This is a genomic window from Phaeobacter sp. 11ANDIMAR09, assembly GCF_001294455.1.
GTDB lineage: Bacteria > Pseudomonadota > Alphaproteobacteria > Rhodobacterales > Rhodobacteraceae > Pseudophaeobacter.
The window spans coordinates 114,689-170,138 of sequence record NZ_LIKT01000003.1; the positions used below are offsets into that span (position 1 = coordinate 114,689).

Annotated in this window: 55 protein-coding genes and 1 pseudogene (2 of these 56 cut by a window edge); 21 read left to right on the forward strand and 35 right to left on the reverse strand. The window is 59.2% G+C overall.

Annotation, left to right across the window (positions count from 1 at the left end):
• The 4 genes from AN476_RS03475 to lepA form a co-directional block, all read right to left on the reverse strand.
• On the reverse strand, window positions 1–46 hold the 5' end (the start) of the coding sequence (locus AN476_RS03475) for a protein-L-isoaspartate O-methyltransferase (RefSeq protein WP_054459584.1). 608 nt of this gene lie to the left of the window's left edge; 46 of the gene's 654 nt are visible here — the first part of the coding sequence; its start codon is at window positions 44–46; the stop codon falls past the left edge of the window.
• Window positions 47–159: 113 nt separating this feature from the next.
• The gene (locus AN476_RS03480; protein WP_083464232.1) at window positions 160–669 is read right to left on the reverse strand and encodes an alkylphosphonate utilization protein; all 510 of its coding nucleotides are present in this window, start codon (window positions 667–669) and stop codon (window positions 160–162) included.
• A gap of 131 nt (window positions 670–800) precedes the next feature.
• Window positions 801–1,115 carry a TraR/DksA family transcriptional regulator gene (locus tag AN476_RS03485; RefSeq protein ID WP_054459586.1) on the reverse strand — a complete coding sequence of 105 codons (315 nt, stop codon included), beginning with the start codon at window positions 1,113–1,115 and terminating at the stop codon, window positions 801–803.
• A 333-nt stretch (window positions 1,116–1,448) separates the two neighbouring features.
• On the reverse strand, window positions 1,449–3,248 hold the full coding sequence (lepA, locus tag AN476_RS03490) for a translation elongation factor 4 (protein ID WP_054459587.1): 1,800 nt from the start codon (window positions 3,246–3,248) through the stop codon (window positions 1,449–1,451).
• Window positions 3,249–3,778: 530 nt separating this feature from the next.
• Here lepA and AN476_RS03495 point away from each other — a divergent pair.
• A complete protein-coding gene (locus AN476_RS03495) occupies window positions 3,779–4,120 on the forward strand; it encodes a hypothetical protein (RefSeq protein WP_054459588.1) in 342 nt (113 codons plus the stop codon).
• Between the two features lie 254 nt (window positions 4,121–4,374).
• Window positions 4,375–5,346: a LysR family transcriptional regulator gene (locus tag AN476_RS03500; RefSeq protein ID WP_054459589.1), complete on the forward strand. Its 972-nt coding sequence runs from the start codon at window positions 4,375–4,377 to the stop codon at window positions 5,344–5,346.
• A gap of 61 nt (window positions 5,347–5,407) precedes the next feature.
• Here the strand turns inward: AN476_RS03500 and AN476_RS03505 are convergent, their stop codons facing one another.
• Window positions 5,408–5,926, reverse strand: coding sequence for a low molecular weight protein-tyrosine-phosphatase (locus tag AN476_RS03505; RefSeq protein ID WP_083464221.1), 519 nt, complete (start codon window positions 5,924–5,926; stop codon window positions 5,408–5,410).
• A gap of 46 nt (window positions 5,927–5,972) precedes the next feature.
• Here AN476_RS03505 and AN476_RS03510 point away from each other — a divergent pair, with 46 nt between their 5' ends.
• Entirely contained in the window at window positions 5,973–6,686 is a 714-nt protein-coding gene (locus tag AN476_RS03510) for an NAD-dependent deacylase (RefSeq protein ID WP_054459590.1), read from the forward strand.
• A gap of 132 nt (window positions 6,687–6,818) precedes the next feature.
• Here AN476_RS03510 and AN476_RS03515 read toward each other — a convergent pair whose 3' ends face one another.
• The 4 genes from AN476_RS03515 to meaB all read right to left on the reverse strand — a co-directional run bounded on the left by AN476_RS03515 (window position 6,819) and on the right by meaB (window position 9,550).
• Window positions 6,819–7,307: a copper chaperone PCu(A)C gene (locus AN476_RS03515; RefSeq protein ID WP_054459591.1), complete on the reverse strand. Its 489-nt coding sequence runs from the start codon at window positions 7,305–7,307 to the stop codon at window positions 6,819–6,821.
• A 147-nt stretch (window positions 7,308–7,454) separates the two neighbouring features.
• Complete coding sequence (locus tag AN476_RS03520) at window positions 7,455–7,805, reverse strand: hypothetical protein (protein WP_054459592.1); 351 nt, start codon at window positions 7,803–7,805, stop codon at window positions 7,455–7,457.
• A 122-nt stretch (window positions 7,806–7,927) separates the two neighbouring features.
• The gene (rpmB, locus tag AN476_RS03525; protein WP_054459593.1) at window positions 7,928–8,218 is read right to left on the reverse strand and encodes a 50S ribosomal protein L28; all 291 of its coding nucleotides are present in this window, start codon (window positions 8,216–8,218) and stop codon (window positions 7,928–7,930) included.
• Between the two features lie 351 nt (window positions 8,219–8,569).
• Window positions 8,570–9,550: a methylmalonyl Co-A mutase-associated GTPase MeaB gene (gene meaB, locus AN476_RS03530; RefSeq protein WP_054459594.1), complete on the reverse strand. Its 981-nt coding sequence runs from the start codon at window positions 9,548–9,550 to the stop codon at window positions 8,570–8,572.
• Window positions 9,551–9,739: 189 nt separating this feature from the next.
• Between meaB and hrpB the strand changes: the two genes are divergently transcribed.
• Window positions 9,740–12,214, forward strand: coding sequence for an ATP-dependent helicase HrpB (hrpB, locus tag AN476_RS03535; RefSeq protein WP_054459722.1), 2,475 nt, complete (start codon window positions 9,740–9,742; stop codon window positions 12,212–12,214).
• A gap of 159 nt (window positions 12,215–12,373) precedes the next feature.
• Here hrpB and AN476_RS03540 read toward each other — a convergent pair whose 3' ends face one another.
• A complete protein-coding gene (locus tag AN476_RS03540) occupies window positions 12,374–13,123 on the reverse strand; it encodes an SDR family NAD(P)-dependent oxidoreductase (protein WP_054459595.1) in 750 nt (249 codons plus the stop codon).
• A 312-nt stretch (window positions 13,124–13,435) separates the two neighbouring features.
• Here AN476_RS03540 and AN476_RS03545 point away from each other — a divergent pair, with 312 nt between their 5' ends.
• A complete protein-coding gene (locus AN476_RS03545) occupies window positions 13,436–13,894 on the forward strand; it encodes an NUDIX hydrolase (RefSeq protein WP_054459596.1) in 459 nt (152 codons plus the stop codon).
• Window positions 13,895–13,986: 92 nt separating this feature from the next.
• Window positions 13,987–15,471 (forward strand): inorganic phosphate transporter, encoded by a 1,485-nt coding sequence (locus AN476_RS03550; RefSeq protein ID WP_054459723.1) that lies wholly within the window; start codon window positions 13,987–13,989, stop codon window positions 15,469–15,471.
• 25 nt (window positions 15,472–15,496) lie between these two features.
• Here AN476_RS03550 and AN476_RS03555 read toward each other — a convergent pair whose 3' ends face one another.
• The 4 genes from AN476_RS03555 to AN476_RS03570 all read right to left on the reverse strand — a co-directional run bounded on the left by AN476_RS03555 (window position 15,497) and on the right by AN476_RS03570 (window position 19,402).
• Window positions 15,497–16,534: a 2-dehydropantoate 2-reductase gene (locus AN476_RS03555; RefSeq protein ID WP_054459597.1), complete on the reverse strand. Its 1,038-nt coding sequence runs from the start codon at window positions 16,532–16,534 to the stop codon at window positions 15,497–15,499.
• Complete coding sequence (locus tag AN476_RS03560) at window positions 16,531–17,100, reverse strand: isochorismatase family protein (RefSeq protein ID WP_054459598.1); 570 nt, start codon at window positions 17,098–17,100, stop codon at window positions 16,531–16,533. The genes AN476_RS03555 and AN476_RS03560 overlap by 4 nt, the downstream gene beginning before the upstream one ends.
• Before the next feature lie 107 nt (window positions 17,101–17,207).
• A complete protein-coding gene (gene argF / locus AN476_RS03565) occupies window positions 17,208–18,134 on the reverse strand; it encodes an ornithine carbamoyltransferase (RefSeq protein WP_054459599.1) in 927 nt (308 codons plus the stop codon).
• A 92-nt stretch (window positions 18,135–18,226) separates the two neighbouring features.
• The gene (locus tag AN476_RS03570; protein WP_054459600.1) at window positions 18,227–19,402 is read right to left on the reverse strand and encodes an aspartate aminotransferase family protein; all 1,176 of its coding nucleotides are present in this window, start codon (window positions 19,400–19,402) and stop codon (window positions 18,227–18,229) included.
• Window positions 19,403–19,747: 345 nt separating this feature from the next.
• Here AN476_RS03570 and AN476_RS03575 point away from each other — a divergent pair, with 345 nt between their 5' ends.
• A complete protein-coding gene (locus AN476_RS03575) occupies window positions 19,748–20,662 on the forward strand; it encodes a DMT family transporter (protein WP_054459724.1) in 915 nt (304 codons plus the stop codon).
• On the opposite strand, the gene AN476_RS03580 is transcribed toward AN476_RS03575, so the two are convergent.
• Complete coding sequence (locus AN476_RS03580) at window positions 20,652–21,482, reverse strand: ABC transporter permease (protein ID WP_371257292.1); 831 nt, start codon at window positions 21,480–21,482, stop codon at window positions 20,652–20,654. The genes AN476_RS03575 and AN476_RS03580 overlap by 11 nt on opposite strands.
• 161 nt (window positions 21,483–21,643) lie before the next feature.
• Between AN476_RS03580 and AN476_RS03585 the strand changes: the two genes are divergently transcribed.
• On the forward strand, window positions 21,644–22,234 hold the full coding sequence (locus AN476_RS03585; protein WP_054459601.1) for a GcrA family cell cycle regulator: 591 nt from the start codon (window positions 21,644–21,646) through the stop codon (window positions 22,232–22,234).
• Window positions 22,235–22,361: 127 nt separating this feature from the next.
• On the opposite strand, the gene AN476_RS03590 is transcribed toward AN476_RS03585, so the two are convergent.
• Entirely contained in the window at window positions 22,362–22,877 is a 516-nt protein-coding gene (locus AN476_RS03590; protein ID WP_054459602.1) for a YHS domain-containing (seleno)protein, read from the reverse strand.
• Window positions 22,878–23,159: 282 nt separating this feature from the next.
• Between AN476_RS03590 and yghU the strand changes: the two genes are divergently transcribed.
• The gene (yghU, locus tag AN476_RS03595; RefSeq protein ID WP_054459603.1) at window positions 23,160–24,041 is read left to right on the forward strand and encodes a glutathione-dependent disulfide-bond oxidoreductase; all 882 of its coding nucleotides are present in this window, start codon (window positions 23,160–23,162) and stop codon (window positions 24,039–24,041) included.
• Between the two features lie 192 nt (window positions 24,042–24,233).
• Here yghU and AN476_RS03600 read toward each other — a convergent pair whose 3' ends face one another.
• Entirely contained in the window at window positions 24,234–25,040 is an 807-nt protein-coding gene (locus AN476_RS03600) for an SseB family protein (protein ID WP_054459604.1), read from the reverse strand.
• Complete coding sequence (locus AN476_RS03605) at window positions 25,037–25,648, reverse strand: uracil-DNA glycosylase family protein (RefSeq protein WP_253279826.1); 612 nt, start codon at window positions 25,646–25,648, stop codon at window positions 25,037–25,039. The genes AN476_RS03600 and AN476_RS03605 overlap by 4 nt, the downstream gene beginning before the upstream one ends.
• A 346-nt stretch (window positions 25,649–25,994) precedes the next feature.
• Here AN476_RS03605 and AN476_RS03615 point away from each other — a divergent pair, with 346 nt between their 5' ends.
• Genes AN476_RS03615 through AN476_RS03630 form a run of 4 tightly spaced genes read left to right on the forward strand, consistent with a single transcriptional unit; the run spans window position 25,995 to window position 30,681 of the window.
• Complete coding sequence (locus tag AN476_RS03615; protein ID WP_054459607.1) at window positions 25,995–26,654, forward strand: ABC transporter ATP-binding protein; 660 nt, start codon at window positions 25,995–25,997, stop codon at window positions 26,652–26,654.
• On the forward strand, window positions 26,632–28,326 hold the full coding sequence (locus AN476_RS03620; RefSeq protein ID WP_054459608.1) for a capsule biosynthesis protein: 1,695 nt from the start codon (window positions 26,632–26,634) through the stop codon (window positions 28,324–28,326). The genes AN476_RS03615 and AN476_RS03620 overlap by 23 nt, the downstream gene beginning before the upstream one ends.
• Before the next feature lie 3 nt (window positions 28,327–28,329).
• Window positions 28,330–29,163: a 3-deoxy-8-phosphooctulonate synthase gene (gene kdsA / locus AN476_RS03625; RefSeq protein WP_054459609.1), complete on the forward strand. Its 834-nt coding sequence runs from the start codon at window positions 28,330–28,332 to the stop codon at window positions 29,161–29,163.
• A 21-nt stretch (window positions 29,164–29,184) separates the two neighbouring features.
• Window positions 29,185–30,681, forward strand: a complete 1,497-nt coding sequence (locus AN476_RS03630) for a phosphomannomutase/phosphoglucomutase (protein ID WP_054459610.1) — start codon at window positions 29,185–29,187, stop codon at window positions 30,679–30,681.
• 246 nt (window positions 30,682–30,927) lie between these two features.
• Here AN476_RS03630 and AN476_RS03635 read toward each other — a convergent pair whose 3' ends face one another.
• Window positions 30,928–32,859, reverse strand: a complete 1,932-nt coding sequence (locus AN476_RS03635) for an AsmA family protein (RefSeq protein WP_054459611.1) — start codon at window positions 32,857–32,859, stop codon at window positions 30,928–30,930.
• Window positions 32,860–33,100: 241 nt separating this feature from the next.
• Window positions 33,101–34,504 carry a 30S ribosomal protein S12 methylthiotransferase RimO gene (gene rimO / locus AN476_RS03640; RefSeq protein ID WP_054459612.1) on the reverse strand — a complete coding sequence of 468 codons (1,404 nt, stop codon included), beginning with the start codon at window positions 34,502–34,504 and terminating at the stop codon, window positions 33,101–33,103.
• Between the two features lie 250 nt (window positions 34,505–34,754).
• On the opposite strand from rimO, the gene AN476_RS03645 reads away from it, so the two are divergent.
• Window positions 34,755–35,000, forward strand: a complete 246-nt coding sequence (locus tag AN476_RS03645; protein ID WP_054459613.1) for a CDGSH iron-sulfur domain-containing protein — start codon at window positions 34,755–34,757, stop codon at window positions 34,998–35,000.
• Window positions 35,001–35,009: 9 nt separating this feature from the next.
• On the opposite strand, the gene AN476_RS03650 is transcribed toward AN476_RS03645, so the two are convergent.
• The 4 genes from AN476_RS03650 to AN476_RS03665 all read right to left on the reverse strand — a co-directional run bounded on the left by AN476_RS03650 (window position 35,010) and on the right by AN476_RS03665 (window position 36,422).
• Window positions 35,010–35,306 carry a DUF6455 family protein gene (locus tag AN476_RS03650; protein WP_054459614.1) on the reverse strand — a complete coding sequence of 99 codons (297 nt, stop codon included), beginning with the start codon at window positions 35,304–35,306 and terminating at the stop codon, window positions 35,010–35,012.
• Between the two features lie 69 nt (window positions 35,307–35,375).
• The gene (locus AN476_RS03655) at window positions 35,376–35,651 is read right to left on the reverse strand and encodes a DUF6455 family protein (protein WP_054459615.1); all 276 of its coding nucleotides are present in this window, start codon (window positions 35,649–35,651) and stop codon (window positions 35,376–35,378) included.
• A gap of 44 nt (window positions 35,652–35,695) precedes the next feature.
• Window positions 35,696–35,959: a DUF6455 family protein gene (locus tag AN476_RS03660; protein WP_172684787.1), complete on the reverse strand. Its 264-nt coding sequence runs from the start codon at window positions 35,957–35,959 to the stop codon at window positions 35,696–35,698.
• Between the two features lie 79 nt (window positions 35,960–36,038).
• A complete protein-coding gene (locus AN476_RS03665) occupies window positions 36,039–36,422 on the reverse strand; it encodes a YigZ family protein (protein ID WP_172684788.1) in 384 nt (127 codons plus the stop codon).
• A 220-nt stretch (window positions 36,423–36,642) separates the two neighbouring features.
• Here AN476_RS03665 and AN476_RS03670 point away from each other — a divergent pair, with 220 nt between their 5' ends.
• Window positions 36,643–36,894: a hypothetical protein gene (locus AN476_RS03670; protein WP_054459617.1), complete on the forward strand. Its 252-nt coding sequence runs from the start codon at window positions 36,643–36,645 to the stop codon at window positions 36,892–36,894.
• A gap of 29 nt (window positions 36,895–36,923) precedes the next feature.
• Here the strand turns inward: AN476_RS03670 and AN476_RS03675 are convergent, their stop codons facing one another.
• The gene (locus AN476_RS03675; RefSeq protein ID WP_054459618.1) at window positions 36,924–37,205 is read right to left on the reverse strand and encodes a DUF167 domain-containing protein; all 282 of its coding nucleotides are present in this window, start codon (window positions 37,203–37,205) and stop codon (window positions 36,924–36,926) included.
• A gap of 184 nt (window positions 37,206–37,389) precedes the next feature.
• Here AN476_RS03675 and AN476_RS03680 point away from each other — a divergent pair, with 184 nt between their 5' ends.
• Entirely contained in the window at window positions 37,390–37,983 is a 594-nt protein-coding gene (locus tag AN476_RS03680; RefSeq protein ID WP_054459619.1) for a nitroreductase family protein, read from the forward strand.
• Window positions 37,980–38,672 (forward strand): EI24 domain-containing protein, encoded by a 693-nt coding sequence (locus AN476_RS03685; protein ID WP_054459620.1) that lies wholly within the window; start codon window positions 37,980–37,982, stop codon window positions 38,670–38,672. Before AN476_RS03680 ends, AN476_RS03685 begins: the two co-directional genes overlap by 4 nt.
• 27 nt (window positions 38,673–38,699) lie before the next feature.
• Here AN476_RS03685 and AN476_RS03690 read toward each other — a convergent pair whose 3' ends face one another.
• Together AN476_RS03690 and mce are read right to left on the reverse strand one after the other, a co-directional pair.
• Window positions 38,700–38,975 carry a DUF1467 family protein gene (locus AN476_RS03690; protein WP_054459621.1) on the reverse strand — a complete coding sequence of 92 codons (276 nt, stop codon included), beginning with the start codon at window positions 38,973–38,975 and terminating at the stop codon, window positions 38,700–38,702.
• A gap of 57 nt (window positions 38,976–39,032) precedes the next feature.
• A complete protein-coding gene (gene mce / locus AN476_RS03695; protein ID WP_009811569.1) occupies window positions 39,033–39,437 on the reverse strand; it encodes a methylmalonyl-CoA epimerase in 405 nt (134 codons plus the stop codon).
• A gap of 247 nt (window positions 39,438–39,684) precedes the next feature.
• Here mce and AN476_RS03700 point away from each other — a divergent pair, with 247 nt between their 5' ends.
• Both AN476_RS03700 and AN476_RS22790 read left to right on the forward strand, forming a co-directional pair.
• A complete protein-coding gene (locus AN476_RS03700; RefSeq protein WP_054459622.1) occupies window positions 39,685–40,404 on the forward strand; it encodes a response regulator in 720 nt (239 codons plus the stop codon).
• A gap of 2 nt (window positions 40,405–40,406) precedes the next feature.
• A complete protein-coding gene (locus AN476_RS22790) occupies window positions 40,407–40,559 on the forward strand; it encodes a hypothetical protein (protein ID WP_157063669.1) in 153 nt (50 codons plus the stop codon).
• A gap of 73 nt (window positions 40,560–40,632) precedes the next feature.
• Here the strand turns inward: AN476_RS22790 and AN476_RS03705 are convergent.
• The 4 genes and pseudogenes from AN476_RS03705 to AN476_RS03720 all read right to left on the reverse strand — a co-directional run.
• A pseudogene (locus AN476_RS03705) lies at window positions 40,633–41,124 on the reverse strand (DUF1501 domain-containing protein); the annotation flags it as partial.
• A gap of 298 nt (window positions 41,125–41,422) precedes the next feature.
• Window positions 41,423–43,276 (reverse strand): aspartate--tRNA ligase, encoded by a 1,854-nt coding sequence (gene aspS / locus AN476_RS03710; protein WP_054459623.1) that lies wholly within the window; start codon window positions 43,274–43,276, stop codon window positions 41,423–41,425.
• A 122-nt stretch (window positions 43,277–43,398) separates the two neighbouring features.
• A complete protein-coding gene (locus tag AN476_RS03715; RefSeq protein ID WP_054459624.1) occupies window positions 43,399–44,082 on the reverse strand; it encodes an aminotransferase class IV family protein in 684 nt (227 codons plus the stop codon).
• Window positions 44,025–45,194, reverse strand: coding sequence for an aminodeoxychorismate synthase component I (locus AN476_RS03720; RefSeq protein WP_054459625.1), 1,170 nt, complete (start codon window positions 45,192–45,194; stop codon window positions 44,025–44,027). Before AN476_RS03720 ends, AN476_RS03715 begins: the two co-directional genes overlap by 58 nt.
• Before the next feature lie 235 nt (window positions 45,195–45,429).
• Here AN476_RS03720 and carB point away from each other — a divergent pair, with 235 nt between their 5' ends.
• Entirely contained in the window at window positions 45,430–48,786 is a 3,357-nt protein-coding gene (carB, locus tag AN476_RS03725) for a carbamoyl-phosphate synthase large subunit (RefSeq protein WP_054459626.1), read from the forward strand.
• A gap of 175 nt (window positions 48,787–48,961) precedes the next feature.
• Here the strand turns inward: carB and AN476_RS03730 are convergent, their stop codons facing one another.
• The 3 genes from AN476_RS03730 to AN476_RS03740 all read right to left on the reverse strand — a co-directional run bounded on the left by AN476_RS03730 (window position 48,962) and on the right by AN476_RS03740 (window position 53,615).
• On the reverse strand, window positions 48,962–52,015 hold the full coding sequence (locus tag AN476_RS03730) for an efflux RND transporter permease subunit (protein ID WP_054459627.1): 3,054 nt from the start codon (window positions 52,013–52,015) through the stop codon (window positions 48,962–48,964).
• Window positions 52,016–52,025: 10 nt separating this feature from the next.
• On the reverse strand, window positions 52,026–53,027 hold the full coding sequence (locus AN476_RS03735) for an efflux RND transporter periplasmic adaptor subunit (RefSeq protein WP_054459727.1): 1,002 nt from the start codon (window positions 53,025–53,027) through the stop codon (window positions 52,026–52,028).
• 105 nt (window positions 53,028–53,132) lie between these two features.
• On the reverse strand, window positions 53,133–53,615 hold the full coding sequence (locus tag AN476_RS03740) for a MarR family winged helix-turn-helix transcriptional regulator (RefSeq protein ID WP_054459628.1): 483 nt from the start codon (window positions 53,613–53,615) through the stop codon (window positions 53,133–53,135).
• Between the two features lie 177 nt (window positions 53,616–53,792).
• Between AN476_RS03740 and AN476_RS03745 the strand changes: the two genes are divergently transcribed.
• On the forward strand, window positions 53,793–54,920 hold the full coding sequence (locus tag AN476_RS03745) for a beta-ketoacyl-ACP synthase III (RefSeq protein WP_054459629.1): 1,128 nt from the start codon (window positions 53,793–53,795) through the stop codon (window positions 54,918–54,920).
• A gap of 238 nt (window positions 54,921–55,158) precedes the next feature.
• Here AN476_RS03745 and AN476_RS03750 read toward each other — a convergent pair whose 3' ends face one another.
• Window positions 55,159–55,450 carry the 3' portion of a hypothetical protein gene (locus AN476_RS03750; protein WP_054459630.1) on the reverse strand. Its footprint extends 182 nt past the window's final position, so 292 of the gene's 474 nt are visible here — the last part of the coding sequence; its start codon lies off the right edge, out of view; it ends in the stop codon at window positions 55,159–55,161.

A 55,450-nucleotide genomic window follows, 5' to 3' on the forward strand; every position in this document is an offset into this window, starting at 1 on the left:
CCTGTGTGTCAACCATCATGCGGCGACGTTCGGCGAAGTCGGTCATATGCTAAACTCTTTTGTTCAGGCTGTTTGAGTGAGTTGTGCCATATCGCTGACTGTTCAGCAACGTCCCATGCACGGCACTTAGGCGAAATGCCGAGCATGTTGCCGCAGCACCTATTTCTTTTTCACAAACTTGGTCAAAATAACGATCCGCTGACCTTCGACGCGGCCTTCGATATGCTCCGGATTGTCCTGCACCAGCGATATGCCCCGCACCGCAGTGCCCCGCTTGGCAGTAAAGCCTGCGCCTTTGACGGGCAGATCTTTGATCAGCACAACAGTATCCCCCGACACAAGAATCGCGCCATTGCTATCAACATGGCTGCCGACACGGGTCTGATTGTCGACCCAGGCCTGTATTTCCTCATCCAACCAAAGCTGTTCTGCCAGATCGCGCGCCCAATCCTGCTCCGCCAGCCGCGCCAAAAGACGCGCCGCCAGCACCTGAACCGCAGGCTCTCCGGACCACATGGAGGAGGCTAGACAGCGCCAATGACCCGGCTCCAATTCGCCTTCGATTTGTCTGTGACAGGTCTCGCAGATCTGAACCCCGGCCTCTTCAGGACCACCCGTGACGGCAAAAAACCGAGTCGCCCCCTCGGCAGAACACAGGTCACAAGACAGAGCATTAGACATGGGGAAAGATCTCCTGAATGACAGACACCTCGCCTTAGCGCCCTAGCCGTTGAATGAAAAGCCACGCGAGAGCCGCAGGCTGCGCAATCACACCCCTGCGGGCAGACACCGTGGGTGGCTTAGGGGGCGCAGCCGTTGCAAAAAGGGGTCGCAGGCAAAAGATCCAGGCGCTTTGCCGCGATCTCATCACCGCAGATTTGACAATAGCCATAGGACCCCTCGGCCAGCCGCGCGAGAGCCGCATCAATCTGGCGTAGCTCCTCCATCTCATGTAGGCCCAGCGTTTCCAGAACTTCGTCCCCCTGGCGTTCGGAGGATCGGTCCTCCCAATCCTTGGGCATCGGCGCATCCAGCGTATGCTCCACCTCGCGCAGATGTCCTGCCAGAGCAATCCGCCGCGTCTCCAAGGTTTCCTTGCGTGCCGCAAAATTCATACCAAACCCTCCCAAATCAGTGGCTTTCCATCACCTTACCCTAAGGCAAGGCTACGGCATTGACCGAAGTCAAAAAACTCGCGGGATCTGGGGAGGCGGGCGCGACGGGGAAGACAACCACGCCAATCGCGCGCAACGCAGAGGCAATTGGCCTAAAATTTGAGCACATCGATAACAGGTAAATCTGCAACCTGCGGGGAGAGACAGTACGCAGCCCCACCTGAGATCGGCAGGAGTTTGACAGTCGCAAAACAAAAAACGAGGCTGTTTCAGCCTCGTTTTGAATACTCATGTGCGGGCGGCGCCCTGCCCGATGGGGTGGTGGTTCGATGCTCAGCTGTCCATCTTGAGCGCGGAGATAAAGGCCTCCTGCGGGATGTCGACCTTGCCGAACTGACGCATCTTCTTCTTACCCTTCTTCTGCTTTTCTAGCAGTTTTTTCTTCCGGGTTGCGTCGCCGCCATAACATTTTGCGGTCACATCCTTGCGCATCGCCGAGAGCGTCTCGCGGGCGATGACCTTACCGCCGATGGCCGCCTGGATCGGGATTTTGAACATGTGGCGCGGGATCAGCTCTTTCAGCTTTTCGCACATGGCGCGGCCGCGCTGCTCGGCGCGATCGCGATGCACCATCATCGACAGCGCATCCACCGGCTCATCGTTCACCAGCACCGACATCTTGACCAGATTGTCGGTCTCATAGCCGGTCATCTGATAGTCAAACGAGGCATAGCCCTTGGTCACCGATTTCAACCGGTCGTAAAAGTCAAAGACCACCTCGTTCAGGGGCAGATCATAGACCGCCATGGCGCGGCTGCCGGCATAGGTCAGGTCCATCTGCAGGCCGCGGCGGTCCTGGCACAGTTTCAGCACATCGCCCAAGTATTCATCCGGCACCAGAATGGTCGCCTTGATGCGCGGCTCTTCCAGATGATCGACCACCGACAGATCCGGCATATCTGCCGGGTTGTGCAGCTCGATCATCGAGCCGTCTTTCATATAGACGTGATAGACCACCGAGGGCGCGGTGGTGATCAGCTCAATGTTATATTCGCGCTCGATCCGGTCGCGGATCACCTCCAGGTGCAACAACCCGAGGAAGCCGCAGCGGAACCCAAAGCCGAGGGCCGCAGAGGTCTCCATTTCAAAGGAGAAGGAGGCGTCGTTCAGCGCCAGCTTGTCGATCGCATCCCGCAGATCTTCGAATTCGGCACTGTCCACGGGGAACAGGCCACAAAAGACCACCGGCTGCGCCGGCTTGAAGCCCGGCAGCGCATCCTCGGTGCCTTTTTTCTCGTGGGTAATGGTGTCGCCAACACGGGTGTCACGCACCTGTTTGATCGAAGCCGTAAGGAAGCCGATCTCGCCTGGCCCCAGCTCCTCGATCACTTCCATCTCAGGACGGAAGACGCCGATGCGGTCCACATGGTGGGTGGAGCCATTCGACAGCATCTTGATGCGTTCGCCCTTTTTCAGCACCCCATCCATGATACGCACCAGAACGATCACGCCGAGATAGGCGTCATACCAGCTGTCCACCAGCATGGCTTTGAGCGGCGCGTCGCGCGTGCCCGTTGGTGCAGGCAGTTTGTGGACGATGTTTTCCAGCGTTTCACGGATGCCCTGGCCGGTTTTGGCCGAAACCTGAATGGCATCCGTCGCGTCGATGCCGATCACATCCTCGATCTGCTCCGCCACCCGGTCACAGTCAGAGGCCGGCAGGTCGATCTTGTTCAGCACCGGCACAATCTCATGGTCCGCTTCGATGGCGTGATAAACATTGGCCAATGTCTGCGCCTCGACGCCCTGAGTGCTGTCCACCACCAAAAGCGAGCCTTCCACCGCGCGCATGGAGCGGGAGACCTCATAGGCGAAATCGACGTGGCCGGGGGTGTCGATCAGGTTGAGAACGTATTTCTCGCCATCATCCGCCTTATATTCGATACGCACCGTGTTGGCCTTGATGGTGATGCCACGCTCGCGCTCGATATCCATCGAATCGAGGAGCTGCGCCTTCATATCGCGGTCCTCCACCGTGCCGGTCTCTTGGATGAGCCGGTCAGCGAGGGTGGATTTGCCATGGTCGATATGGGCGACGATGGAGAAATTGCGGATTTTGGCGAGATCTGTCATGCATGGGGATATGTATAGATTCTGAGATTTGGTCAATGGATGATGTAGACACAACCCGTATTAAGCGCGCTCGGGACCGGTAAACCTGGGAACACATTGCGTTTGCGCTACTCTGCTGCGAGGCCGCTGGCAAAGAGATCACGCGTATTCGGGCAAAGTTTGAGTTAGTGCAAGAGATCGAGCCCCTTCAAGAACAGCTTGCGTCTCAACAACATGCATTGACCAAAACCACATCAAACAAGGCGCGCGTGCCTTTGACAGCAATCTCGCAAAGTCGGTCGCCTTGCAGCGCTCGCCGTTTCTGTAACTTGTGGAGCTGGGGATCTTCTCTACGCTGTCGTCCAAATCGGTCTAAGGGTATTGGGCGTGCCGCCAGCCTAAGGCATCCGCTCGCCCTGGCCAGTCCCAAGTTCGGCAAAATTCTGCGCATTTGTATATGCAATTTAACCACAATTGAATCTCGCCTCGCCTTTCGCCATATTCCCCAAAATCCTGGCAAGTAATCCGGGCAAAACCACGAGGGACAACCGATGACATTTCTGCCCACCTCCCTGCGCGCTGCGGGGCTTTGCGCTCTTTTGTCTGCTCAGGTCTTTGCCGCGCAGATCGTTTTTGTACAGCCCGCTGAGGCCGGTGTCATCGAACGCGCTTGCCGCAGTTCCGACCGCTCTGCCGCCAATCCCTCGCTGTGCCGTTGCATTCAAAAAGTGGCCAATGTTCAGCTGACCTCGGCAGAGCGCAGAACCGTCTCCAAATGGTTTGGCGATCCCCACCAGGCCCAGGTGGTGCGCCAATCCAGCAACTGGCGGGATGAACAGCTTTGGGAGCGGTATAAGCTCTTTGGCGACACCGCCGCCAAGACCTGCGGGTAACGCCCAGTCCCCTTGATTTTTCACTGCTGCGCCCCGCCCTCGCTTGGGCGCTTCGGGATATGGATTTTGCAAAACCAAATAACCCATCCATCCCCCCCTGCTGGCCTCCGGCAGGTGTGGCTCGGTCACGCGTCGCGAGCACGTCGGTGCCCCCGCGCCGCTTTAGGGGGAATAGCAACCCGATTGGCCCCCTTGACCCGGCGGCATGCCCTGCGGAAACTGCGGTTGAATAATACTTTTTCTGGAGTGTCGGCATGTTGATCAAGGGGGTTACCCTCCGGGGGCTGGAGGTTTTTGAAACTCTGGCCCAAACCGGATCTGTTGCGCAAACCGCCGATGCAACCGGGCTCAGCCAGCCAGCGGTCAGCCAGCAGTTGCGAAACCTTGAAAAGGCGCTGGGAACAGACCTGGTTGATCACAGCCGCCGCCCCATGGTGCCGACCTCTGCTGGGCGGAATTTTCTGACCCGCACCCAGGCGGTTTTGTCTGAGTTGCGCCTGGCCCAGAGCGAGCTGTCGATGATGGATCTGAGCCACCTGCCTGCGCTCTCCATCGGGTTGATTGATGATTTTGACAACGACCTGACGCCGCGTTTGGTAACTGCCCTGGCTGAAAGTCTGACGGAGTGCCGGTTCAAGATGATCACCGCCTCAAGTCACGAGATTCTGCGCGCCATTGAGGCGGATGAGATTCACCTCGCGGTGACCGCCACAACCGGCGCCCCACAGCAGGGGCTGATCGAGTTCCCGCTGGTGCGTGATCCCTTCATTCTGGTTGCCCCCAAGGGCTTTATTAGCTCAGGCGAGGCCTCGCTTGCGCAGCTCCAGCAGCTGCCCCTGCTGCGCTATGCCGCCGACCAGCTGATCTCGCAACAGATCGAAGCCCAGATCAATGAGCAACAGATCGCGTTTGAAAACCGCTTCGAGGTTGGATCACATCTGGCCCTTATGGCCATGGTGGCCCGCAATATCGGCTGGGCCGTGACCACGCCGCTGGGATATATGCGGGCGGCACGTTTTCATGACGAGATCGAAGCCTTCCCGCTGCCCTTTGGCACTGCTGCGCGCCAGATCTCGCTCTTTGCCAGTAAGGACTGGGCCGATCAATTGCCCCGTACCGTTGCCCAAACCACCCAAGGCTTGATCAAGCGGCAAATGGTAGATCCTGCCATCGTCAGGCTCCCCTGGTTGGCACAGGAATTCCAATTGCTCGAAGGTTTGACCTGAGCCGCTCTCTCCGGGCGAGGCAGGCCGCAACTTCGGAAGACAAGTGCACCATTCTGCAGGCCTAGCTATGTCGCGGCGCCAAGGCCTGTTTCAACCCCGCTGCGGCCTGCTCTAGCAGATCAAGACAACCATCAAAGTCGCGCGTATAGTAGGGGTCTGGGACGTGATCCATTCCTGTTTGCGGCGCAAAATCGGTGAACAGGTGGACAGGAACCTGATTGCCACGCGGGCGCTGCGCCTCGATGGCGGCTAGATTGTCGAGGTCCATGGCCAAAATCAGGCCAAAATCGCTGAAATCCGCTGCGCTGAACTGGCGCGCCCGCAGGTCAGACACATCCACATCACGACGCTCCAAAGCCTGGCGCATCGCTCCATAGGGTGGCTCGCCCACATGGTAGCTGGCCGTGCCCGCGCTGTCGCAATCAACGGAGGGCTCCAGCGCACGAAACAGACCTTCGGCTGCGGGAGAGCGGCAAATATTGCCCAGACAGACAAAGAGAATTTGACTGGGCTCAAGCCTTGAAGGAAGGATAGGTGCAGAGGTTTTGGTCGCATGGCCAGGCTTCGAACGTCGGGGCATCGGGGCTCCTTCCTGAGGTCTCTTTCGCCGCAAAGGTATCATCTACATGTCAGAGATATACTGTAAAATTGTCATCCTGACCGGGGCTGGCATTTCCGCCGAAAGCGGGCTGGGCACCTTCCGGGATGCGCAGGGGCTCTGGGCGCAGCATCGTATCGAAGACGTAGCAACCCCCGAAGGCTTCGCGCGCAATCCCACCCTCGTGCAGGATTTCTACAACACCCGCCGCCATCAGGCCGCTGAGGCCCAGCCCAATGCCGCTCATCTGGCCCTGGCGCGGCTGCAGACCAACTATCCTGGTCAGGTGATCCTGGTAACCCAGAATGTTGACGGGTTGCACGAGGCCGCAGGCGCAGCCGCCGTTTTGCACATGCATGGCAGCCTCGCCAATGCCCTCTGCGCGGCCTGTGATCATCGCTGGACCGCCCCACAGGTTCTATCACAGGACACTCCCTGCCCCCACTGCGGGACCCATGCCGCCCGCCCGGATGTGGTCTGGTTTGGCGAAATGCCCTATCATATGGATCAGATCTTTTCCGAACTGGAAAGCTGCGATCTCTTTGCTGCGATTGGCACCTCCGGGCAGGTCTACCCGGCAGCGGGATTTGTCGATGCCGCCACAAGGGCGGGCGCGGAAACCCTCGAGCTGAACCTCGAACCCTCCGCAGCTTCCTCCCGCTTCGAAGCGGCCCGCTTTGGCCCGGCAACACGGGTAGTCCCAGCTTGGGTAGAGGAACTCCTGCCAAGCGAAGACGCGTAATAGGACCAAAGCCCAGACCCGCAGAGCTGGCGCCAAACCTTGGCCAGCTCCAACCTGGGACCGCCCAAGGCGCGAAGGAGGGCTGCAGCGCAGCCTGACGCCGCGCCTGCCCCCCTCCTGTAGTTGCCTGATTTAGTTGGACTGCTTCATATGGCCATGGCCCCCACCATGAGCGGGCTTGCGCTCCAGGTCGACGGGCACCTCGATGTTGACTTCACCGGCATTTTTGAACACCAGGGTGACAGTCACCACGTCGCCATGGTTCAGTTCCTGGTTCAGCCCCATGAACATCACGTGGTCACCGCCGCGCTGCAGCACATGGTTTCCGGAAGCCGGGATGGTAAAGCCCTCCTCCACATGCACCATCTTCATCACGCCATCGCCGCTTTCCATATGGGTGTGCAACTCAACACGTTTGGCCACATCCGAGCGCGCCTCGATGAGCTGATCGGCCTCAGCCCCCATATTCATAATCTCCATAAAGGCAGCCCCGCTCGTGGACATTTTGGTGGCCACGCGCGCATATTGGTCATGCACCATAATCTTGGCCTCTTCAGCCGCAACGGAACCGGCAAAGGACAGGACGGCAGCAGCCGCAAACACAACGGATTTCAGGGACATTTCTGTCTCCTTTCTCTTGTTTTACTGAGTTTTGATAGGGTCGAGTGGTCTAGTTCCAACCGGCTGACGCGGCACCCCACGCAGGCGCTTAGTCTCACTGGGCCGGTCAGGTCACAGAGAAATAGGCCTGCCCGGCAGACAGACCTGTCAGGCGGACAGAGGTGGCGCCCGCGCCACCGCCAACGGCCGCATCCGATGGCCTGCTTGAACTGCCATCAACAAGCGATCAAAGGCCTGACCCGCATAGAGGGAAAGCCCCAGATCCTCAGGGCCGGAGACCGCATCCAATAGATGCATGACGCAGTCCGGGCAATAATGCGGCGCCTCAGTCGGCTGCCCATCGACATCGACATAGATGGCAACCGGGCCGCTGCCGGCGCAGATCACCATCTGCCCTGTGGCATCGCGGCTGCCCTTCACACTGGCCGAAGCATGCCCCGTCAGGGTCACCACCAAGGCCAGCATCAAAGCCAGAGTTATCCGCAAGAATCGCGCCATGGCAAATCATATGCCTTTGCCGCCTCAAGGCTGCAAGTTGTAAATGAAATGTGCCAATAACGACAAAACGCCGCGCAGCCCCTGGGGCGCACGGCGTTTCAAAATCTTAAGTGATCAAAAAATCAAGCTTCGGCGGATTGTGCCTTGGCGATCTCTTTTTTCACTTTCAGTGCAGCTGCAGACAGCTCTTCGTCCTTGGCTTTTGCCAGGAAGGCGTCCAGACCACCACGGTGATCAACGGTGCGCAGTGCAGCAGCCGAAATCTTCAGCTTGATGCCACGACCCAGGGTCTCGGACTGCAGGGTCACGTCGTTCAGGTTGGGCAGAAAGCGACGCTTGGTTTTGTTGTTGGCGTGGCTGACATTGTTGCCAGTCATCGGGCCTTTTCCGGTCAATTCGCAACGGCGCGACATAGGTTCATCCTTCGTATCTGGGGCAGCACCCGAGGATCCCCCCGAATCGTCTGCAAATCTCAAAGGGCGCGGCCAAGAGGCAACGCCCGAAAACTGGTTGGATGCGTTTAGGAGGAATCGCCCCAGGGGTCAAGCCAAATGCTGGGGTTTTATGGCAGCCCCCGGCGAAATGACATTAGCACGCCCCAACCTGTCTCTTTCCACCGTTGCTTTAGCTGCTGCCCGTCCGGTTGGCCAGCCCAAAGACAATCCTTTTCCCTGATCCAGTTACGCAGAACAGGAAAGCTGCCCCAGATCACAGTTCAGGCACTCCAATAGCGCGGCAAAACACCCCCACCGCGGCAAAGCTGCCTAGCCCGCGACGCCCAACCCCTTGAGCAGCTCCTGCGCCGCAGCAGTTGGGGACACCGCCCCCCTGGCCACCTGATCCGACAGCCCCTCCATGCGTTCGCGCGCCCAGGGGGTTTCCAACCGCGCCAGCAGAGCCTGCCGTACATCCTCGCCAAACCAATAGCGCGCCTGTTCCGCGCGGGTGCCGCTCCAGTGCCCATTCTCGCGCCGCCAGTCCATAAGGGTCTTCATATCTGTCCAGGCACTGTCCAACCCGGCCTCTTCCAAGGCCGAGACCGTCTGCGCCTTGGGATAGCCCGTCGGGTCCTGCGGGCGCTTGCGCAGCAGCCGCAAAGCACCAGAATAATCTGCACAGGTGCGCATGGCGGCAGATTTCAAATCACCATCGGCCTTGTTGACCAAAATGATATCCGCCATTTCCATAATGCCCCGCTTAACCCCCTGAAGCTCATCGCCGCCCGCGGGTGCCAGCAGCAACAAAAACAGATCCGACATCTGCGCCACCACGGTTTCAGATTGGCCGACCCCCACGGTTTCAATCAAAACCACATCAAACCCAGCCGCCTCGCATAGCGCCACCGCCTCGCGGGTGCGTCGCGCCACCCCGCCCAGATTGGTCTGACTGGGCGAGGGTCGGATAAAGGCGCCTTTTTGACGGCTGAGCTGCTCCATTCGGGTTTTATCGCCCAGGATGGACCCGCCGGTACGGGCCGAGCTCGGATCAACCGCCAGCACAGCCACCCGCAGCCCCTGCGAAACCAGCATCATGCCAAAGCTCTCGATAAAAGTGGATTTCCCCACCCCCGGCGTGCCCGAAAGACCAATGCGCAGGGATTGTCGCCCGGATTTGGCTAATTGTTCCAACAGCTCTGTCGCTGAGGCCCGGTGATCCTCGCGGCCGCTTTCCACCAGAGTGATGGCCCGTGCCAGCGCACGGCGATCCCCGCTTAGGATTTTCTCACTCAGCTCGGCAGTCTTCATGCCCGGTCTCCAGTCTTGAACAGCTCGCAAATTTTCTCGCCTAATTGACGCAGCCCGCCAGCTCTTGTCCAGTGCGAAGCTGACGCAGGGGGGCACGGCCCCGGATCCCCAGCGCCTCCTGGCCCTGCCCCAAGGAGACTGGACGCAGGCCCAAGCTTTGGCGATAAGCAGACCATGACAAACAACCCGATGCCACGCCTGCCCATTGATGACGCCCTGCCTGATCTGATTGCGGCCCTGCAACAGCACCGCCGCGCCGTTTTGCAAGCTCCCCCAGGTGCGGGCAAGACCACCAAGGTGCCGCTGGCCCTGCGCACCGCCGGACTGACAGAGCAGCGCATCGTGATGCTGGAACCCCGTCGCCTCGCCGCCCGCGCCGCCGCCGAACGGATGGCCGAAACACTGGGGGAGCCTCTGGGCCAAACCGTTGGCTACCGTATTCGCGGCGAGGCAAAGACCAGCAAAACAACCCGCATCGAAGTGGTCACCGAAGGCATCCTCACCCGCATGTTGCAGTCCGACCCGGACCTGCCCGGCGTCGGCGCGGTGATCTTTGACGAATTCCACGAACGCTCCCTCAACGCCGACTTTGGCCTGGCGCTTTGCCTCGAAGTGGCCGGGGCCCTGCGCGACGATCTGATCCTGCTGGCCATGTCCGCGACCCTGGATGCCGCCCCAGTGGCCAGTCTGATGCAGGCCCCGCTGATCACCTCCGAGGGGCGCAGCTTTCCGGTAGAAACGCGCTGGCTCGAGCGCCCCTTGGGGCCACAGGCGCGTCGACTGGATGCGCTCTGCGATCTTGTGGTGCAGGCAGAAAAAGACAGCCGCGATACGACAAGAGGCATGCAGATGGGCGGCGGCATATTGGTGTTTTTGCCAGGTGAGGGCGAAATCCGCCGCGCCGCGCAAAACCTGGACAAACGCCTGCCCGGTGACTGCCTGATCCAGCCACTCTTTGGCGCCCTGCCCTTCAAGGAACAACAGGCCGCCATCCGGCCCGCCGCATCAGGTCGCAAGGTGGTTCTGGCCACCTCGATTGCTGAGACCTCCCTCACCATTCAGGATATCCGCGTGGTGGTCGATATGGGGCAAGCACGGCGCGCCCGCTTTGATCCCGGCTCCGGCATGTCACGTCTCATCACCGAAAAACTCACCCGCGCAGAAGCCACCCAACGACAGGGCCGCGCCGGTCGTGTCGCCCCTGGCACCGCCTATCGGCTCTGGACCAAGGGTGAAGAAGGCGCCCTGGCTGCTTTCCCGCCCCCCGAGATCGTCTCGGCCGACCTTACCGGCCTGGCCCTGGAGCTGGCACTCTGGGGCGCGGAGGCGGATGAACTGGCCTTTCTCACGCCGCCCCCCGCTGGCACCATGGCAGAAGCCCGTAGACTGCTGCAGATGCTGGGTGCTTTGGATCGCCGTGGACAGATCACCAGCCATGGCAAAGCGCTTGCCAAGTTGCCCCTGCATCCGCGCCTTGGCCATATGCTGCTGACAGCCGGCCCCAAAGCTGCGCCTCTCGCCGCGCTTCTGGCCGAGCGCGATCCACTGCGCGGGGCCCCTACAGACCTGACCCTGCGCCTGGAGGCTCTGAAAAACCCAAAAGAGGTCCAGCGCAAGCGCCCCTACCAGCTTTCATACCCGGTAATAGACCGCATTCGCAGCGAAACGCGACGGTTGCAAAAACAGGGAAAGACGCCGCCCGGCGAGCGTAGCGCTCTCTCGCCCGCCGCCATGGCCGCCCTGGCCTACCCCGACCGTATTGGTCAACGCCGCAAGGGCGAGCAACCACGCTATGTGCTGTCAGGCGGCAAGGGGGTTCTGCTGGAGCCCGGCGACCCCCTGGCCTCGTCTCCCTTCATCGTGGCCTTGGACACCGACGGCAACCCGCGTGAGGCCCGCATGCGGATGGCGGCCCAGATCAGCCTGGGTGAAATCCGTGCACTCTTTGCCGATCAGATCACTTGGCAAGACAATTGCCACTGGTCCAAACGCGAACGCCGAGTGATCACTCGCCAGCAGGAATGCCTCGGCGCCATCACCCTCGAAGACCGCATGTGGAAGGATGCCCCCGAAGACCAGATTGCCGAGGCCATGCTGGAGGGCGTCCGCGACCTTGGCCTGCGCCTCGACGGGGCCGCGGCACGGCTGGCGGCACGGGTAGAGCTTGTGCGCGCCGAGGGCTTCGATCTGCCGGACTTCTCAACAGAGGGTCTGCTTGCCCGGTTGGAAGACTGGCTTTTGCCGATGCTGGGCGGTCTCAAATCGGCCCAGGGTTGGAAACAATTCGACCTGCTTCCGGCCCTGCGTGCCTCCCTCACATGGGAGCAGACACAAGTGCTCGACCGCGAGGCACCGGCTGGTTTCACCACCCCCCTGGGGCGCAAGATCCCCATCACCTATAGCGCTGAAGCACCTGAGATCTCGGTCCGCTTGCAAGAGCTGTTCGGCGTCACCCGCCATCCCAGCGTCGGCGGCGTGCCTCTCAAAATCACCCTGCTGTCCCCAGCTCAGCGCCCAATCCAGATCACCCGCGACTTGCCCGGTTTCTGGTCCGGATCCTATGACGATGTCCGAAAAGACATGCGCGCACAGTATCCCCGCCACCCCTGGCCGGAAGACCCAACCCAAGAAGACCCTACATTGCGGGCGAAAAAGCGCCGTTAAAGCCAAAGTAAGCCTTGAAAATCAGGGGGCTTTGCCCCCTCGCGCCTAAGGCGCTCACCCCCAGGATACTTCTAGCCAAATGAAACCAGCCCCTTTCATTTGGCCAAAAATATCCCGGAGCGCGAGGCAGAGCCTCGCTTTTCCCAGCCTCCGGCCCTGTCAGGACCGAAGAGCGGGCAGGCCTATCCCCGTCGCCTCAAAGCCACCATCCGCCGCCAGGATCTGGCCCGTGATGAAGCTGGCTTTCTCAGAGAGCAGGAAGTTGACTGCCGCTGCGATCTCAGCCTCCGAGCCATAGCGGTTTAAGGGCAATGCATCGTGATAGGCCGCAATGATCGCGGGGCTGTGCACCGCCATGGCAAGCTTGGTCGCCACAGGTCCCGGGGCAACTCCGTTGACGCGAATGCCAAGCTCTCCCAGCTCGACGGCTTGCTGCAAAGTCAGATGTGCGAGAGCGGCCTTTGAAGTCCCATAGGCAACCCGCAATGTGCTGGCACGCAGGCCCGAGATTGAGGTGATATTCACCACCGCGCCACCAACGTCCGCCGCCAGCAGATCTGTAAAGGCCTGGGTCATCAGAAAGGGTCCATCCAGATTGGTCTCCATCACCCGGCGCCAGCGCTCAAAACTTGTCTCCCGGATCGGGCCAAAATCAGCAACGCCGGCATTGTTCACCAATCCATCCAGACGACCAAAACGCTCTGTGACCTCCACCACCGATCGAGCCACATCCTGCGGCTTTGAGACATCTGCCTCTATGATCAGAGCCTGTGGGAGGGTCTCAGCCACCTTGGCGAGTTCAGCGCCATCCCTGTCCAAAACCACGACTTGCCATCCCTCCTTTTGCAAGCCTTGTGCTGTGGCAAGGCCAATACCCCGCGCCGCGCCTGTAATCAGTGCTGTTTTCATCTGTTCCGCCCATTGAAATTCAAGTCAGGTCACTCAGCCCCCGCAAAGCCTTACTGTCAACACGCTGGACCCAGAGGTCGCTGATGTTTCCCTTCCTGTTAGCCCTCCCCCGCTCGAGGGGACGAAATTCCCGCGCTTTCAGAGCCCTTCGCCCCGCTTCACGGCCAGAAACATATAGAAGGGTTGTACTTTTGCGCCAAAGCCCTATTTTAAAGGGCAATGAAGCAAATGCAGCGATCTTGCCCCCCTCATTGGGAGGCTCGCTGCCAAAAAACGACAGCACCAAGGCAGTTCACTTTTAGGCAGTTTACAATGAGCAATATTATCGCCCAGGCATGGGAAGACATAATCAAGCCCATTTTGTTTCGCCCTAAACGGGTGCAAGTCGCAGCCCTGTGCCACCGGACCACCTCCGGTGAAACAGAAGTCCTGATGATCACCAGCCGCGGCACGGGCCGCTGGATCCTGCCCAAGGGTTGGCCCATCAATGGCAAGGATGGCGGTGAATCCGCGCTGCAGGAAGCCTGGGAAGAGGCCGGTGTGCAAAACGGTCGTGTCGAAGGCGATCCGATTGGGGCTTTCAGTTATGAGAAAGAACTCAAGAGCGGGCTGCCAATCCCGGTTCAGACATTTGTCTATACCGTTGGGGATGTGGAACTCTCTGACAGCTACCCAGAGGCACATCAACGCAAACGCAAATGGGTGCGGGCGCAAGAGGCGGCGAACCTGGTCAATGAGCCTGAGCTTCGCGCGCTGCTGCGCCAATTGTGACAATTACATGACACTTTTATGACAGATTGCTTGCCTCATTGAGCCAGCTCTCTTAGTGCGTGCTCAAACTGCCTGCCAAAGGGACACCCATCGTGAGCACCCCATCCAACGACGCAAACCACCGAGAGACGCTTGACCGCGATCTGCATCGGCTCTCTCACCTCGAATCTGCAACTCAATATGTCGCCCGCCCCATGGTCGGTCCCGGCATTGCGCTCATCTTCATGGTTATGGCCGGCCTTGGTGCCGCAATGTTGTTTGGCGGCAGCCAGACCAATCTGATCGTGGTCGCAGCGGCTGTCTTTGGTGCCTATATGGCGATCAATATCGGCGCCAATGATGTGGCGAACAATATGGGACCATCGGTTGGCGCCAATGCGCTCACGATGGGCGGTGCCATCCTCATCGCCGCAATTTTTGAAAGCGCCGGCGCGCTGCTGGCTGGTGGGGATGTGGTGTCGACCATCTCCAAAGGCATTATCGACCCAAAGGTGGTTGCCACCTCTGAAATCTTCATCTGGGCGATGATGGCAGCGCTGATCTCTTCTGCGCTCTGGGTCAATCTGGCCACCTGGATCGGCGCGCCGGTCTCTACCACCCATTCGGTTGTGGGCGGTGTCATGGGCGCCGGGATCGCGGCGGCCGGGTTTGCAGCGGTGAACTGGGCCACCATGAGCAAGATCGCCGCCAGCTGGGTGATCTCGCCGGTTCTGGGCGGCGTCATCGCAGCCCTGTTTCTGGCGCTGATCAAGGCCAAGATCATCTATCAGGACGACAAGATTGCCGCCGCCCGACGCTGGGTGCCAGTGCTGGTCGGCATCATGGCTGGGGCCTTTGCCTCTTATCTCGCCCTCAAGGGATTGAAGCGGGTTATCAAGATTGACCTGCAGACCGCCCTGCTGATTGGGGCAGCAATGGGCGCACTGGCTTATTTTATCACCGCACCGCTGATCAAACGTCAGTCTGAGGGCATGGAAAATCGCAACAAATCCCTGAAGATCTTGTTCCGCATTCCGCTGGTGATTTCGGCCGCCCTCTTGTCCTTTGCCCATGGTGCCAATGATGTGGCCAATGCGGTTGGGCCGCTGGCCGCCATTGTGCATGCCTCCGAGTTTGGCGATTTTGCCTCCAAGGTGGCGATCCCCTCCTGGGTCATGATCATCGGAGCCTTTGGTATCTCCTTTGGTCTGTTCCTGTTTGGCCCCAAACTGATCCGCATGGTGGGCAGCCAAATCACCAAACTAAACCCAATGCGCGCCTATTGCGTCTCCCTTTCGGCCGCCATTACGGTGATTGTCGCCAGCTGGCTGGGACTACCGGTATCATCGACCCATATCGCAGTGGGAGCGGTCTTTGGTGTTGGTTTCTTCCGCGAATGGCATCACGAGCGCCGCCTGCGCCAATCCGCCATTACCCGCCCGGAGGAAAAGCGTATCGCATCAGAAGAACGCCGCCGTCGCAAATTGGTCCGTCGCAGTCACTTCATGACCATTGCTGCCGCCTGGGTGATCACCGTACCTGCGGCAGCCCTGCTGTCTGGCGTTATTTATCTCTTGCTGGCAACGATCACGCATTAACCGCCAGGCCACAGTGAGCTGGCACTTAAATCTGGCCGGGCTGCAATTTTGGCAGTCCGGCCTTTTTCATTTCGGCCTGCCGGATCAGCTGGATCACCACGTCGCAGATCGGCGTTTCTACGCCGTGGGCCAGACCTAGACGCTGGATTTCCCCTTGAAGGGCATCCACTTCGGTAATGCGCCCCTGCATCAGATCCTGCGCCATCGAGCTGCGCGCGGTGGGATCAATAGTCAACATCTGTGCAGCAATCCGGGTAAAGGCCCAGTTGGGCAGACGCAGGATATGTGGGCTCATCCAGACGGGCAGCGGCGTGGTAGAGACTGGCTTTAAGCCAGCCGCCCGCATCACCCGCAGAGCCTCGGCCATCTGATCCGCCATGAGCTGCCGCCAGTGGCGGATTTGCAGCTGGGTCATCAACGGCAGGCCTGACAGAGCATTCAGAGCGTTATTGAGGTTGATCAACAGTTTGCCCCATTGCACGCCAGTGATATCTGGCGTTTCCACCACGGGCAGGCCTGGCACTGACAGCAACCGCCCCCAATGCCCGCGCCCAGCGGCGATCATGATCTCACCCGAAGAGGCCCGGTGGTACCCCGGCTGCTGATATCCGGGCGGCCCTGCCTCAGCCCCTTCAGCAGGCACCACATTAAAGGGTACCATCGCGGCACGCAGATCCCGTCCCGGCAACATCTGGCCCAGCAGCGCCGCATTGGTCATCGCATTTTGAAAGCTGAACACTGGGGCATCTGGTGGGGCATATTGTGCGATCAGATGTCCCATCTCTGCAGTCGCACTTGACTTGACCGCGACAACCACCAGATCTGCCTCGGCCAAAACCGCCGGATTGTCGCTACAGGTCAGCTGCCGCGCTTCCAGTTGCTCCCTTAGACCGGCGAAATCGGTCAGGGTCAGCCCCCGCTGTGCAATGGGTCCCAGAATACGGGGCCGCCCAAGCAGGGTCACGCTATGGCCCGCAGCCGCCCATAACCCGCCACAAAAGCAGCCGATCGCCCCGGCCCCAGCAATCACGATACGCAGTGATCGCCCTCCCTGCACGCTCATGCCGGCACAGTGAGCCGCGCCAGAACCTCTTGTGTTGGCAGAACTTTACCAAATCCTGCAGCAAGGCCCGACAGCGTCACCTCCAGCACCACCTCCGCATCCAGATCGCCTCCATTGCGGGCAGGCATAGCAAAGGCGATAAGCGCATCTTCGACCACTTCGACCGCAAAGCCGAGGTTCGCCGCCGAGCGCGCGGTTGAGTTCACGCAAAAGGCCGCAACGCCGCCAATAATCACCAGGTTTTGGATGCCGCGAACCTGCAGCTCCTCTGCCAGCCCGGTGCCAACAAAGCCCGAAGAGCCCGTTTTCCAAAACACCGGCTCGCCCTCCAGAGGCTGCGCACAGGGCATTGGCTGGCCGGAGGGCAAATCGCGGCGAAAGCGGCTTTCTGTCCTGGGATCGTCATGCATCACATGCAGCACCGGCAACCCGGCGGCGCGAAACCCTGCCAGCAGCCCTGCTGTATTGTCTTCCGCATCCGGGTTGGCACGGGGACGCCCGGCGGCGGTCGCATTTGCCATTTCCATCTGCATATCCACGACCAAAAGTGCCCAGCCCTGATCCATCTGCTGTGGTTGATCCCTATCCAAAAGAAAACCCTCGCGCCATTTGTCTAGCGCGAGGGTTGCAGATGTTTTGTAAAATGACCAGCCCCCTGAAGGACTCGCCCAGATCAGACGCCGAGACACCAGCGCATGACCGCTTTTTGTGCATGCAGGCGATTTTCAGCCTCGTCAAAGATCACCGATTGGGGGCCATCCATCACCGAGGAGGTCACCTCTTCTTCGCGGTGGGCTGGCAAGCAATGCATGAACAGGGCGTCAGACTTGGCATGGGACATCAGCTCATCATTGACCTGATAGGGGCGCAGCATGTTGTGGCGCCGCTCTTTGGAAGATTGGCTGTCATGCATGCTGACCCAGGTATCGGCGACCACCAGATCGGCGCCCTCTACCGCTTTGAAGGCATCGCGTTCGATCACCACCTTTGACCCTGCCTTGCGCGCCAGGCCAACATATTCCTCCTCTGGGTCCAACTGAGCGGGCCCCGTGAAGGTGAGATCAAAGCCAAACTGAGCCGCCGCATGCAAGAAGGAGGCACAGACATTGTTGCCGTCCCCCGCCCAGACCACCTTCTTGCCCTTGATCGAGCCGCGGTGTTCTTCGTAGGTCTGGATATCGGCCATAATCTGGCAGGGGTGGCTGCGATCTGTCAGCCCATTGATCACCGGAACAGAAGCATATTCCGCCATTTCCTGCAAAACGGTTTCGTCAAAAGTACGGATCATGATCAGATCTACATAGCGCGACATGACCCGCGCTGTGTCAGCAATGGTCTCACCATGACCCAGCTGCATGTCCTTGCCCGAAAGCACCATGCTCTGACCGCCCATTTGCCGGACACCGACGTCAAAAGACACCCGGGTCCGGGTGGAGGGTTTTTCAAAAATCAGGGCAACCATGCGCCCCGCCAGGGGCTGGTCATCATCGGTCATGCCCTTGGGGCGACCCTGACGGGCCTGTTTCATCAGTTTTGCCTGATCAATGATACCGTGCAGGTCTTTGGGGTCGGTCGTGTGAATATCAAGGAAGTGTTTCATAAGATGTCGCTTTTTTACTTGCGAGGGCGGTGCCAGTAACGGGGGCTGCCTGCCCCCGTAAACCCCCGGGAATATTTAGGGAAAGGTGAAAGTCAGCCCTGCTCCAGGTCTGTGGCGGCCTGATCCAGGCGCAGGATGGCTTCGCCGATTTCCTCGTCGCTGAGGGTCAGAGGCGGCAGCAGCCGGATGACATTGTCTGCCGCAGGCACTGTGATCACTGCGTTGTCGTAGCCTGCCTGCACCACATCCATGTTTGCCGCTTTGCATTTCAGCCCCAGCATCAGCCCGGAGCCGCGCAGCTCCTCAAAGACCTCTGGATGAGAGGCAATCAGCCCTTCGAGCTTTTGCCGCATCAGACCGGCGCGACGGTTCACATCCGCGAGAAAACCCGGCGCCATTACCTCTTCGATCACCGCGCAGCCCACGGCGCAACCCAAGGGGTTGCCACCATAGGTGGAGCCATGGGTTCCTGCGGTCATGCCCGAGGCGGCCTCTTCGGTCGCAAGCACGGCGCCCAGCGGGAAGCCGCCGCCAATGCCTTTGGCCACCATCATGATATCCGGCGTGATGTCGGCCCATTCATGGGCAAAGAGCTTACCGGTCCGACCGACGCCGCATTGGACCTCATCTAGGATCAACAGGATCCCGGCCTCATCACAGATCTGGCGGAGCGCCTTGAGCTCGGCATCGGGCACCGGGCGAATGCCGCCTTCGCCCTGCACCGGCTCGATCAGAACCGCGGCGGTCTGATCGGTGATCGCATTGGTCAAACCGTCCATATCGCCGAAGGTCAGATGCACAAAGCCGGGCAAAAGTGGGCCAAAGCCCTTGACCATCTTCTCCGTCCCGGCTGCGGCAATCCCGGCGGAGGACCGACCATGGAAAGACCCATCAAAGGTGATGATCTCGACCCGCTCAGGCTGGCCCTTCTCGTAGAAAAATTTGCGCGCCATCTTGACGGCGAGCTCGCAGGCTTCGGTGCCGGAGTTGGTAAAAAACACTGTGTCGGCAAAGCTGTGATCAACCAGCAGATCCGCTAGCTTCTGCTGCTGCGGGATCTTGTAGAGATTGGAGACATGCCAGAGGCTCTGCGCCTGGGTTGTCAAGACATCGACCAGCTTTGGATGGGCATGACCCAGGGCATTCACCGCAATGCCGGAACCGAGATCCAAAAATCGGCGTCCGTCCGCCTCGAACAGCCAGGAACCTTCGCCTTTTATGAACTCCAGCGGAGCACGGTTATAGGTGGGCAGAACGGACGGGATCATTGGATCATCCTTTTCGGAAAGTTAAGGCCAAAGCAGTGCATGAGCCGGGCCTGAGGGTCAACAATAAGAGAATGGGTTTGTGCCAATACGCCGCAAAAGCGGCGGGGCAACAGATCAAAGGTGCCGAACTACGCCAATCGGCGTCGGCGTCGCAGCAAACAGGTATGAGGCGTGACTTTGATCATAGTTGGGTTCCATATCGGAGCATTTGGCGAAAAGAAACCCCTAATGGCGCCATAGACGGACATTTTGATCTTTGCCCACCGCCGGGCATCTCTGCTGTAAGGGGCATGACGGCGGCAATAGATCTTGCAAATGCGCAGCAACCAGCGCAGCTGTGGCCTTATGGAAATTTCAACCCCACAGAACCCGCCCCTAGCAGCAGCCCTGATCACCTTGGCCACGGTTTTCATTGCCGCCACAACGCTACTGGCCAAGGCGCTGGGGACCGAGACACTGGGGCCGGCCCTGAATCCGCTGCAGATCAGCCATGGACGGTTTTTGTTCGCCTTCCTGGCAATTTCCACCGCTGTTGCAGCCCTGCGGTTCCGGCTGCAACGCCCGCAGTGGCGGTTGCATATCGGGCGCACCAGCTGCGGCTGGCTGGGCATCACGCTGATGTTTGCCTCCGTGGCCTATATCCCGCTGGCAGATGCCACGGCCATCGCTTTTCTAAATCCGGTGTTTGGCATGCTACTGGCCATCCCCCTGCTCAGCGAACGCGTCGGGCCCTGGCGCTGGGGAGCGGCTGGAATAGCACTGTTGGGCGCAATGATTCTGCTGCGTCCAACACCTGAGAGCTTTCAGCCCGCAGCCCTTTTGGCCCTGGGAGCTGCCGCGATCATGGGGCTGGAGCTGATCTTTATCAAAAAACTTGCCGGGCGCGAGCGCCCGCTGCAGGTGCTGTGGTTCAACAATGCCTTGGGCATGATCATCGCCAGCGCCGCCGTGCTGCCAGTCTGGCAGATGCCAACGGCTCTGCAATGGGGCGCCTTGGCAGGGCTCGGCATCCTGATGGCCTGTGCTCAGGCCTGTTTCGTCAATGGGATGGCGCGCGCTGATGCTTCTTTTGTGGCGCCTTTCAGCTATGCAACGCTGATCTTTGCCACGCTCTATGATTTTCTTGGGTTTGGCGTGATCCCCGATTGGATCACCCTCGCCGGGGCAGGCGTAATCCTCACCGGAGCTGCAGTTCTGGCCTGGCGAGAGGGCCGGCAGACATCGTCGCCGCCCCGCACAACCGCGTCACTCAGGCCTTGAGCCGATAGCCGCTGCGCAGCATGGCCCAGGCCAGCAGGCAGATGGCAAAGCTGGACCCGGCGCAGATTGCCAGCCCAACGAGCGGAGCACCGTCAGAGGTGCCGATCATGCCAAAACGCAGCCCGTCGATCAGATAGAATACCGGGTTCATTTGGGAAATGGCGCGCAACACAGGGGGCAGCGCATCAACCGAGTAGAAGGTGCCAGACAGAAACGCCAAAGGGGTGACGACAAAATTGGTAATCGCCGCCATCTGGTCAAATTTATTGGCAAAAATCCCGGCGACAATGCCCAAGCCACCCAGAAACAGCGCGCCCAGAACGATAAATGCCAGGGCAATCAGGGGATGGGCCGGAAAGATCTGCAGCACCAAGGCCAGCCCCAAGCCAATGCCACAGGCCACCAGGGTGCCCCGCACCACGGCACCGGCCAGATAGCCCAGCAGGATCTCAAGGCCAGAGAGGGGCGGCATCAAGGTATCAACGATATTGCCCTGCACCTTTGAGATCACCAGCGAGGAAGAGGTATTGGCAAAAGCATTCTGGATCACCGTCATCATCATGATGCCAGGGGCCAAGAAATGCAGAAACGGTACCCCCATGACATCGCCCCGCTTGGGACCGATGGCCAGGTTGAAAATCAGCAAAAACAGGGCTGCTGTTACCAGGGGTGCCAGCAATGTCTGGGTCCAAACCACCAGAAAGCGGGTGATTTCGCGCTGGGCCAGCGTCTGCAAACCCAGCCAGTTCACCCGGCCAAACCGCCGCTCTCCCAGGGCAATCTCATAGCCCATTTGATCCTTTACACCCTGCTCCGGCATGGTTTCCCCATATTTGTTGTGCTTTCCCTGCATAGCGCTTGGGTTCTGCGGCGCAAGGTCTCTTGTAACTCGCAGCCCTTTGACTAAGATAGGGGACTGAATACGGAACTCGATGGCGGCCGCAGGATTCTGGGGCCGCTATTAGCTTGGAAAGGCAACAGATGTCCTGGACAGACGATCGCGTCGAATTGCTCAAGAAGATGTGGGGCGAAGGTCAGTCGGCCAGCCAGATCGCAAAAGAACTGGGTGGGGTGACCCGCAATGCTGTGATTGGCAAGGTGCATCGCCTCGGCCTATCCAATCGCGCCACCACGGGTGCCAAGGCTGCAGCCGAGCCAAAAGAAAAGCCTGCGGCAGCGGCCAAACCAGCGCCAAAGCCCAAACCGCAGCCCAAAACCGAGCCCGCGCGCCCGGTGACACCAGCGCCTGCGGCAACGCCTGCTTCGGACGCGCGCCCCATGGTGCCAGCGCGCAAGCAGATCATTCCCGCCGGCCAGCCGCTGCCTCCGCAGCCTTCGGCCAATGAAATCAGCCCCGAGGCCTTGGCAAAGGTTAATGAGGTCGAAAAGAAGGCCAAGAAGCTTTCCCTCATGGAGCTGACAGAACGCACCTGCAAATGGCCCGTGGGCGACCCCGCCACCGAAGACTTCTGGTTCTGTGGTTTGCCAGTGCAGCAGGGCAAGCCCTATTGCGAGGCCCATGTCGGCGTGGCCTTCCAGCCAATGAGCGCCCGTCGCGATCGCAAAAGGTAGTTTTACCACACCGAGTTCATAATAAAGCCCCGCGCCATCCTGGCTGCGGGGCTTTTCTTTTGTGGGGTAAGTCACCCTGTAGCACATCCCGCCTGCAAGGTCCTTGCGAACGGAATGCTATCCAGTATCAGCTCTCCGGAGCCGAGGATGTAAAGTTGGGAATAGTATTGCCCGATGCATCCTTGGGCTCGATCCCCGGCCAATTGCCTTCGGCAAGGTTGATGTTTCCGGGAATATCCTCTTCCCAAAAGCCCACAACGTTTTTGGTGATATTCAGATATAGCCGATCATCCACAATCCGCCAGAGATTGGGGTTGCCCGGAACCTTGCCGCCTTTGGAAACACCATAGGCGCAGTGTCCATCGTATTGCGGCGCAAAATGCGCGGGGTTCTCTAGAAACTTTGCCCGGTTTTCTTCGCTGGCAAAGGCAAATTTGGCACCATTGAACTCAGCCGTGATATCGGCCCGCCCAGGAACCCCAGCGGGCTGTTGCTGGCCAACACCCACCTGCTCCAGGCTGCGATAGGCTACCACATCGTAACCCGACACCGCAAAACCGGTTTCGTCAACAAACTGGGGGCCGGCAAAGGCTGGCAGGCCAAAACTGATGGCCGCAAGGGCGGCAAATGCAAATCGCTTCATTGGTGTCAATCTCCTCAGGTGGATCAGCAGCCCCGCAGGCGCTGTGGCCGTTGGGCGCATGTGAATTGAAAGCCAGACTAGCCAGTTCCTCGCAGCCTTGAAACGGGGCTCACGTGACTGTGTTTGACGGCAGGTTTTCCGTGAACACGCAAAAAGTTGAAGAGATCATACCTTCCAGTCATTGGAATTTTCAACAAAGCTCCTATTCTCAAAGAATACGGCGTTTGACCCTCCGGTTCAGCGCGCATCTCACACCACTAGCAATAGACAGGGCTCCTTCAGATGAGTGAAACAACCTACACCCCGCCAAAGGTTTGGACCTGGGAAACGGAAAGCGGAGGGCGCTTCGCTTCGATCAACCGCCCCATTGCCGGGGCAACCCATGACAAAGAGCTTCCAGTGGGCAAGCATCCGTTTCAACTCTACTCTCTGGCCACTCCCAATGGTGTCAAAGTCACTGTGATGTTGGAAGAGCTGCTGGCACTGGGACACACTGGCGCCGAATATGACGCTTGGCTGATCAATATCGGCGAAGGCGATCAATTTGGGTCCGGCTTTGTGGAGATCAATCCCAACTCAAAAATCCCCGCCCTGCATGACCTGAGCGGCGAGGCACCTTTGCGGATCTTTGAATCCGGCTCCATCCTGGTGCATCTGGCAGAAAAATTTGACGCCCTGCTGCCCAAGGAGGGGCGCGCCCGCACCGAGGTGATGAACTGGCTTTTTTGGCAGATGGGCAGTGCGCCATACCTGGGGGGAGGGTTTGGCCATTTCTACGCCTATGCACCGGAAAAATGGCAATACCCCATTGATCGTTTTTCCATGGAGGCCAAGCGTCAATTGGATGTGCTGGACAAACAGTTGGCTGAGAACAAATTTATTGCTGGAGACGAGTACAGTATCGCGGATATCGCAATTTGGCCCTGGTACGGCCAGCTGGTGCTGGGTCGTTTGTATGAAGCCGCTGAATTCCTAGATGTAGAAAGCTACACCCATGTTATGCGCTGGGCTAAAGAGGTAGATGCCCGCCCCGCGGTCAGCCGCGGTCGCATGGTAAACCGGGCCTTTGGTGCCCTGCACAGCCAACTGCGCGAACGTCATGATGCCGGTGATTTTGACACCCGCACCCAAGACAAACTGGAACCCGCCGAAGACGCCAACTAAAACGGGAACAACTCAGGCCTGCGTCGACGGCGCAGGCTGCCGGTCTCGCCTTGGGGGCTTTGCCCCCTCGCGCCACAGGCGCTCACCCCCAGGATACTTGGGGCCAAATGAAAGACGAAACACTTGGCCCCCAATTCATTTGGCCCAAAATATCCCGGGGGAGTCGCCTGTGGCGACGGGGGCAGAGCCCACCTACTTCAGGATCGGCGGTGCATCCGGGTCACCACCTGGGATCTTTGGCTGATAGATTTTAGGCTCTTCCGGCTCAGGCAGATCAAAGCGCAAACCCACCCGAGCCATTGCAGCCGCCACCGGATCGGAGGCCGCAAAAAAACCGACATCCAAGGCCCCAGCCTCAATCCCAGAAAAGGTGAGAGCTTCGTGTACGGCTTGGGCCAGAGCAGCTTCGGCCTCTGGCAGGGCCGCAACAAATCCCAGCATATGCCCCTGCCCCCCTCCTTGGTAGCGCAGGGACACCAGATAGGCAGAACGGGCCAGCCCTCCGGCGGTGGCGAGTTTCGTATCCAGAGCGGTCAGCAACACTTCAGGCAGGCCAACAGGTGGCAACAATTCCTCGATCGCGGCGTTGACCTGGTCTGGTCCGTTTTGCAGGGTTTCATGCAACCACTCCACCGCTTCTGCCGCCAAGAGCATCGAAGAGGGGGCCACTTCCAAATTGACCCCCAGGCCAATGTCCTGACCTGACAACATTTCAACCACACCGCGCCCGGCAAGCGCAGCATAGGGCACCGCACCACCTGCAAACTGGGCCAACCGGTCTTCGCGGTCAAACACCAGGACAAATCGCCCGTCAGGCGTCTCAAACAGCTCTGGCGAGATCCGCTCCCCCTCCGGCTCTTTGCTCAGCATCAAGAACAGCTCGCTGTCGGCCAGACGCTCGTAAAACCGCAACCGCGCCACACCATCCTCGGGAGAGGCCTGCATCTGTCCATAGGCTTGATCCAGAGCCGTTGCATCGTCTTGGGGTGTTTCAGTCATGTCATCAGCTCCTTTACCCGCTCACGCAACACCGGCAAGAGCTCGGCTTCGAACCAGGGGTTTCGTTTCAACCACCCGGTATTGCGCCAAGAGGGATGAGGCAAGGGGAAGACGCGCGGCGCATGGTCTCGCCAGCCCGCCACGCGTTGGCCAACCGGAGCCTTGCCCCCTAAATGAAAAGCCTGGGCGGGCGCGCCAATCGCCAAAGTCAGTTCAATATTTGGCAGGCTTTGCATCACCTGTTGACGCCAGATCCTAGCACAGATCGGCGGCGGTGGCAGGTCGGATTTTTGAGCGTTATACCCCGGAAAACAAAACCCCATTGGCACAATGGCCACCCTGTTGCGGTCATAAAATTCAGGTTCCTCCAGCCCGAGCCAACTGCGCAGCCGGTCCCCCGAGGGGTCCGTGAAGGGCTTGCCACTTTCATGGACGCGCAGCCCAGGTGCCTGCCCGGCAATCAAAATGCGCGCGGGTTCGGCGAACCAGGCAACAGGACGCGGTTGATGGGCCGTATGGGTTGCTGCAAAACGCTCTGAACAGATTCTGCAGGCTCTGATTTCTTCGCTTAGGCTGTCAGCCTGCATGGTGCGCTCTCTTTCAGTCATCTCCCACCCCCCCTTCTCCGCTGTCAACCGCCCCTGGCCTGAGGGTATATGGTACCCGGTTTCAGGCCTTCGGCACGAGAACTATTGTTTCCACAATAGAAACGGTTAGAAAGTAGTCGGCCTGATTGCCCCCTGCCCAGTTGCTGCAGGATCATGCCACAATGGTTAATCAATCCTTGAAGATTTATGACACAATTCGACATAATAAAGCCCAAATCGAAGCCCATACCCTTAACAATCTTGGGATATTCCTGAAACAGGGCAGATCCAGCAGCCCCGTCGGCTGTCCTATCAGGGTCCCCGCCACCGGCCCATTGGGTCAACAGTTGAAACACCGGAACAAGCAATGCTTGAGTTTGAAAATGTCAGCAAGTCCTTCTGGACCGGAACCCAGCGCAAGGTCATTCTTGACCGTGTGTCCTTTCGGGTTGAGCTGGGCAAATCTCTTGGCATTCTGGCACCAAACGGCACCGGTAAGACCACCCTCATCAATATGATGGCGGGGTTGGAAAAACCAGACGAGGGTGAAATTCGCCGCGGGTGCAAGATTTCCTTCCCGCTTGGCTTTATGGGCGGCGTGGTCAGCCGGCTGTCGGCGCTGGCCAATGCCCGCTACATCGCCAATCTCTACGGATTGGACCCCGATTACGTCGAAGCCTATTGCCGCTGGTTGTGTGGCCTTGGCGAGTATTTCGACCAACCGCTTGGCACCTATTCTGCGGGCATGCGCTCGCGCTTCAGCTTCTCGCTGATGCTGGCCTTGGATTTTGATGTCTACCTCATTGATGAGGGCATGCCGAGCACCACGGATGTGGAGTTCAACAAGAAGGCTGGCGCCATCCTGCAGGAGCGCCTGCAGACCACAACCATCATCATCGTCTCCCACCAGGCCAAGACCCTGGAAAAATTTGCCCGCTCAGCCGCAGTGCTGCTGGATGGGCAACTCAATATGTTTGAAACCTTGGAAGAAGCGAAACAGCTCTATGACTATGAAACCCAAGGCTAAAAAGTTCAGAATTCGCCGCAATCCAGCCACGCCGAACGGGGAAGCCGAAGGGGGGGCGGCCGCGGCCCGTCCAGTGCCTGCCCCCGATGCGCAAAGCAGCTCAGGCCACGCCAGTGCCTCGGCCCAGCAACAGCCCCAGCAAATGGCCGATCAGGCGGCCCCGGCAGCGGCCTCTGCGGCAAATGCTGGCAAACCCCTGTCGGGTCAGGTGAGCTCTGCCCGCGAAACCCGGCTTGAAACCGATATTGATGCCATTCGCAAAGAGGGGCTCACCGGGCGCCAGCTGCGCATGGCCCGCCGAGTTGCCCAAAAGCACGATCTGCCGGCAACCTCGGATTTTGATGCCGTCCGCCTCCTGCGTGAAAAGGGCATAGACCCTTTCAAACGCGCCAATATGCTGGAGCTGGTGGTGCCGCAGAACAAAGCCCAGCCCGACAATACGCCTGCAGCTGGCCAGAATGTGCAACTGCCGCAGACTGTGCCTGCCGCAAAAACCAACCTGCCCTCAACCGATCTGAGCCCAGCCGAACGGCGCCAGCGCGAGATCTCTGAAATTCAGCGCGATATTGCCAATCGCCGCCGTCGCAAGCTCGCCCTACTGATGGCGCGGCTTGGCTTCTTTGTCATGCTGCCGACCCTCATCACCGGCTATTTCTTTTATGTCGTTGCCACCCCGATGTATGCGACCAAATCCGAGTTCCTGGTGCTCAAGGCCGATGGCGCGGGCGCGGTGAGTGGCTTGCTGAGCGGGACACAGTTTGCCACCAGCCAGGACTCCATCGCGGTGCAGGGCTATCTGCAATCCAAGGGCGCGATGTTGCGGTTGGACGCAGAAATGGGCTTCAAATCCCACTTCACCCAGGCCTGGATCGACCCCATTCAGCGGCTCAGCCCTGACCCAACCAATGAAGAAGCCTATAAGACCTATAAGCGCAACGTCAAAATCGGCTATGATCCCACCGAAGGTGTGGTCCGTATGGAGGTCTCTGCCGCTGACCCCGAAGTGTCAGCCGAGTTTTCCCGCCGCCTCATCGGCTATGCTCAGGAAGAGGTGAACCACCTGTCAGAGCAAAAGCGATCTGATCAGGTTAGCGAATCCGAGGCTGCCCTGGAATTGGCCGAAGGCAAACGCCGCGAGGCGCAGCGCCATTTGGTGGAGTTGCAACAAGACGGGATGGTTTTGGATCCTGAAGGGGTCATTGTCTCGCTGCGATCGCAGATCAATACCTTTGAGATCCAGTTGCAACAAAAAGAGCTTGAACTGGCGGCCCTGCTGGACAATGCCCGTCCCAACAGGGCCAAGGTCGCGGGCGTTGAGGCCGATATCAGCCGCCTGAGTGATGTGATCACCCGCCTGAATGACCGGATGACCGATGCCTCGGAAGGCGAAAACTCGCTTGCCAATCACCGGGTGCAGATTCAGATGGCCCAGGCCGATTTGGCGACCCGGGATCTGATGCTGCAATCGGCTTTGCAGCAAGTGGAATCCACCCGCATGGAAGCCAACCGCCAGGTCCGCTATTTGACCACTGCGGTGGCCCCTGTCGCCAGCGAGGAACCCACCTATCCACGCAAATTCGAGAATACGGTTTTGGCTTTCCTGATCTTTTCCGGTATCTACCTGTTGTGTTCACTCACAGCGTCCATTCTCCGGGAACAGGTTTCGTCTTAAGCCATGAAAAACATCCAAGTCGCCGATCTCACCATTGGCAATGACCGCCCCCTGACCATTCTTGCCGGCCCTTGCCAGCTGGAAAGCGCCGATCATGCCCAGATGATCGCAGGCACCCTGAAAGAGGCCTGCGACAAAGCCGGGGCACAATATGTGTTCAAAGGCTCTTACGACAAGGCCAACCGCACCTCGATCAATGCCAAACCGGCGCTAGGACTGGAAAAAGGCCTCGAGGTTCTACAATCTGTCAAAGACAGTATCGGCGTGCCTGTACTGACGGATATCCACGAGCCCGATCACTGCGCGCCTGTGGCCGAAGTTGTCGACATCATGCAGATCCCAGCTTTCCTGTGCCGTCAGACGTCGCTTTTGCTGGCGGCCGGGCGCACAGGCGCGGTGATCAACGTCAAAAAGGGTCAGTTCCTGGCCCCTTGGGACATGCCCAATGTGGTGGCCAAAATCGCTAGTACCGGCAATGAACGCATCATGTTGACCGAGCGCGGCGTCTCCTTTGGCTACAACCGTCTGGTGGTCGATATGCAAAGCCTGCCCGAGATGGCCCGCACTGGCTACCCGGTGGTGATGGATGCGACCCATGCCGTCGCCCAGCCCGGCGGCCTGGGCGGAGCTTCGGGCGGTCAGCGCGAATTTGCGCCGGTTCTGGCCCGCGCCGCTGTCGCAACCGGGATTGCCTCCGTCTTTATGGAAACCCATGAAGACCCGGATAACGCCCCCTGTGACGGCCCGAATATGATCTATTTGGATCAGATGCCCCAGCTTATTGAAACACTCATGGCATTTGACGCCCTCGCCAAAGCCAACCCAATTTCTATTTGACCCCCAAGGGATTTGTTCAAGATGAAAAAGCCAAGCTCCCCGGTGCAGCCAAACACCTGGAATTTTTTGCGCGACCCAATGATCACGCCAACTGGCTTTCGTGAATATGACGCCCGCTGGAAATACCCCGAAGAGATCAACCTGCCTGGTATGACCGCTCTGGGCCTCGGGCTTGGCACCCAAATGCACAAACGTGGCATCCCCCCAGTGATTGCCGTTGCCAATGATTACCGCGACTACTCGCTGGCGATCAAACAGGCGCTGATCCTCGGCCTGATGCAGGCCGGAATCCAGGTCAAGGATATCGGCCCGGCGGTCTCTCCCATGGCCTATTTCGCCCAGTTCCACCTGGATGTGCCTGCCGTGGCCATGGTCACCGCCAGCCACAACCCCAATGGCTGGACTGGCGTCAAAATGGGCTTTGAACGCCCCTTGACCCACGGCCCCGACGAGATGTCCGAACTGCGTGACATCGTGCTCAATGGCCAAGGTGAGCCCCGCCCCGGTGGCTCATACGAGTTTGTCGATGGCGTCAAAGAGGCCTACCTCGATGATCTCGTCGGTGATTTCAAAATGACCCGCAAGCTCAAGGTGGTCTGCGCCACCGGCAATGGCACGGCTTCGGCCTTTGGGCCGGAATTGTTTGAGCGCATCGGCGTCGAAGTGGTGCCCAGCCACAATGAGCTGGACTATACTTTCCCGCATTACAACCCCAACCCCGAAGCCATGGAGATGCTGCACGACATGTCGGCCAGCGTCAAAGCCTCGGGCGCAGACATGGCGTTGGGATTTGATGGCGACGGCGACCGCTGCGGCGTGGTGGATGATGAGGGCGAAGAGATCTTTGCTGACAAGGTCGGCGTCATCATGGCGCGTGATCTCAGCAAGATTTATCCCAATGCAACCTTTGTCGCAGATGTTAAATCAACCGGTTTGTTTGCCTCCGATCCCGAGCTGAAAAAGAACGGCGTCACCGCTGATTACTGGAAGACCGGCCACAGCCACATGAAACGCCGGGTCAAGGAAATTGGCGCCTTGGCAGGCTTTGAAAAATCCGGCCACTACTTCCTGGCCGAACCTGTCGGTCGTGGCTACGACTGCGGCATGCGCGTTGCCGTCGAGATCTGCAAGCTGATGGAGCGCAACCCCGATATGTCCATGTCGGACCTGCGCAAAGCCCTGCCAAAAACCTGGTCGACTCCCACCATGTCGCCCTATTGTGCCGATACCGAAAAATACACTGTGCTGGAGCGCCTGGTCGAAAAACTGGTCGCCAAACATCAGGCTGGAGAGCCCCTGGCAGGTCGGGCCATCAAGGAAGTTGTGACGGTGAATGGTGCACGCGTCATTCTTGACAACGGTTCCTGGGGGCTGGTGCGCGCCTCCTCCAACACGCCCAATCTGGTTGTGGTCTGCGAAAGCTCTGAAAGCGAAGCTGAAATGCGCGCCATCTTTGCCGATATCGACGCGGTGATCCGGACCGAGCCGCAGGTTGGCGACTACGATCAAACGATCTGATCTTTTCTATTCAGAGTGGTTTCCCCTGCCTTGCGGCAGGCGACCCGGGCCCGCCTGACGGCGGGCCCTTTTTTCTTTCGGACCTGTCTCGCCGATAGGCGAGCCTATTGGGTTACGGCAAAGGCGGCGATTGAAGCCCTACCTCTGAAAAGCCAAAACTGGAAAACTCTGCAAACCTGTCTCGCCCAGCGGGCGAGCCAATTTGGCAGCGAGGCTCATCCAGATCCAAACACCAGAAGTCGGGGCTCAGTTCCCCTGCAATAAGCGTAGCAGCTGATCCTTAGCCTCCTGCTCGATGCGGTCGCGGATTACCTCGTTCAGATCCACCTCCGGAGTGATCTCCGTCTCCAGCTCCTCGCTGAGCTTTTCGATGACCCGGTCCTTGGCCTCCTGCTCCACCGCATCAATCTCCGGCTGCAGGGCATTTTTGAGGTCCGGGCGGATTTTAGGATCCTCCCAGGGGCCGGTTATCGCCACTGGAATGGTCAGTCCCGCCGCGCCGTTGAGACCAGAGATCGTCGGCGCAAAGCGGTAATCCAAATCCCGCGCGCCAAGCCCAATCCGCCCCGAACCATCGGCGCGAATGCCCTTCAGCGTCACCAGCAGATCCTCATTGTGCAGATTGCCCTTGTCGATGTTGTAACTCGCGGACAACCGTTCAAAAACGGTACTGCCGCCATTGCCCTGTCCCGAGCGCATTAGCTGTTCCAGGTCAAAGCCGGTAAAGAACCCCTTGTTGACCTCCAACCAGCCCTTGCCCGAGAGCGAGCGCATCAGCGCGTCCACAGAGTTGCCTGAGGCCAGATACTCCAGCTCGCCCAGCGCCTCACCATTCAACCGGTCATAGCCAGCCACCTGCGCCATGGCCTTCTCCAGCCGTATCCCATTGAAGCTGAGCTTGCCTCCTGCCGAAAACCCATTGCGGTTATTGGCCACCACCTGCCCCTGGACCTGACCACCAAACAGCGCAGCAGGCTGAAATTTCAACACCGCCCGCGCACGATCCAGGCTCAGCGACAGCTTGCTGGCACCAAACGCATAGCCAGCCGCCGTGAGGCTCTTAAAACTCAGCACCGCAGTACCATTGGCCAGGGCCAAAGCAGAGGCATCAATTGCTTCGGTCGACCAGCCCGCAGAAGCCGTAGAATCCGCACCAGCGGAGGCCTCAGCGGCGCTTAGCCCAGGCACCTGCAAATGCCCCCCATTCAGCTGCGCTGTGAACTGCGGCACCTCCGAGAGCACCACATCCACTGCCCCCTCCAGCTTATTGCCATCCAGATCCAGTGTAACATCGCGCAGAGCGATGCGACCATCCGTGGTATAGGTGGCATCAGCGCCAACCATCATAGCCTGTCCCAACCCCTGCGGCAGGGCAATTCCGCTCTGGCCAAAGGCGGTCAAAAACATCGCGGTATCCGTGGTCTTTGCCGTCACCCGCCCCGAGGCCGCTCCGGTCAGATCCGCACGTCCATCAAAACGCAGCATGCCACCTTCAGCCGCCACCGAGGCCCCGATCGAAGACACCGCGCCGCTCAGAAAATCCGCAAAGGTCCCCACCTCGGCCTGGATTTGCACCGGGGCGCCGGCGGGCCGGGCCGTCAGGTCTATGTTCACGGTGCCACTGGGGTCAGGCCAGCGCAGCACCATGTCAACCGAAGACATCTCTACGGCATCTCCCTGCCGGGGCTGATAGCGCAAGGAGGCCCCGGTCAGGGTCAGCTTTTCAATGCTGATCGGCAAGACCGCCGCCTGGTTTTCCGCTGCAACGGCTGTCGGGTTGGCTTCGCCCTCCGCCCCGCCGAGCACCCAGTTGCCCTGACCCTGAGCATTTTCCGACAGGTTCAGATGGGGCAGCAGGGCCGAGACCTCGGTCACCCGCACCTTGCCACGCAACAGATCGCCGGCTGAAATGCCAATCGACAGACGCTGGGCCGTTAACATCGGCTCAGGGCCAGCCCAATCGGCATTGGACAGCGCCACCCCGTCGGATTTCACCCCCAGCACCGGCCAAAGCGTAAAACGCACCTTGCCCTGAAAGGTCAGCTTGCGCCCGGTCTGTGCTTCGATCTGATCGGCGGCCAGTCCGGCCACTTTTTCACCCGGCAGCATGAAGAGCACCACAAGCAAAACCGCCAGCGTCGCGATCAGCGCCCCCAAGATCCGCAAAATCAGCCTCATTTGCCCAGTCCTCCTGTCTTTCCCCCTGTATTCAGGGGCTTTGCACCAGCTTAGCCAACCTTTGACTGGGCGCAATGCTTGACTGGACTAACCGCCCGCTGGGGCAAGCTCTATCTCTTTGCAGGGGGTATCCGGACCGCCCTCACGGGGCGGGTTGGATGGCGTGACACAGGGAACAGCGGCCCCTCGTCTTAGGGCTGTGCCGCCTGTACACTCGGGAAACGATCCAAGGCGCGTTTCTCTATCCGAGCTTGCCCCAAAGATCATAGTCCCCAGCTTCATCGATTTCGACGGTGACCAGATCGCCAACCTTTAGTCCCTCGGTGCCTTCATCAATAAACAGGTTGCCGTCGATCTCGGGCGCGTCGGCCTTGGTACGGCAGGTGGCGATGCCGTCCTCATCAATGTCGTCCACAATGACCTGGCAGATCTGGCCGACCTTGGCCTGCAGTTTGGCCTCGGAAATGCCTTGCGCCTTCTCCATGAACCGTTCCCAGCGCTCTTGCTTGACCTCTTCGGCCACATGATCCGGCAGGGCATTGGAGCGCGCGCCATTGACGTTTTCATACTTAAAGCAGCCCACCCGATCCAATTGCGCCTCATCCATCCAGTCCAGCAGATGCTGGAACTCGGCCTCTGTCTCGCCCGGGTAGCCGACGATAAAGGTCGAGCGCAGAGTGATATCGGGGCAGATCTCCCGCCAAGCGGCGATCTCGGTGAGGGTCTTGGCAGTATGGGCGGGGCGCGCCATGCGTTTCAACACATCCGGGTGCGAATGCTGAAAGGGGATATCCATATAGGGCAAAAGTGCGTTTCCTGGATCCGCCATCAGCGGGATCAGGTCGCGCACATGCGGGTAAGGATAGACATAGTGCAACCGGATCCACAGCTCATCCGCCGGGGCCAGCTTGCCCAGCTCGCGGCTCAGATCGAGGATATGGCTGCGCAGCTCACCGTCTTTCCAGGGGTTCACATCATATTTGCGGTCCAACCCATAGGCAGAGGTATCCTGGCTAATCACCAGCAGCTCCCTGACACCGGCCTTGACCAGTTTGTCGGCCTCGCGCAGTACCGCATGGGCCGGGCGCGAAGCCAGCTTGCCGCGCATATCGGGGATGATGCAGAACTTGCACTTGTGATTGCAGCCTTCCGAGATCTTCAGATAGCTGAAATGGCGCGGGGTCAGCTGCACGCCGGTGGCAGGCAGCAGGTCAATAAAGGGGTTGGGATCGGCGGGCACGGCGGCATGGACGGCGTCCAGCACCTGCTCATATTGATGTGGGCCAGTGACGGCGAGGATGCGCGGGTGATGCTCGCGGATGTAGTCGGGCTCGGCCCCCAGACAGCCGGTGACGATGACCTTGCCGTTTTCCTTCAGGGCTTCGCCAATCGCCTCGAGGCTCTCAGCCTTGGCACTGTCCAGAAAGCCACAGGTGTTGACGATCACCGCATCGGCGCCTGCGTAATCAGGCGAGATGCCATAGCCCTCTGCCCGCAAGCGCGTGAGGATACGTTCGGAATCCACCAGCGCCTTGGGGCAGCCAAGGGAGACCATGCCAAGGGTTGGCTGGCCGGCGCGCGGAGTATCCCCCATCAGGGCTTTGGGGGCGAGGTCGGGGCGGAGGTCTGGCGGATTGCTGGTCATGGTCGCGCATATAACAGGAATAGGGCCGTAGGCAAGAAAAACGGCAGCGCGCGCCGCGCAGCACCTATGGCGATCCTATTGCCGCGATGTTTTAGGCACGATCACCCTGGCGCTTGTGCGCCTGTGTGCTTGGGGAGACGCTGACCTGAGCTCTGTGCTGGAGCCAACGAAGCTGACGCCCCATAGGCTTTGTGATGAAAATACTGCTACACTCGCGTGCATCGCAACCAGCCAGGGAGAAACCCGAGCCATGTCAGATGAAATCCCCGAGATCGCCCAGAAAAGCCCCTATGGCGTCGAGGTCACCGAAGGCAAAAGCTATTTCTGGTGTTCCTGCGGCAAATCGCAAAGGCAGCCCTTTTGTGATGGTAGCCACAAAGGCAGCAGCTTTGCGCCGGTCAAATACACTGCCGAAAAAACCGGCAAAGTTTTCTTTTGCGGCTGCAAGAACTCAGACAAGCAGCCGCTCTGCGATGGCAGTCACACCGAACTTTAACAGTCCCTTTCAGCCTTTGCGACGCAGGCCCTCAAAGGCCTCGCGGTTGGCGCAGAAATCCGGTACCGGCGGGTGGTCCGGTGAGGGCGCCTCCAACCAATAGGCACAGGCCTGTAGGCAACTGGCGGCGCGGCAGCGGGTGATGGCCGCTGCATATTCGGCCTCAGTGATCCGCCCCTCGAGCAGGGCTTCGCCCAGATCAGCGCCTGCCCGTTGGGCAATGACACGCAACTGTTTGAAATGGGAATTAAACTCACCCAAAGCCCTATGTTCCACAGGCCTGTGCTCAACGCGCCAGTCTTTCATGATCACTCTTTCTTCTTGGATTGCCCCCGGAACGAAGCCCCATGCCCCCTAAGAGACAGGGGTCCTCAGTTAGGAGGTCTCGCGCAGTTTCAGCAGGCGCGCGGCATTGCAGCAATAGGCCGGAGGCCGTGCCGCTTTGGCTGCCGCCTCTGTATGGTCTTGGTTTTCCAGCCAGCTCCTGCAGCCCTCTGGCGCATCGCAGCCTCGACATGAGGTGATCATCTCGGCCCAGTCTTCCTGGGTGATTTTCCCGGCCTCAAAAGCCTCTACCAGATCTGCGCCCAGGTGTTTTCCCATCCGGGCCAAGAGTTGCAGGTGCTGCATCGCGTCCCCAAGAGGGTGCATGTGAAATCTCCCTATGTTTTGGCGATCTAGGGCCAAAGGCCTCTCTAGACGGATCCTTCCTTGAGATAGTTCAGCAGATCCCGGTTGCGACAATAATCCGGCGCCTCACTCAACCCCTCGCCAGGTTGCGCCAGCCGCGCCGCACATTGCAAAGGATGCGCACAGCGGCTGCAGCGCAGCACGGCCTCCGAGATTTCGTCAAAGGCCAGACGGCCGGTGATCGCCTCTTCCTCCAGGTCTAGGCCGAGGGCCTGGCTCATACTGTCAAACAGGGCTGCGTGGGTCTTCAGGGTTGATTGCGCGCGCACCGGGTTTCTCCTGCCTATCGTGTTGGGCAGAGGCTATGAAAGAAGGCGCCCTTACGCCTTGATGCAAATCAACGCTCAATTACCCGGCGGTCTGGTCCAGATAGGCCCGTACCGCATCCTGGACCCGGCGAAACCTGTCGCCGCCCAGTTTCTTGCCCCCATACCAGCGGGTCACGATGATCACATGATCCCGCAGCGCAGCGCGCTCCAGCATCCGCAGAATCACCATGCCTGCACCGCTCTCGCCGTCATCCGCCTTGAGCCCCCCCGTCGGCAAGAGGGCGGCCCAGGTGTTATGGGTTGCCTTGGCGTAGTTGCGGTCACTTTTCAGCGTGGCAAGGACCTGATCCACCTCTGCCCGCGAGGTGACCTGGGCGCCGCTCACCGCATAGCGAGAGCCGCGATCCGTCTGCACGACTCCCAACCGGGTTAAAGACGGGGCAGGTGTAGAGCTGGAACTCATCTGCGGGGCGCTCCCAAGGGTCAAAAAGATGTCTTAGCCCCTGCATATCTGTCAGAGCCAGACAACGCCAGCCGCTGCCGATCTGGCTTTCATTTCCAGTCAGACAGGCAGCAGGCGGTGATGCCCAGCAACAGCGCTGCCACTGTCTCATGGATCACAAAAGAGTTCCCGAACAGCGGGTTGCTTGCAAACCGTCACGGATAGGGGCACTCTGTTGGGTATGTTTAGTATCGAACATGAATTTGACTGCACCACGGTTACCCTGGTCGACGAAGGCAAACAGCCTCTGTTGGAAGACCTCACACTAAATGCCTTTGCCGAATGTGTGACAATCGAACAAGTGGACAGCCGCACCGATCTGGTCCAGAAGATCACCCTCTCCTATTCCCAGGTTCGTGATCTAGCGGCCGCTTTGGATCTGCCTGAGGGCGTTTACCGTCTGGTCCCAGAAGAAGCCCAGCACAAGCCCTGATCCTGGCAAAGCCAGATCAAGGCAGCCGTCTAGCCATCTCCGGTATAGACAAAGACCTTGTTGCGGGATGCAGCGCCCTGCTGCAGCTCGAGCCGCGTTGCGGCCACGCCCATGGCCTTTGCCAGGAGGCTGCGCACTGCCTCGGTTGCTCTGCCATTTTCGGGAACAGCGGTGACAGATACCTTGAGCCCCGCCTCCTGTCGTAATATGGCGTTTGCGGCGGCCCGCGGCGTCACTTTCACAGCAATCCGCACTCCGGTGACAGCCAGATCCGACAGATCCGGCAGGTTTCTTCGCTTTGGCCGACCCATAGATGACGTGATGCCAGTTCTCCGCCCGATTGGCCAGCAGAACCCGCAAACCCCTCTTGAGATCTAGGAAACCTGTCTCAACGCCGACAAGCTGCCAGAAACTGACGGGCAAAGCCCTTCTGCCCCTTGAATTCCTGCGTACAGATGATGAGATTGGCCCCATTGATGTAAAAGGGCTTTACATATGAGCAACGACCCCCAAACCCTGGCCAGTGACGCCGCGCTGCACTTTCTATTGTCGCGTCGCTCCCGTCCGGCAAAAACACTGATCGCCCCGGCTCCCACGCGCGAGGAGCTCATGCCGCTGCTGACGGCTGCAGCCCGCACCCCGGATCATGGCAAGCTGGAGCCCTGGCGTTTTGTGGTCATCGAAAAAGCCGCCATGCCGCGCCTCGCCGAGCTGACCCAGCACTGCGGCGCGCGGCTCGGCAAGTCGCAAGAAGATATAGCCAAGGCCCGCAGCCAGTTCGATCTAGGGCATCTGGCCGTGGTGGTGGTGGAAGTGCAAAAAGAAAGCGCAAAAATTCCTGCCATTGAACAGAGCTACAGCGCCGGTGCCGTCTGTCTGTCGCTGCTCAATGCCGCTCTGGCAGCAGGCTGGGGGGCAAATTGGCTGTCGGGCTGGGCCAGCCATGATCCTGAGTTTTGCCAGGACGCCTTTGGCCTGCAGGCACAGGAACGCGTGGCCGGGATCGTACATATCGCCACCCAAGGCGCCAAACCACCGGAACGTCCGCGCCCGGATCTCTCGACCATGACAACCTGGGTAGACAAATGATCTTTGACGCCTTTTTCAAAACTCTGAGCCAGACCAGTGACCCGCGGTTTATGCGTGTCTTGTTCAAGGGCATCGGCCTGACCCTGGCCCTGTTGATGGGGGCCACCATCGGTTTTCTGGCGCTGGTGCAATGGCTGACAGCAGCCTCGGTGAATCTGCCGCTGATCGGAGAGGTGACCTGGCTCGACGATCTGTTTTCCGTCGGCTCAGTTCTTTTAATGATGGTGCTATCGATCTTCCTGATGGTGCCCGTGGCCTCGGCCATTACCTCGATGTTTCTGGACGAGGTGGCGCAGGCGGTGGAGGATAAACATTTCCCCCATCTGCCCGAGGTCGCCCCCGTACCGCTCTGGGCGGCGCTGAAGGACACAGTGAATTTTCTGGGAGTGCTGCTGGGCGCCAATATCCTGGCGCTGATCCTTTATGCGATGTTTCCCCCCGCGGCCCCTTTTATCTTCTGGGGCTTAAACGGTTATCTCTTGGGGCGCGAGTATTTCACCCTGGCCGCGAGCCGACGCATTGGACCGGTTGAAGCCAGAAAACTGTGCCGCAAACATAGCGGGACGATCTGGATGGCTGGAATTCTGATGGCCATGCCCCTGTCCATCCCGCTGCTAAATCTGGTGATTCCAATCCTGGGCGCCGCCACCTATACGCATCTGTTTCACGCGCTCTGGCGGCACCACTGATATAGGCCCGGCCCCTCTCGAAGCGGATCAGGAGGGGTCAGGCAAACGGTCGAACCAGTCAAAATCATTCACCGTGATCAGCCCGGACAGGATGATCCCCGCGATCACAGCCCACAAGAGACAGGTGACACCGGTGGTTATCCACGCTTTTTGCTTCAGATAGTGGTTCTCCGGCGCCCCCGCATGGGTTCCGGGCTCAACCTTGCCCTTGTCGCCCTGGGTCTCAATGCGGATCGGGATGATGACCAGAAAGGTCAAAAACCAGATCACGGCAAATAGAACCAACCCGGATGTAATGGCCATAGTGTTTTTTCCTCACGTAGACGGGCTGCACGGCAGCGCAGCCCGCTCTACATAGTCTTAAACCTGTTCGAGTTCCACCAGGCAGCCGTTGAAGTCTTTGGGATGCAGGAACAGCACGGGTTTGCCATGCGCACCGATCTTTGGCTCCCCGCTGCCCAGTACCCGGGCCCCTTCGGCCTGCAAATGATCCCGCGCCGCCAGGATGTCATCAACCTCATAGCAGATATGGTGGATGCCGCCCGCCGGGTTCTTTTCCAGGAACCCGTTGATCGGTGAGTTATCTCCCAGCGGATAGAGCAGCTCGATCTTGGTATTGGGCAGCTCGATAAAGACAACTGTCACCCCGTGATCTGGCTCGTCCTGCGGTGCGCCAACCTTGGCCCCCAGGGTGCTGCGGTACTGGGCCGATGCGGCCTCCAGGTCGGGAACGGCAATGGCTACGTGGTTCAGGCGCCCAATCATGATCTGTCTTCTCCTTGGCAAAGCAATTCTTGCAGCCTTATGCTCAATTGCGGCAATCGCACGCAAGTGCGCCAATGCGCCCAGATCCACAGTTCACGCAGGGTTCCCTGCCCTCTGCCACCTTTGGCCGATTTCCTCACGACTTTTGCCCCGCGTTGAGCCTCGGTTTGGCTGCCCCCGGGGCTGTTAACTTTGAATTAGCCTCAAATTTATAGCGTCTCTGCATATCCTGTTAGGAGTAAATGTAATGGACGATTCGGAACTGTTTGCAGCCGCCCAAAGACTACCAAGTGCCCGCCGCCCGCTGTTGGGTCTGACCATTCTGGTCATCGAAGACAGCCGCTATGCCTGCGAGGCTCTGCGCCTCCTTTGTCTGCGAAGCGGGGCCCGCATTCGACGTGCAGATTGTCTGAAATCTGCCCGTCGCCACTTGCAGGTCTACCGCCCTTCAGTGGTGATCGCGGATGTTGGCCTGCCGGATGGTTCCGGTCTCGACCTGATCAAGGAAATGGACGCGGCCCACCCGAGGGTCAGAATTATCTTGGCCATTTCGGGCGATGAAAACGTCGAAGAGCAAGCGATTGCGGCCGGAGCAGACGGCTTCCTGGCCAAGCCCATCACCTCGCTTGCTGCCTTTCAGGAGGCCATTCTGTCGCGCCTCCCGGATGATCGCCAGCCCAGTGGCCCACGCCAGCTCACAGATGAAACCATTGAACCCGATCCTATCGCCTTCCTGGATGATATGGCCCATGCGGCAGATGTGCTGAACGACACCCAGGAAGACAAGACACTCGACTATCTGGCCCAGTTTGTGGGCGGGGTTGCCCGCAGCGCCGGAGATGGCCCCCTGGCCAAGGCCGCCGAAAACCTGGCCCGCTCAAGATCCGAAGGCCGCCCCGTCGCCAGCGACGCCGCAGTCATCGCCGGTCTGGTCCAGGAGCGGTTGGAACGAAAGATTGCCATCTGATCATGTTCGAGGTTTTTTCGACATCCCTGGCGACACTCGCCATTGTCTTGTATCTGCAGGCCCGCCATTCCGCGCGGATCATCCGACGCAATCGTGACCGGGCGCCGGAGGCCTTGAAGGCTATGCAGATCCACCCAGGCGAGTTGTCGCGCTAGCCTTTGGTGATCAGACGGTTTTTGGCCCAAGATGGCAGAGCCGCAACAGATGGCGATGCAAAGCAATTCGCCGTCAGCGTAGAAATCCGGGGTCCTGCCCCATCTGCAAACCCGGGAACACATGTTGTTCCAGATCGCTTTGCCCGGTTCCGATCATGGCCCGCATGATCCAGGCTGCGACCGCGCGTACATCCCCGGTTGGCATCAGGTCACGGCGATCGTAAAGCGCCGCCTCGCTCAGCCCCGGCCACTGCCCATAGACCCTGCCACCGCGAAGTGCGCCGCCTGCCAAAACCATAGCCCCGCCAGTGCCGTGATCCGTACCCCCCCTACCATTTTCGCGCATTGTACGGCCAAACTCGGTCATCGCCACAATCGCGGTTTTGCCCCAAACATCTGGCCCAACTCCGTGTTTGAGTGCCAGGATGCTCTCACTCAACCGTCGGAGCGCTGCCCCCAGGCTGCGGGTTTGGCGAGATTGTGTGTCCCAACCGTTCAACAAAAACGAGGCGACTCTGGTTTCTCCGCGCAGCTGTTTGGCGGTAAATTCCGCCAGTTTAAGATACGCCTTGCCGCCGGATTTCTCCCTAACCTAGGAGGTCACGACAAAAACCGGCACCCTGTTTTTCTGTGATACGCGTAAACAAGCGCAATCTGTTGGTTTCGAGTTTGGGGTTTAATTGGGGCTCTGCCCCCGCGCCCAGTGGCGCTCCCCAGGGATATTTTTGGCCAAATGAAATCCAGAGGGCGTGCAAAATCCACAAGCCCTGCAAAGCTTCGGTGGCCAGCAAAGAAAAACACCCGAGAGCACGCTCCCGGGTGTTACTGTGATCTGGGCCAAAGGGGCCGTTTTGCCGCTGGGTTTACTGGTCCTGTGGGATCACCCGCAACCCAAGCTCCATCAGTTGGTCGGACATCGGCTCGGAGGGGGCAGACATCATCAGGTCTTCGGCGCGCTGGTTCATCGGGAACATGATGACTTCACGGATGTTAGCCTCATCTGCCAAGAGCATCACCATACGGTCGATACCAGCAGCGCAACCACCGTGGGGGGGCGCGCCGTACTGGAAGGCATTAACCATGCCGCCAAAGCGTTTCTCAACTTCGTCCTTGCCGTAGCCGGCAATTTCAAAGGCCTTGAACATGATTTCGGGGCGGTGGTTTCGGATCGCACCCGAGACCAGCTCGTAGCCGTTGCAGGCAAGATCATACTGATAGCCCAGCACCTCCAGCGGGTTCCCTTCCAGCGCATCCATACCGCCCTGAGGCATGGAGAAGGGGTTGTGCTCGAAATCAATCTTACCGGTTTCCTCATCAGCCTCGTAGATCGGGAAGTCCACGACCCAGGCAAAGGCAAAGCGGTCCTTGTCAGTGAGGCCCAACTCTTCGCCGATCACGTTGCGGGCGCGGCCTGCAACGCCCTCAAAGGCTTTGGGTTTGCCACCCAGGAAGAAGGCCGCATCGCCCACGTCCAGACCCAGCTGCTGGCGGATCGCCTCGGTGCGCTCGGGGCCGATGTTTTTGGCCAGCGGGCCTGCGGCCTCATTGCCCAACACGATCTCACCGGATTTAACCAGCGCGTTCACTTCTTTGACGGTGATGCCGCGTTCCTGAGCAATGCTATCTGCCGACTGTTTACGCCAGAAGATATAGCCCATGCCAGGCAGGCCTTCTTTTTGCGCAAAGGCATTCATCCGGTCACAGAATTTGCGGCTGCCGCCTTTGGGGGCGGGGATGGCGCGGACTTCGGTGCCTTCGTTTTCCAGCAGGCTGGCAAAGATGGCAAAGCCGGATCCGGCGAAGTGTTCCGAGACCACCTGCATCTTGATCGGGTTGCGCAGGTCGGGCTTGTCCGAACCATACCAGAGCGCCGCATCGCGGTAGGAGATCTGCGGCCATTCGCTATCGACCTTACGACCGCCGCCAAATTCCTCAAACACGCCCTGCATCACTGGCTGGATGGTGTCGAACACGTCCTGCTGGGTGACAAAGGACATTTCCAGGTCGAGCTGGTAGAAATCAGTGGGTGAGCGGTCGGCGCGCGGGTCTTCATCGCGGAAACAGGGCGCAATCTGGAAGTATTTGTCAAAGCCCGAGACCATCATCAGCTGCTTGAACTGCTGTGGCGCCTGCGGCAGGGCGTAGAATTTGCCAGGGTGCAAACGCGAAGGCACCAGGAAGTCCCGCGCGCCTTCGGGGGAAGAGGCTGTGATGATTGGCGTTTGGTACTCGTTAAAGCCCTTGTCCCACATACGTTTGCGGATCGACTGCACCATGTTGGAGCGCAGCAGCATGTTCTGTTGCATCTTCTCGCGGCGCAGATCCAGGTAGCGATAGCGCAGGCGGGTTTCCTCGGGGTATTCCTGCTCGCCAAAGACCATTAGCGGCAGCTCTTCGGCTTTGCCCAGGACTTCGATGTCGCGGATAAAGACCTCAACTTCGCCAGTGGGCAGCTTGTCGTTCACCAGGCTCTCATCGCGGGCCAGCACATTGCCGTCGATGCGGATACACCATTCCGAGCGCACCTTTTCGATCTCGGCAAAGACCGGACTGTCGGGGTCGGCCATAACCTGGGTGATGCCATAGTGGTCGCGCAGATCGATGAACAGGAGGCCGCCGTGATCGCGGACACGGTGGACCCAACCGGAGAGGCGCACGGTTTCGCCTACGTTGGATTTGTTCAGTTCGGCGCAGGTATGGCTGCGATAGGCATGCATGGCGTGACCTTTCAGTATGAGGGTCTAGTCTGTGGTGGCACCGTCATTCGCGATCTGCCAGAGGCAGGCTGAATTCGGCGCAGAATTCGTCTGGGCCGATACACAGGGTTGCGCCGCGCTTGTCAAGCAAAGCTGGCAAATTCCTCGCAGTCTGGCGCCCAAATTGCCCGGATCTCGCCCCGCAGAGAATTCACCAGGCTGATCGAGCGCGCTTTTGCCAGATCCTTTGGTGTCAGCACGGCCTGGGAGATCTGACCTGCGTTGAGCAGGCTCTGGCGATAGACCCCCGGCAAACAGCCCGACGTCAGGGGAGGCGTAAGCTGCTGGTGATCATCCGTCGTGATCACCAAATTCGTTATGGTGCCCTCACAGAGCTCCCCACGGGTATTGAGAAACAGCATCTCGTCAATCCCCGCGGGCAGGGTTGCGCGGGCCTGATCATAGAGCGCCCGACGCGTTGTTTTATACCGGAGAAAGGGATCCTCCGCGTCGAGCCGGATGTCTGAAATCGCAAAGCGCCAGGCCGAGGCCTGCTGGGGCATCGGCGCCGTGGAGATCTGCACCCCGCCCTCCGCATCCAACGTCAGCCGACAGCGCAGGGGACCCTCGGCCCGGACGCCCTCCAGAGCGCGGTGGATCGCCATGGGGTCGAATACGATGCCAAAATGCGCCGCCGAAGAGGCCAGCCGGGCCAGATGCAATTCCCACCGTGCAACGCCCCGCCCCGGCACGAAACCAAAGGTTTCGATCAGGCGGAAATCGGCATCATCTTTGAGGGTGCCAACTGGGCAAAACGGGCTTTCCATAGGGCTTCCTCATATTCCGACGGCGCAGTACTGTCCCAGACCACGCCGCCACCGACGTTCAGGGTGGCGCGCCCCTCCTCCAGCATCAAGGTGCGAATGGCGACATTAAACGCGCTCGCACCATCCGGAGCCATCCAGCCAATGGTGCCACAATAAATGTCGCGCGCCCATGGTTCGAGTTCCGACAACAACTCCATGGCGCGTATTTTTGGCGCTCCGGTGATCGAGCCGCAGGGGAACAGCGCCTGCAGGATCTGGCCCAGCCCGACACCGGGTCGCAACTGCGCCTCAACGGTCGAGACCATCTGATGCACCGTGGCATAGCTTTCCACCGCAAATAGCTCGGGCACCCGAACCGAGCCCAGCGCTGCAATGCGTGAGATATCATTGCGCAACAGATCCACGATCATCAGATTTTCGGCCCGATTCTTTTCGTCCTGGCGCAGAAAATCGCGGGCCTTGGCATCCGCAACCGGATCGGTGCTCCGCGGCTGGGTGCCTTTCATCGGCCGGGTTTCGATCCGTCCGGTAGCATCGGTGCGGAAAAACAGCTCTGGCGAGCGCGACAGGATATCCGGCAGGCCCTCTTGTAGCACCAAAGCGCCGTGCCCCACCGGCTGATGCGCTACCAGCGCCGCATACAGCGCCTGCGATGTCCCATATGCGGCGGCATCAATCGGAAAGGTCAGGTTGGCCTGATAGATGTCGCCGCGACCGATATTGTGGTTCACCTGGGCAAAGGCCTCGGCATAGCGCTGAAAACTCCAACGCGGCATGAGCGCTTGCAACCCTGCATCATCGCCCCCCCCGTGGGGGCTGGCCTCACGAACGACAGCCTGCTGTGGTCCCTCATAGACCCCAAAACAGATCAATGGCAGGCGCCGCTCCTGCGGCATCAGCCCCGCCAGTTTCGGCTCCAGCGCATAGCCCAGCTCGTAAGAGGCATAGCCCGCCAGCCAATGCCCTGCCTGCCGCACGGTCTCCAGATCGGCCAGGGCCGCGGGCACCTGGTCGACAGAATCAGCCCGGATCACACGCAGAGGCTGGGCAAACTGCATGCCCGTTGCCGCTTGTCTTGTCTGATCTGGCCCATGATCAAAACGGATCTGCACGGGACACCTCTCATTTCACGCCATTTCTCTTGTTCTCGCTTATATCCGTACGCTATGCGAACAAAAGCCAAAAAAGCGGCAATTCGAAGCGCGTGTCCGATGCCCCTTGCACCTTTTTGCGCTACCCCTATAACGCAGGACAATTTGGGCGCTTGGGGGCGCCCGACTCGCCACTGAACTCAGAACGACCGCCAATCTGGCCTCGCCGCTCGCACAAATCGAAGGAAGCACACCCATGCCCAAAAGAACCGACATCCAGTCGATCATGATCATCGGTGCGGGACCCATCATTATTGGTCAGGCCTGCGAATTCGACTATTCCGGCGCCCAGGCCTGTAAGGCCCTGAAGGAAGAAGGCTACCGGGTCATCCTGGTGAACTCGAACCCCGCAACCATCATGACCGACCCCGGTCTGGCGGATGCCACCTATATCGAGCCGATCACCCCCGAAGTGGTCGCCAAGATCATCGAGAAAGAGCGCCCCGACGCGTTGCTGCCCACAATGGGCGGCCAGACGGGCCTGAACACCTCGCTGGCGCTCGAAGAGATGGGCGTGTTGGAGAAATTCGACGTCGAGATGATCGGCGCCACCCGCGACGCCATCGAAATGGCCGAAGATCGCAAATTGTTCCGCGACGCCATGGACCGTCTGGGCATCGAAAACCCCCGCGCCACCATCGTCACAGCTCCGACACTGGATGACGGCAAGGCCGACCTCAACGAAGGCGTGCGTATCGCGTTGGAAACGCTGGAAGATATCGGCCTGCCTGCGATCATCCGCCCTGCCTTTACCATGGGTGGCACCGGGGGTGGCGTAGCCTATAACCGCGAAGATTATGAGCACTTCTGCCGCACCGGCATGGATGCATCGCCAGTGAACCAGATCCTGGTAGATGAGAGCCTGTTGGGCTGGAAAGAGTTCGAGATGGAAGTGGTCCGCGACAAAGCGGATAACGCCATCATCGTCTGCGCCATTGAGAACATCGACCCCATGGGCGTGCACACGGGCGACTCGATCACCGTGGCCCCGGCGCTGACGCTGACCGACAAAGAATACCAGATCATGCGGACCCATTCGATCAACGTGCTGCGTGAGATCGGCGTGGAAACCGGCGGCTCCAACGTGCAATGGGCGGTGAACCCTGTTGACGGCCGTATGGTTGTGATCGAAATGAACCCACGGGTGTCGCGCTCTTCCGCGCTGGCCTCCAAGGCGACCGGTTTCCCGATTGCCAAGATCGCGGCCAAACTGGCCGTAGGCTATACGCTGGACGAGCTGGACAATGACATCACCAAGGTGACGCCTGCCTCTTTTGAGCCCTCCATCGACTATGTCGTCACCAAGATCCCAAAATTCGCCTTTGAAAAATTCCCCGGCTCCGAGCCCTATCTGACCACGGCGATGAAATCCGTGGGCGAGGCCATGTCGATTGGCCGCACCATCCACGAATCGATGCAAAAGGCGCTGGCCTCGATGGAATCGGGCCTCACAGGCTTTGACGAGATCGAAATTCCAGGGCTGACCGTCGGCCCCTGGGAAGTGACCAGCGATAAGGCTGCCGTGATCAAGGCCATCAGCCAGCAAACCCCCGATCGTCTGCGCACCATTGCCCAGGCGATGCGTCACGGGCTGAGCAATGATGAAATCCATGGCGTCACCAAGTTTGATCCCTGGTTCCTGGACCGCATTCGCGAAATCATCGACGCCGAGGCTGAGGTCCGCGCTAATGGCCTGCCCGAGGGCGAAAAAGAGCTGCGTCACCTCAAGATGCTTGGCTTTACCGATGCGCGTCTGGCCAATCTGAGCGAAGCCTCTGAGACTTCGGTGCGCAAAGCGCGGATCGCCAAGGGCGTCACCGCCGTGTTCAAACGCATCGACACCTGTGCGGCCGAATTCGAAGCCCAGACCCCCTATATGTATTCCACCTATGAAGCCCCGATGATGGGCGAGGTGGAATGCGAGGCGCGCCCGTCGGATCGCAAGAAGGTCGTCATCTTGGGCGGTGGTCCCAACCGCATCGGCCAGGGCATCGAGTTCGATTATTGCTGCTGCCACGCCTGCTACGCGCTGACGGATGCGGGCTATGAGACCATCATGGTCAACTGCAACCCTGAAACCGTGTCCACCGACTATGACACTTCGGATCGCTTGTATTTTGAACCGCTGACCTTTGAGCACGTGATGGAGATCCTGCGGGTTGAGCAGGAAAACGGCACCCTGCACGGTGTCATCGTTCAGTTCGGTGGTCAGACCCCGCTGAAACTGGCCAATGCCCTGGAAGAAGAAGGTATTCCAATCCTCGGCACCTCGCCCGATGCCATCGACCTGGCCGAAGACCGCGAGCGTTTCCAAGAGTTGGTGAACAACTTGGGCCTCAAGCAGCCCCATAACGGCATTGCCTCCACCGATGAGCAAGCGCTGGAAATTGCCGAGGAAATCGGCTTCCCGCTGGTGATCCGCCCCTCCTACGTGTTGGGTGGCCGCGCGATGGAAATCGTCCGCGATATGGACCAGCTGCGCCGCTACATCGCCGAGGCCGTGGTGGTCTCTGGTGACAGTCCTGTGTTGCTGGATAGCTATCTGTCCGGCGCCGTTGAGCTGGATGTGGATGCGATCTGCGACGGCACCGACGTGCATGTGGCAGGCATCATGCAGCATATCGAAGAAGCCGGGGTGCACTCAGGCGACAGCGCTTGCTCATTGCCGCCCTACTCGCTGTCTGATGAGGTCCTGGCAGAGATCAAGACCCAGACTTTTGCCCTGGCCAAAGCACTGAATGTGGTTGGCCTGATGAACATCCAGTTCGCCATCAAGGACGGAGAGATTTTCCTCATCGAGGTGAACCCCCGCGCCAGCCGGACCGTGCCCTTTGTCGCCAAAGCGACCGACAGCGCCATTGCATCTATCGCCGCCCGGGTCATGGCCGGCGAAAAACTATCGGCCTTCCCCAAGCGCGCGCCCTACGAGCCCGATGCAGGTTACGATGTGGACACGCCGATGGCCGATCCGATGACACTGGCCGATCCCAATATGCCCTGGTTCTCTGTCAAAGAGGCCGTCATGCCCTTTGCCCGCTTCCCCGGCGTCGACACCATCCTGGGGCCAGAGATGCGCTCCACCGGTGAAGTCATGGGATGGGACCGCAGCTTTGCCGGCGCCTTCCTCAAGGCGCAGATGGGAGCAGGCATGGTGCTGCCTTCTGAGGGCCGTGCCTTTATCTCGATCAAGGACGCCGACAAGGGCGCACCGATGCTGGAAGCGGCCAACACTCTGCTGGAGCTAGGCTTTACCCTGGTTGCCACCAGCGGCACCCAGAAATGGCTGGACGGCCACGGGGTGGCCTGCGAGCTGGTCAACAAAGTCTATGAGGGTCGCCCGCATGTGGTGGATCTGCTGAAAGACGGCCATGTGCAGCTGTTGATGAACACCACCGAGGGCGCCCAGGCGGTCGAGGACAGCAAGGACATGCGCTCTGTCGCGCTCTATGGCAAGATCCCCTATTTCACCACAGCCGCAGCCTCTCACGCTGCGGCCCTGGCAATCAAAGCCCAGGCCGAGGGTGAAGTTGAGGTAAAAAGCCTGCAGGGGTAAGCCCGCTTTTCAAAGCTCTGTAACAAAGAAAACCCCGGCTCACTGAGCCGGGGTTTTTCGTTTCAAAATCGACCGTTTTTGCAGAACTGCCAATACCTATGATGAGCCCCCTCCCCTAAAGAACGGCAGGCATTGCCCGGCCTTTTGGCCGGGCAAGCGTTTTACTGAAAAGGGCCTAGGCCACCGCCAGTGCTGCCTGCTTTTCCCGCTTCTCATCGCGGGCAAAGAAGATCAGGTAGAAGACCGGAGCCGCCACCAGAGTAAGCACGGTGGCAAAGGCCAGACCGCCCATGATGGTCACCGCCATGGAGACAAAGAAGGCATCCCAGAGCAGCGGGATCATCCCCAGAATGGTGGTCACCGCCGCCAGCATGACGGGCCGCAGACGCGACACGGATGCCTCGACGATGGCTTCGCGTAGCGGCTTGCCGGTCTCGCGCACCAGGTCGATCTCTTCCACCAGAACAATCCCGTTCTTGATCAACATCCCCGACAGGCTCAGCAGGCCCAATAGCGCGGTAAAGGTAAAGGGCAGGCCAGTTCCCAACAGCCCCATTGCAACGCCGTTTACAGACATCGGCACCAAGAGCCAGATGATCACCGGCTGACGGATGGCATTGAACAGGAAGACCGAGATCAGCACCATGATCAGCGCCGTCACCGGCAGCTGCTTGCCGAGGCTGGCATTGGCATCGCCCGAGCTTTCATGATCGCCGCCCCACTCCATTGTATAGCCCGACGGCAGATCCATGTCTTCAATGGTGGCCTGGATCTCAGAGAAGACCGAAGCCGCTGTCATATCCACTGGAATATCAGCCCCGACCGTCAGCGTCGGCACCCGGTCTCGGCGATGCACCAGAGTGTTTTCCAGCGTCACATCCACCCCATCCAGCATCTGTTCCATTGGCAGGAACTTTTGCGCGTTGTTGGAATAGACCACCTGATCCATGAGACTGTAGTTCCCATCCTGAGCCCGTCGTATAACGATTGGGATCAGACGATCCTGCTCGCGGAAGACGCCCGCCTGCAGACCATCAGTTGAAAACAGCAGCGTATCGGCGATGTCTTCGCGTGCAATCCCCGCGGTTTGGGCCCGTTCCGTGGCATAGAGTGGGGTGAGCACCGGCTCCTGCTCGCGCCAATCCTGTCGCGGGAAGAGAATATTCGGCGATGCCGCCACCAGCCGCTGCATGGCCTCTTCGCCGAGGCCGCGCAGAATCTGCGGATCAGGCCCGGAAAAACGCACCTGGATCGGATCGCCGCCCCCAGGGCCAAAGACCAGACGTTTGGTCCGGAACTCGCCTTCAGGGAACTGGGCGGTGCCAAAGGCATTGAGATCAGCCTGCAACTGCGGGATTACTTCGAGGTTTGGCGTTCGGATGATCAGGTGACCATAGCTCGGGTTTGGTTTGTGACTGTCATAGGTCAGCAGGAAACGGGTTGCCCCCTGTCCGACAAAGGTCGTGTAATCGACAACCTCTTCGCGTTTGGACAGCCAGTCCTCCACGATTGCCAAATGGGCAGCCGTGGTCTCAATTGTGGTGCCCTGAGGCAGCTTGTAATGCACGTAGAACAGCGGCGTGTTGGCATCCGGGAAGAACTGTTGCTTCACCGAGCCAAAGGCCGCCATGCAGGCCACTGTCAGCCCCACCAGCCCTACAGCCACCAGCCACCGCAGCTTGAGCGACAGACGCAGCAGCCCGCCATAGGTTCGAAACAGCCAGCCGCCATAGGCATCCGTCGCGTCTTTGTGTCCCTGCTTGAAGAAGTAATGCGCCAATAGCGGCGTGGCAGTCACGGCAAGCACCCAACTGAGCAGAAGGGAAATCGCGATCACAGCAAAGAGCGAGAACAGGAATTCACCAGCCGAATCCGGGCTGAGACCAATACCAGCAAAGGCCATGATGCCGATGATGGTGGCTCCCAAAAGCGGGATTTGTGTCTTGGAGGCAGCCTCATGTGCTGCCTGACGCGAGGTCTGTCCGCGCTGCATCGATATCTGCATGCCTTCGGCAACAACAATGGCATTGTCCACCAACATCCCCATGGCGATGATCAATGCCCCGAGGGAGATCCGTTCCATCTCGATAGAAAAGAGGTTCATGAACAAAAGCGTCCCCACCACGGTGAGCAACAGGGTCGTCCCCACCACCACAGCCGCCCGCCAACCCATGAACAGAGCCAAGACGGCAACAACGATCGCCACCGAGGTCGCCAGGTTCACAAGAAAACTATTGGAGGCTTCATCCACCACCAGATGCTGCTGGTAGATCGGCAGCACCTCGACCCCAAAGGGGATCTGGCTGTCCAATTCCGCCATCCGCGCATCAACGCGGTTGCCCACCTCGACAATATTTTCGGTCGCCAGGCCGGCGATCCCCATGGTGAAGGCCTCAACCCCGTTAAAGCGAATGATCAGATCCGGGTTGTTGGTGCGGCCGCGATAGACCTTTGCCATGTCGATGACATTGATCACTTCCCCCTGTGCGCCAATCGACAGACCCGCGATTTCAGAAACCGTATCTGAACCTTCCGGCGCGCTGATACGTGTATCTGCCTGGTTGCGATCCAATAGACCGGCCGAGCGGACCGAATTCGACGTGGCAATCGAATTGGCAATCGCTGCGATCGAGATGTTCTGATTGACCGAAATCGCCATATCGGGTTCGACAAAAACGGCCTCGCTTGGCAGGCCGGCGATATCCACATCAGCGACACCATCCACCGCCAGCAGCTCGCGCCGCAGGAAGGTGGCCAGCTCGTGTTTTTCCGCGTCCGAATAGCCCTCGGCGGTCACCGCATAATACAGGCCAAAGACATCCCCAAAGCTATCATTGACAAAGGGCTGCATCACCCCATCAGGCAGCCCCCGCGCGGCATCCCGTATCTTGGCGCGCAATTCCGTCCAGACCGCAGGCAATTCGGTGCCATCATAGGTATCATGCATCTCGACTTCGATCAGCGAGCTGCCGGGGCGATTGATCGAGGTGATGGTTTTGACCTCGCCCATTTTTTGAATCTCGGATTCCAGTGGCTCGGTCACCTCGCGGGCAACCTGCGCGGCGCTTGCGCCAGGATAGGCCGTGACCACCACCGCTTGTTTGATGGTAAAAGACGGATCTTCGAGACGCCCGAGGTTCATGAACCCCCAGATGCCGCCTAGAAGAGCCGTCAACATGATGATCCAAGTATAGAGTGGTCGGTTTATCGACGCGCGTGCAATATCCATTGTCCGAACCTCAATTCGCAAAACCGTTGAAACGACGGACTTTTTGACCGTCGTTCAGCGCGCCACCACCGGTCGAGACGATCTCTTCGCCCCCCTCAAGCCCTGCACTGATCGAAAAGTCACCATGCTGAGTTGCTTCCACTTCGACGGCAACCCAATTGACCACCCCTTCGTCGCTGCCTTTGGGGCTGAAGACCATAACACCGGTTTCGCCGTCAGGAGAGGCCACAATCGCGGTGGAGGGCACTTTGATCGCGGAGTCACCTGTATCTACGACAACGCGCACCGAGGTCGAGGCGCCGGGCAAGATCTGCCGGTCCTCTGGGGGATCCATCCGGAAGGTCACCTGAAAGGTTTGCCCCACATTGCTGGCTTCGGCGTTGAACTCTAGGATCTGCAGCGGATAGCTGACATCACTGCCGGGAAAGGCTGCAGTGGTCGAAAACACATCTCCCCGGTCAGCCCGTTGGAACAGGATTTCCGGGACATCAAATTCGATATGCAGCTCGGACATATCATGCAGGCGTACGATCGGCGTGCCCGCCGCGACAGTGGTGAAGTTTTCGACTTCCCGCGTGGAGACCAGCGCCTCGAAAGGTGCGTTCAACGTGGCATGGCGCAGCTCATATTCCGCATTGCGCAGGGCAACCCGGGTCAAGCCCGCCTGAGTAACCGCATCCTCGATCGAGACCTCACTCACCGTGCCCTTGAGGCGCTCAAGCCGGGTAACGGTTCTGTCCGCCTGCTCTTTTTGCAGCCGCGCCTGTTCCAGGCTGAGCTCAAAGGGTTCCAGATCCAGTTCGGCGATCAACTGCCCCTCGGGGACGATGTACCCTTCGGCAACCGGGAAGCGCATCACCTGGCCAGGCACCTGAAAGGCCAGGTCAACCGTCTGCTTGGCTGCAACCTGACCAAAAAACTGCCGTTCCAGCAACTGTGTTCCGGATTGGGTTGCCAGCAGCTTTACCGGCTTCAAAGCCTCTTCGGCCTGCGCCGCCGGCGCAAGTGTCATAACTGCAATGCCCGCCCCCGTTGCGAGAAATGTCGCATTGGTCCAGGCAGGACCCGCCAGAGCCGGGACCAGCGCAACGGCTAACTTTTGCAAAAGGTGCATCTTCTAGGTCTCCTTGCTGGGCTGCTGCGCAGCAGCACCCAATATTTTCTTTTGTATTTTGCCGGTTAGTCTTGCGAATTGCTGAATTTCCTCAGCATTTAGCCCGCAGATTTCCCGAAACCTCTGGCCTGCTCTCCGCTTCATCTTATTGCGTAGGCTACGGCCCTTGGCTGTCAGCTGCAATTGAAAGGCACGTCGGTCCTGGCTGTCACGCACGCGCAGCGCCAAACCCTCCTGCTCCAAACGATCCGCCGCCGAGGTCACCGTCGAGGGCACCATCATCAGAATCTTGGCCAATTCGCCCATCCGGCGGGGACAATCCAGCTGCATCAGAAGATAGCATTCCAACCGTCCCAGCCCAGCTGCGATCTGCTGCTGACCAAAGGCCTCATCCATCCGCCAGACCAGCGCAAGAACGCCCATCAAAGCCTGCGTTTCAGGCGTGCCTAGCGGCGAAACATTGGATTTGAGAACAGGTTCTGACATTGGGTTCAAACACATCTCCGTGATTCCCTCCCCTATACTTCACGCCCCGAACCTTTCATGTAATGAACTTCACACTTCAGCCCTCGCCTCCCCCTAGGGAAAGCAAGCGGCAACCTTGACCTTTTGATAACAAAAGCGTCACAAATGTAGCGTTTCCAACCCCAGAGGTTCTGAGTCATGTACACAGCCGCTATCACCGGCACCGGGGTATTCACCCCGTCCCAAACCATTACCAACGCTGAACTGGTCAAGGCTTTCAACGCCTATGCAGACAAGGTCAACGCCGAGAACAGCACAGCAATTGCAGCTGGTGACATGGAGCCGATGCCGCATTCCTCGGAAGAGTTCATCTTTAAGGCCTCGGGCATCGAACAGCGCTACGTTATGGACAAGACGGGCATCCTGAACCCGGACATCATGTACCCGCAACTGCGCCAGCGAGAGGATGACGAGCCAGGCATCATGGCGGAAATGGCTCTTGATGCCGCGCATAAGGCCCTGGCCCAGGCGGGCAAAACCGCTGCGGATGTTGATCTGGTGATCTGTGCGGCCTCCAATCTGGAACGCGCCTATCCTGCCGTAGCAATCGAGATCCAACAGCTTCTGGGTATCAAGGGCTTTGCATTTGACATGAATGTCGCCTGTTCTTCGGCGACCTTTGGCATTCAAACCGCCGCAGATATGATCCGTTCTGGCAGTATCCGCTCGGCACTGGTTGTAAATCCTGAGATTTGCTCGGGACATCTGGAGTGGCGCGACCGCGATTGCCATTTCATTTTTGGTGACGTGGCAACAGCCACGCTGCTCGAGCGTATTGAGGATGCGAAAGGGGATCATTTTGAAGTTATCTCCACCCGCTGTGCTACGGATTTTTCCAACAATATCCGCAACAACAACGGCTACCTGCGGCGCTCACGCCCGGATGGCATCAAGGACCGGCGCGACATGCAATTCATGCAAAATGGGCGCAAGGTGTTCAAGGAAGTGCTGCCCATGGTCAGCCAGCATATTGCCGGACATATGGCAGATGAAGGCATTGAAAGCTCCGAGTTGAAACGGCTCTGGCTGCATCAGGCCAACAAATCGATGAATGATTTCATTGGCAAGAAGGTCCTGGGCCGCACCCCCGCCGAGGGCGAACAGCCCAATATTCTGCAGGACTATGCAAATACCTCTTCGGCCGGTTCGATCATTGCCTTTTCCAAATACTCCGCTGATCTCGATGAGGGCGATTTGGGGCTGATCTGCTCCTTTGGGGCGGGCTATTCCGTCGGTTCAGTCATTCTGCGTCACCAAAGGGCCTAGCCATAGGGGCGATCGGCCAGATCAGACAACAAAAAACCTGCGGACCACTGGCTCGCAGGTTTTTTTCTATGCCAAGTGATGAGCCACCCGCCTAATCTGCTCCTGTGCCTGATCAAGCCCCGAGATCAGATCCCCGCAGTCCAGAGGCGCCGAACAGCCGGCTGTACCTGAGGTCATCGCTGCCAAATGCAAAAGCAGCTTTGCCCCCAGTGGCAGCGAGTCTGTCAAATCTTCGCGCTCAGGCGCTCTCTTCTTCCAGATGCAGCTTCATATCCAGCAGAACATGCTGCAGCAAAACGGTTTCCCGCAGCAGCCGCTTGGCCTCGTTCACGGTGATAATCCCATCCTCGATGGCCGTCTGATACTCGCTCATCAAAAAGGCAAATCGCTGGCTGAGCGCGATCACATCCGCATTTACGCCACCAGAGCGGGATGTCGCACCATCGCCCTGGGCGGTTTCCTTTGCCCCGTAAGACAGTGTGATATTGCGCAGATCTGCCAAGGCGGAGGTCACATGCGGATAAGAGGCC

Coding starts and splice junctions, on each gene's coding strand:
- AN476_RS03745 (WP_054459629.1), top strand. CDS start 53,793: ATGTACACAGCCGCTATCACCGGCACCGGGGTATTCACCCCGTCCCAA.
- AN476_RS03655 (WP_054459615.1), bottom strand. CDS start 35,651: ATGCACCCTCTTGGGGACGCGATGCAGCACCTGCAACTCTTGGCCCGG.
- AN476_RS03620 (WP_054459608.1), top strand. CDS start 26,632: ATGACTATGAAACCCAAGGCTAAAAAGTTCAGAATTCGCCGCAATCCA.
- AN476_RS03650 (WP_054459614.1), bottom strand. CDS start 35,306: ATGAAAGACTGGCGCGTTGAGCACAGGCCTGTGGAACATAGGGCTTTG.
- AN476_RS03635 (WP_054459611.1), bottom strand. CDS start 32,859: ATGAGGCTGATTTTGCGGATCTTGGGGGCGCTGATCGCGACGCTGGCG.
- argF (WP_054459599.1), bottom strand. CDS start 18,134: ATGAAACACTTCCTTGATATTCACACGACCGACCCCAAAGACCTGCAC.
- AN476_RS03675 (WP_054459618.1), bottom strand. CDS start 37,205: ATGGGTCGGCCAAAGCGAAGAAACCTGCCGGATCTGTCGGATCTGGCT.
- AN476_RS03605 (WP_253279826.1), bottom strand. CDS start 25,648: ATGACTGAAAGAGAGCGCACCATGCAGGCTGACAGCCTAAGCGAAGAA.
- AN476_RS03500 (WP_054459589.1), top strand. CDS start 4,375: ATGTTGATCAAGGGGGTTACCCTCCGGGGGCTGGAGGTTTTTGAAACT.
- AN476_RS03630 (WP_054459610.1), top strand. CDS start 29,185: ATGAAAAAGCCAAGCTCCCCGGTGCAGCCAAACACCTGGAATTTTTTG.
- AN476_RS03680 (WP_054459619.1), top strand. CDS start 37,390: ATGAGCAACGACCCCCAAACCCTGGCCAGTGACGCCGCGCTGCACTTT.
- AN476_RS03700 (WP_054459622.1), top strand. CDS start 39,685: ATGGACGATTCGGAACTGTTTGCAGCCGCCCAAAGACTACCAAGTGCC.
- AN476_RS03505 (WP_083464221.1), bottom strand. CDS start 5,926: ATGCCCCGACGTTCGAAGCCTGGCCATGCGACCAAAACCTCTGCACCT.
- AN476_RS03555 (WP_054459597.1), bottom strand. CDS start 16,534: ATGAGCGTGCAGGGAGGGCGATCACTGCGTATCGTGATTGCTGGGGCC.
- AN476_RS03520 (WP_054459592.1), bottom strand. CDS start 7,805: ATGGCGCGATTCTTGCGGATAACTCTGGCTTTGATGCTGGCCTTGGTG.
- aspS (WP_054459623.1), bottom strand. CDS start 43,276: ATGCATGCCTATCGCAGCCATACCTGCGCCGAACTGAACAAATCCAAC.
- AN476_RS03715 (WP_054459624.1), bottom strand. CDS start 44,082: ATGGAAAGCCCGTTTTGCCCAGTTGGCACCCTCAAAGATGATGCCGAT.
- AN476_RS22790 (WP_157063669.1), top strand. CDS start 40,407: ATGTTCGAGGTTTTTTCGACATCCCTGGCGACACTCGCCATTGTCTTG.
- AN476_RS03540 (WP_054459595.1), bottom strand. CDS start 13,123: ATGAAAACAGCACTGATTACAGGCGCGGCGCGGGGTATTGGCCTTGCC.
- AN476_RS03670 (WP_054459617.1), top strand. CDS start 36,643: ATGTTTAGTATCGAACATGAATTTGACTGCACCACGGTTACCCTGGTC.
- AN476_RS03665 (WP_172684788.1), bottom strand. CDS start 36,422: ATGAGTTCCAGCTCTACACCTGCCCCGTCTTTAACCCGGTTGGGAGTC.
- kdsA (WP_054459609.1), top strand. CDS start 28,330: ATGAAAAACATCCAAGTCGCCGATCTCACCATTGGCAATGACCGCCCC.
- AN476_RS03740 (WP_054459628.1), bottom strand. CDS start 53,615: ATGTCAGAACCTGTTCTCAAATCCAATGTTTCGCCGCTAGGCACGCCT.
- hrpB (WP_054459722.1), top strand. CDS start 9,740: ATGCCACGCCTGCCCATTGATGACGCCCTGCCTGATCTGATTGCGGCC.
- AN476_RS03575 (WP_054459724.1), top strand. CDS start 19,748: ATGGAAATTTCAACCCCACAGAACCCGCCCCTAGCAGCAGCCCTGATC.
- yghU (WP_054459603.1), top strand. CDS start 23,160: ATGAGTGAAACAACCTACACCCCGCCAAAGGTTTGGACCTGGGAAACG.
- AN476_RS03590 (WP_054459602.1), bottom strand. CDS start 22,877: ATGAAGCGATTTGCATTTGCCGCCCTTGCGGCCATCAGTTTTGGCCTG.
- AN476_RS03485 (WP_054459586.1), bottom strand. CDS start 1,115: ATGAATTTTGCGGCACGCAAGGAAACCTTGGAGACGCGGCGGATTGCT.
- AN476_RS03515 (WP_054459591.1), bottom strand. CDS start 7,307: ATGTCCCTGAAATCCGTTGTGTTTGCGGCTGCTGCCGTCCTGTCCTTT.
- AN476_RS03560 (WP_054459598.1), bottom strand. CDS start 17,100: ATGGATCAGGGCTGGGCACTTTTGGTCGTGGATATGCAGATGGAAATG.
- AN476_RS03615 (WP_054459607.1), top strand. CDS start 25,995: ATGCTTGAGTTTGAAAATGTCAGCAAGTCCTTCTGGACCGGAACCCAG.
- AN476_RS03495 (WP_054459588.1), top strand. CDS start 3,779: ATGACATTTCTGCCCACCTCCCTGCGCGCTGCGGGGCTTTGCGCTCTT.
- AN476_RS03645 (WP_054459613.1), top strand. CDS start 34,755: ATGTCAGATGAAATCCCCGAGATCGCCCAGAAAAGCCCCTATGGCGTC.
- mce (WP_009811569.1), bottom strand. CDS start 39,437: ATGATTGGGCGCCTGAACCACGTAGCCATTGCCGTTCCCGACCTGGAG.
- rimO (WP_054459612.1), bottom strand. CDS start 34,504: ATGACCAGCAATCCGCCAGACCTCCGCCCCGACCTCGCCCCCAAAGCC.
- rpmB (WP_054459593.1), bottom strand. CDS start 8,218: ATGTCGCGCCGTTGCGAATTGACCGGAAAAGGCCCGATGACTGGCAAC.
- meaB (WP_054459594.1), bottom strand. CDS start 9,550: ATGAAGACTGCCGAGCTGAGTGAGAAAATCCTAAGCGGGGATCGCCGT.
- AN476_RS03735 (WP_054459727.1), bottom strand. CDS start 53,027: ATGACACTTGCGCCGGCGGCGCAGGCCGAAGAGGCTTTGAAGCCGGTA.
- AN476_RS03600 (WP_054459604.1), bottom strand. CDS start 25,040: ATGACTGAAACACCCCAAGACGATGCAACGGCTCTGGATCAAGCCTAT.
- AN476_RS03580 (WP_371257292.1), bottom strand. CDS start 21,482: ATGCCGGAGCAGGGTGTAAAGGATCAAATGGGCTATGAGATTGCCCTG.
- AN476_RS03585 (WP_054459601.1), top strand. CDS start 21,644: ATGTCCTGGACAGACGATCGCGTCGAATTGCTCAAGAAGATGTGGGGC.
- AN476_RS03570 (WP_054459600.1), bottom strand. CDS start 19,402: ATGATCCCGTCCGTTCTGCCCACCTATAACCGTGCTCCGCTGGAGTTC.
- AN476_RS03545 (WP_054459596.1), top strand. CDS start 13,436: ATGAGCAATATTATCGCCCAGGCATGGGAAGACATAATCAAGCCCATT.
- AN476_RS03730 (WP_054459627.1), bottom strand. CDS start 52,015: ATGGATATTGCACGCGCGTCGATAAACCGACCACTCTATACTTGGATC.
- lepA (WP_054459587.1), bottom strand. CDS start 3,248: ATGACAGATCTCGCCAAAATCCGCAATTTCTCCATCGTCGCCCATATC.
- AN476_RS03690 (WP_054459621.1), bottom strand. CDS start 38,975: ATGGCCATTACATCCGGGTTGGTTCTATTTGCCGTGATCTGGTTTTTG.
- AN476_RS03685 (WP_054459620.1), top strand. CDS start 37,980: ATGATCTTTGACGCCTTTTTCAAAACTCTGAGCCAGACCAGTGACCCG.
- carB (WP_054459626.1), top strand. CDS start 45,430: ATGCCCAAAAGAACCGACATCCAGTCGATCATGATCATCGGTGCGGGA.
- AN476_RS03510 (WP_054459590.1), top strand. CDS start 5,973: ATGTCAGAGATATACTGTAAAATTGTCATCCTGACCGGGGCTGGCATT.